At 65.2% G+C, this 57671-nt stretch carries 42 protein-coding genes (1 of these 42 running past the window's edge); 21 read left to right on the top strand and 21 right to left on the bottom strand.

Annotation, left to right across the window (positions count from 1 at the left end; genetic code table 11):
* The 6 genes from CSQ95_RS20555 to CSQ95_RS20530 all read right to left on the bottom strand — a co-directional run.
* Nucleotides 1–1052: the 5' portion of an alpha/beta hydrolase gene (locus CSQ95_RS20555; protein WP_099410840.1), read on the bottom strand. The gene continues 754 nt to the left of window position 1, outside the view; the window shows 1052 of its 1806 coding nt (coding positions 1–1052); it begins with the start codon at nucleotides 1050–1052; the stop codon falls past the left edge of the window.
* A gap of 62 nt (nucleotides 1053–1114) precedes the next feature.
* Nucleotides 1115–4609, bottom strand: a complete 3495-nt coding sequence (locus tag CSQ95_RS20550; RefSeq protein ID WP_099410839.1) for a PAS domain S-box protein — start codon at nucleotides 4607–4609, stop codon at nucleotides 1115–1117.
* Nucleotides 4606–5748, bottom strand: coding sequence for an FIST signal transduction protein (locus tag CSQ95_RS20545; protein ID WP_099410838.1), 1143 nt, complete (start codon nucleotides 5746–5748; stop codon nucleotides 4606–4608). Before CSQ95_RS20545 ends, CSQ95_RS20550 begins: the two co-directional genes overlap by 4 nt.
* Before the next feature lie 14 nt (nucleotides 5749–5762).
* A complete protein-coding gene (locus tag CSQ95_RS20540) occupies nucleotides 5763–6821 on the bottom strand; it encodes an HD domain-containing phosphohydrolase (RefSeq protein ID WP_099410837.1) in 1059 nt (352 codons plus the stop codon).
* A 52-nt stretch (nucleotides 6822–6873) separates the two neighbouring features.
* Nucleotides 6874–7377, bottom strand: coding sequence for a chemotaxis protein CheW (locus CSQ95_RS20535; RefSeq protein WP_099410836.1), 504 nt, complete (start codon nucleotides 7375–7377; stop codon nucleotides 6874–6876).
* 60 nt (nucleotides 7378–7437) lie between these two features.
* Nucleotides 7438–8340, bottom strand: coding sequence for a sensor domain-containing diguanylate cyclase (locus CSQ95_RS20530; protein ID WP_099410835.1), 903 nt, complete (start codon nucleotides 8338–8340; stop codon nucleotides 7438–7440).
* Between the two features lie 352 nt (nucleotides 8341–8692).
* Here CSQ95_RS20530 and CSQ95_RS20525 point away from each other — a divergent pair, with 352 nt between their 5' ends.
* Nucleotides 8693–8935: a hypothetical protein gene (locus tag CSQ95_RS20525; RefSeq protein WP_143450014.1), complete on the top strand. Its 243-nt coding sequence runs from the start codon at nucleotides 8693–8695 to the stop codon at nucleotides 8933–8935.
* A gap of 6 nt (nucleotides 8936–8941) precedes the next feature.
* On the opposite strand, the gene CSQ95_RS20520 is transcribed toward CSQ95_RS20525, so the two are convergent.
* The 8 genes from CSQ95_RS20520 to CSQ95_RS20485 form a co-directional block, all read right to left on the bottom strand.
* The gene (locus CSQ95_RS20520) at nucleotides 8942–10228 is read right to left on the bottom strand and encodes a DUF445 domain-containing protein (RefSeq protein WP_099410833.1); all 1287 of its coding nucleotides are present in this window, start codon (nucleotides 10226–10228) and stop codon (nucleotides 8942–8944) included.
* Between the two features lie 59 nt (nucleotides 10229–10287).
* Entirely contained in the window at nucleotides 10288–11685 is a 1398-nt protein-coding gene (locus CSQ95_RS20515) for an amino acid permease (protein WP_070223661.1), read from the bottom strand.
* A 211-nt stretch (nucleotides 11686–11896) separates the two neighbouring features.
* Nucleotides 11897–13690, bottom strand: coding sequence for an MFS transporter (locus tag CSQ95_RS20510; RefSeq protein WP_099410832.1), 1794 nt, complete (start codon nucleotides 13688–13690; stop codon nucleotides 11897–11899).
* A gap of 50 nt (nucleotides 13691–13740) precedes the next feature.
* Complete coding sequence (locus CSQ95_RS20505) at nucleotides 13741–14835, bottom strand: N-acetylglucosamine-6-phosphate deacetylase (protein ID WP_099410831.1); 1095 nt, start codon at nucleotides 14833–14835, stop codon at nucleotides 13741–13743.
* A gap of 3 nt (nucleotides 14836–14838) precedes the next feature.
* Complete coding sequence (locus CSQ95_RS20500) at nucleotides 14839–15606, bottom strand: DeoR family transcriptional regulator (protein WP_034781637.1); 768 nt, start codon at nucleotides 15604–15606, stop codon at nucleotides 14839–14841.
* A 35-nt stretch (nucleotides 15607–15641) separates the two neighbouring features.
* A complete protein-coding gene (locus tag CSQ95_RS20495; RefSeq protein WP_218963630.1) occupies nucleotides 15642–16985 on the bottom strand; it encodes a D-tagatose-bisphosphate aldolase, class II, non-catalytic subunit in 1344 nt (447 codons plus the stop codon).
* Nucleotides 16985–17938: an ROK family protein gene (locus CSQ95_RS20490; RefSeq protein WP_218963627.1), complete on the bottom strand. Its 954-nt coding sequence runs from the start codon at nucleotides 17936–17938 to the stop codon at nucleotides 16985–16987. The genes CSQ95_RS20495 and CSQ95_RS20490 overlap by 1 nt, the downstream gene beginning before the upstream one ends.
* On the bottom strand, nucleotides 17925–19073 hold the full coding sequence (locus CSQ95_RS20485; RefSeq protein WP_099410830.1) for an SIS domain-containing protein: 1149 nt from the start codon (nucleotides 19071–19073) through the stop codon (nucleotides 17925–17927). Before CSQ95_RS20485 ends, CSQ95_RS20490 begins: the two co-directional genes overlap by 14 nt.
* Nucleotides 19074–19431: 358 nt before the next feature.
* Between CSQ95_RS20485 and CSQ95_RS20480 the strand changes: the two genes are divergently transcribed.
* From CSQ95_RS20480 to CSQ95_RS20460, 5 genes are all read left to right on the top strand, one after another.
* Complete coding sequence (locus CSQ95_RS20480; protein WP_099410829.1) at nucleotides 19432–22782, top strand: TIM-barrel domain-containing protein; 3351 nt, start codon at nucleotides 19432–19434, stop codon at nucleotides 22780–22782.
* 97 nt (nucleotides 22783–22879) lie between these two features.
* Complete coding sequence (locus tag CSQ95_RS20475; RefSeq protein ID WP_099410828.1) at nucleotides 22880–25840, top strand: TonB-dependent siderophore receptor; 2961 nt, start codon at nucleotides 22880–22882, stop codon at nucleotides 25838–25840.
* A gap of 491 nt (nucleotides 25841–26331) precedes the next feature.
* A complete protein-coding gene (locus CSQ95_RS20470) occupies nucleotides 26332–29379 on the top strand; it encodes a TonB-dependent receptor (protein ID WP_099410827.1) in 3048 nt (1015 codons plus the stop codon).
* Between the two features lie 66 nt (nucleotides 29380–29445).
* Nucleotides 29446–30837 (top strand): Gfo/Idh/MocA family protein, encoded by a 1392-nt coding sequence (locus CSQ95_RS20465; RefSeq protein ID WP_099410826.1) that lies wholly within the window; start codon nucleotides 29446–29448, stop codon nucleotides 30835–30837.
* A 129-nt stretch (nucleotides 30838–30966) separates the two neighbouring features.
* Complete coding sequence (locus CSQ95_RS20460; protein ID WP_257218122.1) at nucleotides 30967–32274, top strand: DUF3472 domain-containing protein; 1308 nt, start codon at nucleotides 30967–30969, stop codon at nucleotides 32272–32274.
* Between the two features lie 10 nt (nucleotides 32275–32284).
* Here the strand turns inward: CSQ95_RS20460 and CSQ95_RS20455 are convergent, their stop codons facing one another.
* Nucleotides 32285–32797 (bottom strand): hypothetical protein, encoded by a 513-nt coding sequence (locus CSQ95_RS20455; RefSeq protein WP_099410824.1) that lies wholly within the window; start codon nucleotides 32795–32797, stop codon nucleotides 32285–32287.
* A complete protein-coding gene (locus tag CSQ95_RS29215) occupies nucleotides 32757–33017 on the bottom strand; it encodes a hypothetical protein (RefSeq protein WP_143450013.1) in 261 nt (86 codons plus the stop codon). The genes CSQ95_RS20455 and CSQ95_RS29215 overlap by 41 nt, the downstream gene beginning before the upstream one ends.
* A 29-nt stretch (nucleotides 33018–33046) precedes the next feature.
* Here CSQ95_RS29215 and CSQ95_RS20450 point away from each other — a divergent pair, with 29 nt between their 5' ends.
* The 3 genes from CSQ95_RS20450 to CSQ95_RS20440 all read left to right on the top strand — a co-directional run bounded on the left by CSQ95_RS20450 (nucleotide 33047) and on the right by CSQ95_RS20440 (nucleotide 37080).
* The gene (locus tag CSQ95_RS20450) at nucleotides 33047–33559 is read left to right on the top strand and encodes a sigma-70 family RNA polymerase sigma factor (RefSeq protein ID WP_099410823.1); all 513 of its coding nucleotides are present in this window, start codon (nucleotides 33047–33049) and stop codon (nucleotides 33557–33559) included.
* A complete protein-coding gene (locus tag CSQ95_RS20445) occupies nucleotides 33559–34533 on the top strand; it encodes a FecR domain-containing protein (RefSeq protein WP_099410822.1) in 975 nt (324 codons plus the stop codon). Before CSQ95_RS20450 ends, CSQ95_RS20445 begins: the two co-directional genes overlap by 1 nt.
* An 84-nt stretch (nucleotides 34534–34617) precedes the next feature.
* Nucleotides 34618–37080 carry a TonB-dependent receptor gene (locus CSQ95_RS20440; protein ID WP_099410821.1) on the top strand — a complete coding sequence of 821 codons (2463 nt, stop codon included), beginning with the start codon at nucleotides 34618–34620 and terminating at the stop codon, nucleotides 37078–37080.
* Between the two features lie 15 nt (nucleotides 37081–37095).
* Here the strand turns inward: CSQ95_RS20440 and CSQ95_RS20435 are convergent, their stop codons facing one another.
* On the bottom strand, nucleotides 37096–37473 hold the full coding sequence (locus CSQ95_RS20435; protein WP_099410820.1) for a SirB2 family protein: 378 nt from the start codon (nucleotides 37471–37473) through the stop codon (nucleotides 37096–37098).
* An 85-nt stretch (nucleotides 37474–37558) separates the two neighbouring features.
* Nucleotides 37559–38005 (bottom strand): GNAT family N-acetyltransferase, encoded by a 447-nt coding sequence (locus CSQ95_RS20430; RefSeq protein ID WP_099410819.1) that lies wholly within the window; start codon nucleotides 38003–38005, stop codon nucleotides 37559–37561.
* A gap of 288 nt (nucleotides 38006–38293) precedes the next feature.
* Between CSQ95_RS20430 and CSQ95_RS20425 the strand changes: the two genes are divergently transcribed.
* From CSQ95_RS20425 to CSQ95_RS20415, 3 genes are read left to right on the top strand one after another with little or no spacing between them, the layout of a single operon-like run.
* The gene (locus CSQ95_RS20425) at nucleotides 38294–39538 is read left to right on the top strand and encodes a nitrate/nitrite transporter (protein ID WP_099410818.1); all 1245 of its coding nucleotides are present in this window, start codon (nucleotides 38294–38296) and stop codon (nucleotides 39536–39538) included.
* Nucleotides 39535–40932 carry a NarK family nitrate/nitrite MFS transporter gene (locus CSQ95_RS20420; protein ID WP_070223628.1) on the top strand — a complete coding sequence of 466 codons (1398 nt, stop codon included), beginning with the start codon at nucleotides 39535–39537 and terminating at the stop codon, nucleotides 40930–40932. The genes CSQ95_RS20425 and CSQ95_RS20420 overlap by 4 nt, the downstream gene beginning before the upstream one ends.
* A 56-nt stretch (nucleotides 40933–40988) precedes the next feature.
* On the top strand, nucleotides 40989–41681 hold the full coding sequence (locus CSQ95_RS20415; RefSeq protein WP_070223626.1) for a carbonic anhydrase: 693 nt from the start codon (nucleotides 40989–40991) through the stop codon (nucleotides 41679–41681).
* Between the two features lie 115 nt (nucleotides 41682–41796).
* Here the strand turns inward: CSQ95_RS20415 and CSQ95_RS20410 are convergent, their stop codons facing one another.
* Nucleotides 41797–42168: a ribonucleotide reductase subunit alpha gene (locus CSQ95_RS20410; RefSeq protein ID WP_070223625.1), complete on the bottom strand. Its 372-nt coding sequence runs from the start codon at nucleotides 42166–42168 to the stop codon at nucleotides 41797–41799.
* 243 nt (nucleotides 42169–42411) lie between these two features.
* Here CSQ95_RS20410 and CSQ95_RS20405 point away from each other — a divergent pair, with 243 nt between their 5' ends.
* From CSQ95_RS20405 to CSQ95_RS20365, 9 genes are all read left to right on the top strand, one after another.
* Complete coding sequence (locus CSQ95_RS20405) at nucleotides 42412–46110, top strand: nitrate reductase subunit alpha (RefSeq protein WP_070223623.1); 3699 nt, start codon at nucleotides 42412–42414, stop codon at nucleotides 46108–46110.
* A gap of 1 nt (nucleotide 46111) precedes the next feature.
* Entirely contained in the window at nucleotides 46112–47662 is a 1551-nt protein-coding gene (narH, locus tag CSQ95_RS20400) for a nitrate reductase subunit beta (protein ID WP_070223621.1), read from the top strand.
* Between the two features lie 21 nt (nucleotides 47663–47683).
* Complete coding sequence (narJ, locus tag CSQ95_RS20395; protein ID WP_083287114.1) at nucleotides 47684–48328, top strand: nitrate reductase molybdenum cofactor assembly chaperone; 645 nt, start codon at nucleotides 47684–47686, stop codon at nucleotides 48326–48328.
* A gap of 27 nt (nucleotides 48329–48355) precedes the next feature.
* Nucleotides 48356–49042, top strand: a complete 687-nt coding sequence (gene narI / locus CSQ95_RS20390; RefSeq protein WP_070223616.1) for a respiratory nitrate reductase subunit gamma — start codon at nucleotides 48356–48358, stop codon at nucleotides 49040–49042.
* Nucleotides 49043–49057: 15 nt separating this feature from the next.
* A complete protein-coding gene (locus CSQ95_RS20385) occupies nucleotides 49058–49804 on the top strand; it encodes a peptidylprolyl isomerase (RefSeq protein WP_070223614.1) in 747 nt (248 codons plus the stop codon).
* A gap of 102 nt (nucleotides 49805–49906) precedes the next feature.
* Entirely contained in the window at nucleotides 49907–50893 is a 987-nt protein-coding gene (gene moaA, locus CSQ95_RS20380) for a GTP 3',8-cyclase MoaA (protein WP_070223612.1), read from the top strand.
* Between the two features lie 44 nt (nucleotides 50894–50937).
* A complete protein-coding gene (locus CSQ95_RS20375) occupies nucleotides 50938–52824 on the top strand; it encodes a type IV pili methyl-accepting chemotaxis transducer N-terminal domain-containing protein (protein WP_306532653.1) in 1887 nt (628 codons plus the stop codon).
* A 24-nt stretch (nucleotides 52825–52848) separates the two neighbouring features.
* Nucleotides 52849–53511 (top strand): response regulator, encoded by a 663-nt coding sequence (locus tag CSQ95_RS20370; protein ID WP_086147379.1) that lies wholly within the window; start codon nucleotides 52849–52851, stop codon nucleotides 53509–53511.
* A gap of 133 nt (nucleotides 53512–53644) precedes the next feature.
* Nucleotides 53645–54856, top strand: coding sequence for an NnrS family protein (locus tag CSQ95_RS20365; RefSeq protein ID WP_099410817.1), 1212 nt, complete (start codon nucleotides 53645–53647; stop codon nucleotides 54854–54856).
* Between the two features lie 7 nt (nucleotides 54857–54863).
* Here the strand turns inward: CSQ95_RS20365 and CSQ95_RS30135 are convergent, their stop codons facing one another.
* Nucleotides 54864–54989, bottom strand: coding sequence for a hypothetical protein (locus CSQ95_RS30135; protein WP_257218121.1), 126 nt, complete (start codon nucleotides 54987–54989; stop codon nucleotides 54864–54866).
* A gap of 33 nt (nucleotides 54990–55022) precedes the next feature.
* Nucleotides 55023–57671: response regulator (locus CSQ95_RS20360; RefSeq protein WP_099410816.1), on the bottom strand; the 2649-nt coding region annotated here is incomplete at its 5' end.

Here is a 57671-nt window from a genome sequence, read left to right as displayed (position 1 = left end):
CTGGCGGCGGCGATCGCCAGCAGGGTGCCGCCCAGGCAGTAGCCGGCCGCGTGCACCTGCGGCGCGCCCGTGAGGCGGGCAATGGCATCGAGCGCCTCCATCACGCCCAGCTGACGGTAGTCTTCCAGCGACAGCTCGCGGTCTTCTTCCAGCGGATTTTTCCAGGAAATCATGAACACCGTGTGGCCCTGGCCCACCAGGTAGCGCACCAGCGAATTGTGCGGCGACAGGTCGAGAATATAGAACTTCATGATCCACGCTGGCACGAACAGCAGGGGCGTCGCATGCACCCTGGCGGTCGTGGGCGCGTACTGTATCAATTCGATCAAGTCGTTGCGGTAGACCACCTTGCCCGGCGTGACGGCCACGTTCACGCCCACCTGATAGGTGCGCTGGTCGGGCGCATGCGCGCCCATGGCGGCGCGCTGCCAGTCCTCGGTAGCGTGGATCATGCCGCGCGTCAGGTTGGCGCCGCCGCTTGCCAGGGTGGCTTGCTGCACCACGGGATTGGTCAGCAGGAAGTTCGACGGCGCCAGCATGTCGAGCCACTGGCGCACGGTGAATGTGACGACATCCTCGTGGTGCGGCGCGACGCCGCGCACGCCCGTGGTGGCGCGGTGCCACCATTGCTGCTGCAGCAGGAAGCCCTGGTAGACCAGGTTGTAGGGCCAGCGCCGCCAGGCCGGGTCTTCGAAGCGCCGGTCCTGCGGCAGCGGCGCGATGCACGGCGGCTCGGCGGCGCCGCCAGCCATGGCCGATTGCATGGCGTACTGTTGCCAGCGGCCGATCTTCTTCCACGCTTCCTGCAGCAGGGCTTGCTGCTTCGATGGCGCCAGCGCCAGATGGCTGAGCCAGTCGGCATAGGCGTTGCCCAGCGCGGCCGGCGAAATACCGCCCGTAAACTTGCCCAGCCAGGCATTCAGCAGCAGGTCCAGGGTGGCGCCTTCCGGCGCGCTTTCCGGGTAGTCGGGCGCCGGCACGCCTTGCCAGGCGCTGCCCAGGCGCTCATGTTCCACGTTGTGCTGCGCATCGCTCGCTTGCGTCTTGCTCATCCACGGCTCCTGTTATTTTCTTACAGGATAGCAAGAGCTTGTTTAAAAAATTATGATCTACATCAAGTTTGGCCGGATGCGTGCAGCATGTGGCTTGCCGCCTGGATGGCAGCGTCCGTTTCCTGCACAAACAGGCGCAACTGCTCTTCCAGCGCATCGAGGCGCGCCAGCAACGCGCCCTGCGGCGCCTTGGCCGCTTCGCGCTCGATGGCGGCGGCGATCGCGACGGCCGGCGCGGCGCGGAAGTTGGCCAGCAGGCCGGCCAGGGTGTGGGCTTGTCGGCTCACGGTGGCCCGGTCGCCTTCCCGCATGGCCGCCCGCAAGGCCTCCAGCTGCGCCGGCAGGGCGGTCAGGAACGATGCGCCGATGATGCCGATCACGTCGGCGTCGGCCTCGGCCAGCGCGGCCCCGTAGCCGAAGCGCGGCGTGTGCTTGTTTATTTGCAGCACATGCTGCTCGATCAGACTGTGGAAGGCGGCCGCGCGGAACGGCTTGGACAGGTAGTCGTCCATGCCGCCGGCGATGCAGCGTTCGCGGTCGCCTTCGAGGGCGCTGGCCGTCATGGCGATGATGACGCTTCTCGGCATGCCTTGCGCTTCGCGCGCGCGTATCTGCGCGGTGGCTTCGAAACCGCCCATTTCCGGCATTTGCAGGTCCATCAGGATCATGTCGAAATGGCCGGCGGCCTGGCAATCGAGGGCGATGCGGCCGTTGGCCGCATGCGTGACGCGGTGGCCTGCGTTCGACAGCAGCACGGTGGCCAGTTCGCGGTTCATGGCGTTGTCCTCGACGAGCAGGATGTCCAGGCCAGGCGTGCCTTCGCTTACGGTCTGGCGCGTCGCCACGGGCGCGGCGCTGGGCATGCCGCGGCAGGTGCCCAGCACGCTCATGGTGATGGCCAGCAATTCCTCGGGACTGGCAGGCTTGAGCAGGTAGCCGTCGATGCCCAGTTCGCGGCAGCGCGCCGCGTCGCCCAGGCTGCCGCAGGACGACAGCACGACGACGGGCACCTGGCTCCAGTGGGGCAGGGCGGACAGCGCCGATGCCGTATCGAAGCCATTCATGCCGGGCATGGCGAAGTCCATGATGATGCAGTCCGCCGGCAAGGCGCCGCGGCAGTGCTCCAGCGCCGCCTCGCCGGACTCGCAGGCCGTGACCATGGCGCCGCTGTGCTCGAAGATCCGGCGCAGGATGGTCAGGCTGCTGGGATTGTCGTCGACCAGCAGGATGGCGCGTCCCGCCAGCGAGGCACCGGGCGACGGCAAGGACTGCTGTTCGCCGATGGGCAAGGCCAGGTCCACGGTGAAGCAGCTGCCCTTGCCCAGTTCGCTCGACAGGCCGATGCGGCCTCCCATCATCGTCACCAGGCGGCGCGTGATCGACAGGCCCAGGCCCGTGCCGCCGAAGCGCCGCGTGGTCGAACCGTCTTCCTGCTGGAAGGCGTCGAAGACGGCCTCCTGCATGTCGGCGGCGATGCCGATGCCGGTGTCGCGCACGCACAGGCGCAGGCGGGCCATGCCGTCGCCGCTGGCGCGCAGCCGGGCGCTGACGACCACTTCGCCCTGCGGCGTGAACTTGATGGCGTTGCCCGCCAGGTTGGTCAGCACCTGGCGCAGCCGGCCCGGGTCGCCGAGCAGGGTGTGCGGCAGCGCGGGATCGACGTCGAGCACCAGTTCCAGGCCGCTGGCCTGCGCCCGCATGGCGTGGGCGCGCATGGTTTCCTGCAGCAACCGGTGCAGGTCGAAGGGGATGCTTTCCAGGGTCAGCATGCCCGCCTCGATCTTCGAGAAATCGAGGATGTCGTTGATGATGCACAGCAGGGCGTCGGCCGAGGCCTTGACGATTTCCAGGTACTTGCGCTGGTGGGCATCGAGGTCGGAATCGAGCACCAGGTCCGTCATGCCCAGGATGCCGTTCATCGGCGTGCGGATCTCGTGGCTCATGTTGGCCAGAAATTCGCTCTTCGAGCGGCTGGCCGATTCGGCCACTTCCTTGGCCAGCAGCAGCGCGCGCTCGGCCGCCTTCTGACTGGAAATATCGACGATGGTACCCACCAGGCCGTGCAGGCTGCCGTCGGACTTCAGCAGGGCCGCCTTGCTGCACAGGACATCGACCTGCCGTGTGCCGACGATCACCCGGTCTTCATATGTGTGGTTGCCCCGGTCCTGCAGCAGCGCCACGTCGTGCTGCCGCGCTTGCTGCGCCTGCTGCTGCGGCAGGATGTCCGCCACCGTCAGGCCCTGGATGCTCGCCTGGTCGAGATGGAAGAAGGCGCAAAAGGCGCGGTTGGCGCGCAGGTAGCGGCCGTGCACGTCCTTCAGGTACAAGGGGATGGGAATGGTCTCGATCAGCGCATCGACGAAGTTGAGGTTGTGCCGCAGCTCGCGCGCCGCCTGGCGCCGCTCCGTGATGTCCGTCAGGCTGCCGGTGATGCCGGCCAGCTGCCCCAGGCCATCGCGTTCGGCGCGCGCACACACGTCGATCCAGCGCACGTCGCCGTCGCGGGTGACATAGCGCGCTTCATGGCGCATGCTGTCCACCTGGCCGCCCAGCAGCTGGGCCAGGCCAGCCGCGGCGCGCTCGCGGTCGCGCGGATCGACGAATTGCAGGATACGCTTGCCCAGGCTGTCGGCGGCGTCGAAGCCGGTGATGGTGTGCCAAGCGGGATTGAGGAAGGTCCAGGTGCCGTGCAAATCCGTGCGGAAGACCACCTCATTGAGGCTGTTGACGACGTTGCGGTATTCGCGCTCGCTTTTCGCGATGGTCTCGGCCATGCGCTTGCTCTCGCTGATTTCCGTGCGGATGGCGATGTACTGGTATGGCTTGCCGGCCGCATCAAGGAAGGGCACGATGGTGGCGTCCACCCAGTACTGGCCGCCATCCTTGGCATGGTTGCAGATTTCGCCATGCCAGACCTGGCCGGCGGTAATGGTTTGCCACATCTGCGCAAAGAAGGCGTCCGTATGCGTGTGCGAGCTGATCAGGCGGTGCGTCTGGCCGACCAGCTCTTCGCGCGCGAACCCGCTGATGGCGCAGAACTTGTCGTTGACGTAAATGATGGCGCCGCTCGTGTCGGTGATGCTGACAATGGCGTGCTGGTCCATCGCAAAGCGCTGGTTCTGCAATTCGATGCGGCGCAGTTCCTGCTGCGCCACCAGCTCGGCCAGCAGCACCGACAGTCCCTCGATATCGCTTTCCTGCGGCAGGCGCAGGCCGGAATCGTCGTTGTCGAGCAGGCGCACGGCCGCCACGCGCAGCGACTGGATCACGCGGTTGCGGCTGGCCAGTTCCGTGCGCAGCAGGTCGTTGGTCATGCTCAGTTCCGTCGAACTCAGTTCCAGGCTGCGCGAGCGCAAGTCCAGGTCGCGTTCCGACTGGTCGTAGGCGCCGTCGATGCGCTGCAGCAGGGCTGGCAAGCCAGCCAGGAAACCGGCCAGTTCGCGCGGCGTGTCCGCTTTCCCGCACAGTGCCTGCGCCTGTTCCATCAACGCGGCGCAGGCGCTTTCCGAGTCGATATCGCAGACGCGGTTCAATTGGCGGGCGAGGGTGCGGTTCATGCTTCGCTCAACACAGTCACGGTCATCGTCTGGTTGTGGAGCTGGCAGCTGCCATGCGGCTGGGCGATGCCGATTTCGCCGTTGGAGTAAAAACCGGCGATACAGGCCGCGCCGCCCAGCAGGTCGGCCACCGCTTCGACCTCTTCCTCGGCCCGGTCGCCCATCACCAGCTTGCGGCCCACGCAGCTGACCAGCAGGGCCAGCTGGTCGCCATGCGCATCGGCATGGGGCACGACGCCGCGCGCGGCCGTTTCGGCCCCGTCGATCAGCCGGTTGGTACTGGAATGCATGAGCTTCAGGTAGCCGTCGGCGAGGATGTCGCCGGCCAGGGTCAGCGAACCCTGTTCTTCGTCGACGGCGAGGATGGTGCGGAAGACATTGCTTTTTTCATGCGCGGCCGTGAGCATTTCAAACGGGAACAGCAGGCCGGAAGCGGGCAGATCGCGCGCATGGTCGCCCAGGTACAGCTTGTAGATGTCGAGCGCCCGCGCGCCATCGAGGCCATACAGCACGTTGTCGACGCAGCGCGTCACCTTGCGCGCGGGGCCGAACGCTTCCCAGCCCGCATGGCTGCCGTAGCCGAGGCGGATATGCTCGCCGTACAGGCCGACGGCGACGATGGTATTGTCGGCCGCGCCGCGCGGACCCAGAGTCCAGGTCTGGCGAAAGGCGCCGCCGTCCGCCGCCAGCCCGCCCGACACCGTCACGCCCGGCGGCAGGTTCGCCTGCAGGCCGGCGATGAGCGCGCTGCCGTTGATGGCCACGCCCGTGCCCAGCATGAAGACGGCCGTCAGACCGTCCTGCGGCAGCGCCTGCGCCAGGCGCTCGCCCGCCTCGTGCGAATCGGCCATGTCGCAGATGATGGCGTCGGCAATCGCCACCGTCGTGCGGGCGAAGCGGATGGCCGTGATGACGCAGCTGTCGTCGTAGACGCGCTTGCCGGCGATCTCGCCGGCCGTGGAGCAGCCGGCGATGACGGCGCCGGGCAGCTGGCGGCGCAGCGCCGCGTTCAGGCCGGGCGTGGCAAAGTAGGGGCAGGCGCCGAACACCAGCACCAGGTCGGGCGCCATGGCGGCCAGAGGTGCCAGGGCGGCATCGAAGTCGGCATGGTTTTTCAGGATCAGTTGTTGCACGCGCATGGCGGGCTCCTCGCTTACAGTGGGTGGGCGTGTTGCGGGACGGGGTCAGGCAGGCTGTCGCGGATGGCCAGCACCTCGTCCCAGGCGCCCAGGAAGGCGTCGAGGCACAGCGGGCAGAAATGGCTGCCCCTGTTTTGCTCCAGGTACTGGCGCGCCTCGGCCAACGGCCAGGCCGGCTTGTACGGACGCTCCGAACTCAGCGCGTCGAAGACGTCGGCCACGGCGACGATGCGCGCCGACAGCGGTATCTGCTCCTCCGCCAGGCCGTCCGGATAGCCGCTGCCGTCGTATTTTTCGTGGTGGCCGCAGGCGATTTCCTCGGCCAGGCGGATCAGCGGCGAGTCGCTGCCGGCGAGGATATGGCCGCCGATTTTCGCGTGCTGGCGCATGATGGCCATCTCATCGGGGTCCAGCCGCCCCGGCTTGAGCAGGATATGGTCGGGCGTGGCCAGCTTGCCCACGTCGTGCATGGGCGCCGCCTTGAGCAGCAGGTCCTGCCATTGTGCGTCGAGGCCCAGTTCCCTGGCGATCAGCGCCGAGTAGCGCGCCATGCGCATGATGTGGGCGCCCGTTTCGGGGTCGCGGAATTCGGCCGCCCGCGCCAGGCGCGTAACCAGTTCCATCTCCCTGGCCGTGACGTTGGCGATCGCCTGTTCCACTTCGTGTTCGAGCAGCTTGGCGCGGTCGGCCAGCATGGTTTGCGCCGTGCGCAGGGCCAGCAGGTTGCGCACGCGCAGGCTGAACTCGATGGTGTCGACGGGCTTGGTGAGAAACTCCGTCACGCCCAGCGAAAAAGCCTGTTTGCGCACGGCGTGGTCGTTTTCGGTGGTCACCATGATGATGGGGATGTCGGCCATGCCCGGCATCTTGCGGAAAATGCTGAGGAACTCGTTGCCCGACAGGCTGGGCATCCGGTAGTCGAGCAAGACCAGGTCCGGCACATGCGACTCGCACCAGTACAGCGCATCGACGGGATCGTTCATGCCGACGGGTTCGATGTTGGTGGCCTTGCCCGCCAGGGTCGCCAGCAGGCTCAGGTTGGTGTCGTTGTCATCGACGATCAGGATGCTCATGGTGTCTCCGGCGGATGGCGGTCAGGTGGTGGGCGGGACGGCGACAGCCGGCTCAGGCGGCCAGCTTGCCCATGGCGTGCATGCCCATGCCCGACAGCAGGCTGTCCATGTCGAGGACGATCAGCATGCGCTCGTCGAGGGCGCCGATGGCCGTCACGTGGCCGGCCATGGCTGAACCGTGCAGCTGCGGCGGCGGCTTGATCTGCGCCGGCGCCAGCGGCACCACGTCAGCCACGCGGTCGACCACGATGCCGGTGGCGCCATGCGCGAAGATCAGGATGATCACCACGGTCGAGGCGTCGTAAGCGGGTTCGGCCTGGCCCAGCGCGATGCGCAGATCGACCAGCGGCACGATGCTGCCGCGCAGGTGGATGAACCCCTTGAGGAATGCGGGTGCGTTGGCGATGCGGGTGACGGCGCCGTAGCCGCGGATTTCCTGCACCAGGCCGATGTCGATCGCATATTCCTCCTTGCCGAGTCCGAAGACCAGCAATTCCCGGGCATCCGCTTGCGCCAGCTGGCTCGCTGCTGCGGCATGTGTCGTGATGGTTTCCATGTGCTTGCTCCTGTCAGGTGCTGCGTGATGCATGAGACTGCGAAGGGTGCCGGGCGGGATTCAAGCCTGCTCGACGCGGTTGCGGCCATTCTTCTTGGCCTGGTACAGGGCGGCGTCGGCCTGCATGAAGCCGGCCTTCCAGTCGCCGTCCGCTGGCAGCGGCGCCAGGCCGATGCTGATCGTCGCCGTGATGGACGCGTGCTCGAAATCGGTGTGCGCCGCGGCCACGGCAAGGCGGATGCGCTCGGCCACCTGCTGCGCCATGGCCATGTCCGTATGGGCGAACAGCAAGCCGAATTCCTCGCCGCCCACGCGGGCGACGACATCGGATGCCCGTGCCTGGGACTGGAGCACGGCCGCGATGGCTTGCAGCACGGCGTCGCCGGCAGCATGGCCATGCTGGTCGTTGACCAGCTTGAAGAAATCGATGTCGGCGATGCCGATGGTCAGCGGATGGCCCGAGCGCCTGGACCGCGCGGCCGCGCGGACGGCGTCGGTCTCGAAGGCGCGGCGGTTGGGCAGCTGGGTCAGGGGATCGCTGAGGGCGATACGCTGTAATTGCTGCCAGCGGGCCGCATTTTGCTGTTCCAGGGCGAGTTCGCGGCGCTGGTCGATGAAAAAGGCGCCCATGAAGTTTTCGTCGTCCAGGGTGCCCAGGTCCATGGCCTTAAGTACGATCGGCAGCATCGTGCCATCGCGGTGGCGAATGGCGAAATGGCGCTTGTGGCCCAGCACCCTGGACTTCTTGTAACCGGCCAGGTAGGCGCCGATCTGCGCGCCATGCCGCTCGCGCACGGCGTCGGGCAGCAGTGCCTCGATCTGCTGGCCCAGCAGGCTGCCCGCGGCGTAGCCGCTCAGCGCATACATGGCGTCGTTCGCATAGCGGATGCGCGAGCCCGCATCGATGATGACGGCGGCGTCATCGGCTGCGTCGAGCAGGCGCAAGGCCAGGGTTTTGTTCATGTGCTTGTCCCCTACAAAGAAGGCGGAGATACTGGGCGGTCGCGGCAATCAGGCTTGCCGCATCGCCTTTCGTTCTCCTTTGATCTCATCATACACCAAATAAAAATGATTTCAACGAATATTGTGATTTTCATGATTTATGTTGATTTTTCGCACAATCAGGCTCAGGATCAGAAGGCGTAAAAAAGCCTGTCACTTCACTTTTCGCTATACAGTGGCAAATTTTTCACGCGGTTCATCCTCCTGTTTGGCAGGAAAAATCATTTTTTTAAATTTATTTATTGTATTTGATAAATTTATGAAGCAAAATGCAGTGAAGCAATACCAGTCACTGCAAATAGAGGAGATGGACATGCATACGAAGATGTCGGCAAGCGGCAGCGAAGAGGCGGGCCACGGTTATCCACGCGAGGCGCAGCTCCGCCATGCGTCCGTGCGGCATTTGAAGGCGATCGCTTACCTGGCTCTGTTGCTGGCCGTGGTGCCGGCTGCAAGCTGCATCGCCACGGGGCACGCGGGCGTGCCGGTGCTGTTCAGCACCACGTGCGGCGTGGTGTCGTGCGTGGCGCCGCCTGGCAGCGTCCCCGGCGGGTAGGTAGGACTACCAGGCCTGGCTGGCGGCATGAATCAGCAGGCCGGCCAGGCCGCCCACGATGGTGCCGTTGATGCGGATGAATTGCAGGTCGCGCCCGATGGCCAGTTCGATGCGCTCGCTCATTTCTTCCTTGCTCCACAAGTCCAGGCGGGCGGCGATGAAGGCGCCCACTTCGCCCCGGTAACGCCGTACCAGCGCGCCGCTGCCGGCGACGATGGCGCCGTTCAGCCATGCCCGGGCATGCTCGTCCTTGCCCAGCACCTGGCCCGTGTTGCGCGCCAGGCTGGCGACGGCTTGCGCCAGCACGGGCGCGTCGGCGTGCAGGTCGGCCAGCAGGCGCGCGCGGATGGCGTCCCACAGCTCGCCCAGCATCGCTTGCACCGTATCGCTGCCGATCAGCTGCAGCTGGTAGCGGCGCACCGTGTCCTGCCACTGCGGATCGGCCTTCAGGTGCAGCGCGCTGTCGGCGATCCAGCCGGCGATGCGCTGGCGCAGCGGGTGAGCGGGGTCGATGCGCACGGCGAGCGCGAATTTTTGCAGCGAGGCGATCATGCGCGGCTCGTACGCCTTCACGGCCTTTTTCACCAGCGTGTTCTCGATCTGGAAGGCGCCCAGCACGAAGTCGCCGATGGCGGCGTGGTGCGCCTCGTCGTCCAGGTAGGCGGCGCCGCGGTCGAGCAGGAAGTCCAGCAGCTGCTGCGGCTTGCCGTCGGCGATCAGCGCGTCGATGCAGTCGGCCGCCACGTCCGATACATTCAATTGACCGAGGTAGGCGCTGGCCTGCTCGCGCAACAGGCGGCCCAGCGTGTCATGGTCGGCCATCGCCAGCAGCTGTTTCACCACGCCCGCGCTGGCCATGCCCAGCTGGCGCGCGTGAACGGGGTCGCCGAGCCAGGCGCCCAGGCGCGCGGCGGGATCGGCTTGCACGATCCGCTCGGCGATGCCTTGCTCGGTAATGAAATGGTTTTCCACGAAGGCGCCCAGGCTGCGCCCGATGTCCGCCTTGCTGTTGGGGATGATGGCCGTATGCCACAGGGGAATGCCGAGCGGATGGCGGAACAGGGCGACGACGGCGAACCAGTCGGCGATCGCCCCCACCATCGATGCTTCGGCGAATGCCTCCACATAGCCCCAGGCGGGGTGGCCGCCCCGTTGCGAGCGGGCCACGGCGAAGACCAGCGCGGCCAGCAGCAGCAAGCCGGCGGCCAGCCACTGCATGCTGCGCAGGCGCGCGCGCTTGAGCTGGTCCTTACTCTGGTCCAGCTGGGCGATAAGGTCGGGGGAAGGTTGCATGGATGGCGGTCTGCACAGTTGCGTGACCGCCATCTTACTGCGATGGCGCAGTGACGGGCTTACTGTTGCGGATGCAGCAGCGAACGGCGGCGCGCGTAGCCGAAATAGATGGCCAGGCCGATCACCAGCCAGATGGAAAAGGCCATCCAGGTGACCCAGCTGAGGAAGGTCATCAGGCCCACGCACAGGATCACGGCCAGCGCCGGCACGAACGGCACGCCGGGGCAGCGGAAGGCGCGCGGCAGGTCGGGGCGCTTCTTGCGCAGCACCACCACGGCGACGGAGACCATGGTGAAGGCGGCCAGGGTGCCGATGTTGATCAGCTCGGCGAGGATGTTGAGCGGGATCGTGGCGGCGATCAGGCCGAAGACGATGCCGACCAGCCAGGTGGCGAAGAACGGCGTGTGGAAGCGCGGGTGCACGGTCGACAGGCGCTTGGGCAGCAAGCCGTCGCGCGACATGGCGAAGATGATGCGCGTCTGGCCGAAGGCCATCACGAGGATCACGGTGGTCATGCCGAGGATGGCGCCCAGGTCGACGAAGCCGGCGATCCAGTTTTCGCCCGCATACTGCAGGGCCAGCGAGACGGGATGGTCGACACCGAGGAATTTCTGATACGGCACGATGCCCGTCATGATGGCCGACACCACCACGTACAGCACGGCGCACACCGCCAGCGAACCGATGATGCCGATGGGCAGGTCGCGCGACGGTTTCTTGACTTCCTCGGCGGCCGAGGTGACGGCGTCAAAGCCGATGAAGGCGAAGAAGACGAGGGCGGCGGCGCTCAGCATGCCGTGGTAGCCGAACGGCATGTAGGGTTGCCAGTTGGCCGGCTGCACGTGGCGCGCGCCGAAGATGATGAACAGCAGCACCACGCCCACCTTGATGGCCACCATGATGTTGTTCAGGCGCGCCGATTCGCGCACGCCCCAGCCCAGCATGGCCGTCAGCAGCAGCATGATGACGAGGGCGGGCAGGTTGATGAAGGTCGTCACGCCGGGCAGGGCGCCCGGTGCGGCCGTCAGGGCCACGGGCAAGGTGATGCCAAAGCCCGACAGCAGCGACTGGAAATAGCCGGACCAGCCGACGGAGACGGCGGCCGCGGCCAGGCCGTATTCGAGCAGCAAGTCCCAGCCTATCATCCAGGCCGCCAGCTCGCCCAGGGTGGCATAGCTGTAGGTATAGATGGAGCCGGCCACTGGCACGGTGGAGGCGAATTCCGCATAGCACAGGGCGGCGAAGCAGCAGGCGACGGCCGCCACGACGAAGGACAGCGACAGGGCGGGGCCGGCCGTCAGCGCACCCGTGCCGGTGAGTACGAAAATACCGGTGCCGACGATGGCGCCGATGCCCATGAGGACAAGGTCGAACGGTCCCAGCACCTTGGCCAGACCTCCCGGCTTCTTGCTGTGGGCAATCATGTCATCCAAATTCTTGGTTCTAAATAAGCTCACTGTGTCTCCTGGTGGTTTTTGTCATGGCGCCATTGCCGCCTCGTGAGTAGCACGACGCAGCCAGATTCTAGCCCACGCGCCCGTGATTCCAGAAGGAAAACCGTACGGTGCCGGGCAAGCCAGCCCCGTAAACTTGCCCGGCAGGCAAAAAAACAGCCCCGGACGGTGGGCCGGGGCTGGAAAGGAGACTGCTACAGTTGGTTACTCGGGCTTACTTGGAAAAGTGCGCCTCGATCTCTTCCAGTGTCTTGCCCTTGGTCTCAGGCAACAAGAACGCCGCCGCCAGGAAATACAGCACGGTGCAGCCGGCGCCGAAGAAGAACAGGGTCGAATAACCGTGCAAGCCCACGGTCGGCAGGAAGATGGCGGCGATCACGGTCGAGACGAACTGGTTGACCAGCAGGGCGATGCTCATGCCGTTCGAGCGGATGCGCGTCGGCATCAGCTCGGACAGGGCCAGCCACACGCACACGCCCGGTCCCACGGCAAAGCTGGAAACGAACACGCAGATGGCGATCGCCACCATCCAGCCGTGCGTGGACGGGGGCACGGGGCCCAGGCTGGCCTTTTCGATGCGCAGCGGCGCCTCGCGCCCGGCGGCCGGGTCGGCGAACGGATTGAGGTGCAGCTTGCGGAAGAACACGCCGATCACGCTGTCGGCCTGCACCGCGTCTTCGCGGGCGATCGTCACCTGGCGCAGCACGGGATCGTCGCTGCGCAGGCTTTTCACGTTGGTGAAGGGGCCGTAGGCGTAGGCGATGGTCAGTTGCTGCGGCGTGCCGTCGGCGGCGGCGCCCAGGGCCGTCAGGGTGGCCGCATCGAGGTGCACGGCCAGGCCGTCGTTTTGCACTTGGGCGGCGATGGCGGGGCGCACGTCGGCCAGGTGCGCTTCGGCGCCGCGGAACAGCAAGCCGGCGGCCAGCAGCGAGACGACGATGCCGCCCGTGCCCAGCATCAGCAGAAATTTGCGGCCCTTGCGGTCGACCAGCAGCACGGCCACCACCGTCATCACGGCGTTCAGCACTTTCAGCAAGACGTCCGCCATATTGGCCGAGGCGCCCGACAGGCCTGCCTGGTTCAAGATATTGACGACATAGGCGAGGATGGAATTGATGCCCGTCGCCTGGGTGCAGGCGAGGATCAGGCAGGCCAGCAGGAAGGGCAGCACGTAGCGGCGGCTCAAGAGCGGGTCTTTTGCCCTGGCATTGCCGCTGGCCTTGGCCGCGTTCTCGGGCGTATCGAGCATTTCGCGCAGTTCCAGGTCGGCGGCGGCGGGCAGGCGCGTGCGCAGCAGCGACTGGCGCGCCTGTTCGACGCGGCCGCGGCGCGCCAGCCAGCGCGGCGACTCGGCCAGCAGCAGGGCGCCGATGGTGAATACGAGGCCAGGCGCCAGGCAGACCCAGAAGATGCTGCGCCAGGCGTGGTCCTTGGCCGCGAAGATGGCGGCGATGCGGCCCGCTTCCGGCAACGCTTGCGCCGCTTGCGTGGCCGTTTCCACCGTCTGCGCCTGCAGCAGGCCGATCAGGGCGGCCGCTACCAGGCCGATGGTCAGCAGCAGCTGGAACAGGGCGGCACCGCGCCCACGCTGCTGCGCGGGCAGGCATTCGGCCAGGTACAGGGGCACGACGACGCCGATCAAGCCGCCGCTGATGCCTTGCAGCAGGCGGCCCAGCAGCAGCGGCGTGTAGCCGTCGGCCAGGGCGATCAGCGGGATGCTGGCGCTGAACAGGGCGCCGGCCAGGAACATCACCCAGCGCCGGCCGAGGATGTCGGCCAGGGCGCCCGCGAACAGCGACGACAGGACTGAACCCAGGAGCACGGCGGCGACGATAAAGCTCAGCTGCTGGGCCGTCAGTTTCCAGGCCACGGAGGCCGTCGATTCCAGGTAGGGCAGGGCGCCGGCGATGATGCCGATGTCTATGCCGTACAGCAATCCTCCCATGCCGGCAATAAATAGCAGGTAGCGCATGGCCCACACGGGGGCCTTGTGTGACGTGTCGTGCATGGTAACTCCGGGACGGGGTTGAGGTTGGGGGCTGGTTCTAGAGACGGAATCTAGCGGGTGGAAAGATCGATGGCCGCGCCTTCGACGAAGACGGACACGGGCTGTAATTGGGGATCGAGGACGACGATATCGGCCCAGGCGCCCGGTACCAAACGGCCCCGTTCGGATTCGCCCAGGTAGTCGGCCGGGTACAGCGACAAACGGTTCGAGGCGTCGGCCAGGTCCAGGCCCAGGTCGACGAAATTGCGCAGGGCCTGGTCCATGGTCAGCACGCTGCCGGCCAGCGAGCCCGTGGCCAGGCGCACGCAACCCATGCATTTGTAGACGCGCTGCGTGCCCAGGCCGTATTCGCCGTCGGGCATGCCGGTGGCCGAGGTGGCGTCGGTCACGCCGTACAGGCGCGGGATGGCGCGCAGGGCCGCGCGCAGGGCGCCCTTGGCCACGTGCTGCAGGTCGGGGATGATTTCCGCATATTCGGCATGCGCGAGCGCCGCGCCTACCATGCCCGGGTCGTAGTGCGTCATGCCCGTCATGCCGTTGTACAGGTGGGTAAAGCCGGAGACGCCGGCCTTGAGCGCGGCCACGCCATCGTCATACGTGCCGGCGCTGTGGCCGATCTGCACGCGGATGCCCATCGCCGCCAGCTGCGGGATCAGTTCCAGGTGACCGGGAATTTCCGGCGCCATGGTCAAGACCTTGATCGGGGCGATGGCATGGAAGCGCTGCACCAGCGCCAGGCTCGCCTGCACTACGTCGGGCGGCTGCGCGCCCAGGCGGTGCAGATTCAAAAACGGGCCTTCCAGGTGCACGCCCAGCATGCGCGCGCCGTTGGCCGGGCGCTCGGCGATGACGCCGGCCAGGCCTTGCAGCGCGCGCACGATCGACGGCTCCTTGGCGGTCAGTGTGGTGCCCAGCAGGGCCGTGGTGCCGTGGCGCGCATGCACCTGCGCCACGGTGGCGCCCGCGTTGCCGCCTTCCATAATGTCGACGCCGGCCGCGCCGTGCACGTGCAGGTCGATGAAGCCGGGCAGAATGGTCAGCGCGCTGTCGGCGGCAGGGTCTTCCTGTATCTGGACGATGCGCTGGTCAAAAGTGATGGTGCCCGTGATCCAGCCAGATGGGGTAAGGATTCTGCCGCTCAGCATGTGTTATTCCGCTATAAAAAGTTCGATGCCCAGCTTTTGCAGCCCTTCGCGGTATTCCTGGCTGATGCTGGCATCGGTGATGACGGTATCGACGCGGTCCAGCTGCACGATGCGGTGCAGGCTGACGCGGCCGAACTTCGAGGCGTCCGTGAGGACGATGATTTTCTTGGCCCGTTCCACCATCTTGTGGTTCAGGCTTGCTTCCGCTTCGTGGTGGGTGGTGACGCCGAACTGCAGATCGAAGCCATCCACGCCCAGAAACAGCTTGTCGAAGCTGTACGCCTGCAGACAGGTTTCGGCCTGGCTGCCCTGGATCGACAGCGACTGTTTGCGCAGCAGGCCGCCCGTGAGGATCAGGTCCACGCCGGGCGCGTCGGCCAGCTCCCACGCGATGTTGAGGCCATTCGTGGCCACCGTCACGCCGGTGGCGTCGCGCAGATGGCGCGCCAGCGAGATGGTGGTGGTGCCCGAGTCGATGATGATGTTGTCGCCCGGTTCCACCAGCCGCGCCGCATAGGCGCCGATGCGCTCCTTCTGCTCGTGGTTGATGGCATCCTTCTGGCGTATCGTATGCTCGGGCGGCGGCGTGCGCGTCAGGGTCGCGCCGCCGTGGCTGCGCGTGGCCATGCCTTGCGCTTCCAGCGCATTCAAGTCGCTGCGGATGGTGACCGCGGACACGCCGAGCTTTTCCACCAGATCGGTCACCTGCACCGAGCCCTGCTGGGCAAGCATTTGGAGGATGGATTCACGGCGTTGGCTGGTATTTCGCATGGTGGCGGGCTCAGTAAAAAATGAAAATACCGAGCTTAACAGATTGCCGCTTCGGCAATGACGGCCACTGCCGCATTGCGGTTGCAGGCGCGCGCATATTGCGCCAGCAAGCTGCCGATCTTGTGCTCGATCAAGGCTGGCGCCTGCGCTGGCAGGCTGCCCTGCACCACGGCCAGATACTGTTCCGGCAAATGCTGGCTCAGCAGCGGCAGTGGAATCGCCACGGCATCGAGGTTGGCCAGCAGCTTGCCGACGGCGGCCGCCACTTCCGGCTCGCCCCAGTAATAGCGGCAACGGTCGCTCAAGCCGTAGCGGCGCATCAATCGCTGTTCTTCCGGCGTGCCCAGGTAATGTTTGATCCAGTTCTTCGGCTTGGCCACCATGACGTCGTCAAGCACCTGCATCAACTGCGAGGTGGCGTGCGCCGGCAGCAGTTCCTCCTCGATCTGGCACAGGGCGAACAGCGCTTCGCGCAGGGCGAAGGTGGCGGCCGGTCCCACTTTCAGGATGGCGAAATGGTCGCGCACCATAGCGTGCAGGGCCGATTCGCGCTGGTAGTCGGTCGAGTGGGCTTCGAACACGAGGCCAGGCTGCTCGGCGACAAAGGCCGACAGTTCGGCGGCGGCCTGCGCATCGTAGTGCTGGATGCTGCTCTGGTCGAAATCGACGCCCGGCTGCACCACCATGGCGATGACGCGGCGCCAGGCGTCGTGCAGGCCGTTGTCGAGGAAGGCGCGGCAATGCACGTCGAGGGTGCGGCGCGCGGCCTGCGGGCTGGTGACGGCGCCGGCCTGCGCCAGCGACGCTTCGCCGCCGGGAACCGGCACTTCCGTGCCGATCACGTAGACGGGCGGGGCGAAGCCGGCGGCGGCGGCCGCCGTTTCGGCGACGATGCACAGGCGCGCCGAACGGGCGGCCACGGTTTCATCGTCGAGCAGCAAGGGGTCGTCGGCACAGCGCATGCTGCAATCGAGGTGGATTTTATGGAAGCCGGCCGACGCATACGCGGCGATCAGGGTCTCGGCGTGGGCCATGGCGGTGGCCGCATCGAGGTGCTGCCAGGCGTTCGGACCCAGGTGGTCGCCGCCCAGCACCAGACGGCTGGCGGGGAAACCCTGTTCCCGGGCCATTGCCAGCATGGTGTCGCGGAAAACGTTTGGTGTCATGCCCGTGTAGCCGCCGAACTGGTCGACCTGGTTCGAGGTCGCTTCGACCAGCAGCACGGTGTCGTACTCGCTGGCCACGCGCATGGCCGCGCGCAGCACGCTCGGGTGGCTGCAGCAGACGGCGTACAAGCCCACGCGCTCGCCGCGGCGGTGCGCCTTGATCACTTGCTGGATGGGCGACAGGGTAAAAGTCGGGTTTTCCGCTTGCTTCATCATGTTGACGCCTTTATATGTTGTCGTATCAAAAGGGCCGCGCCGCGCGCGCCGCCGGCGTCGCCAAAGCGGGGCGGCAGGATGGGCGGCACGTGCACGCCGGGGAACAGGTGGCGCTTCACGGCGGCCGGCAGCTTGTCGTACAGGTGCGGCAATTTCGACAGGCCGCCGCCGAGCACGATGACGTGCGGGTCGTAGGCCAGCACCAGGCCGGCCAGCGCGTGGCCCAGCACGTCGAGGTGCACGGCCACCGTGCGCTGGGCCACGGCGTCGCCCATGTTGGCGCGCGCCACGATGGCCAGTGGCTCGGCGCCGTCGCCGCCAAAGTGCGCGTGGAGCTTGCTCATGGCGGGACCGGAGACGTAGCGTTCCAGGCAGCCCGCCTTGCCGCACGGGCAGGCATAATCGATCAGGCCATGCTGCGCCAGCAGGGTGGCGGGCAGGCTCCAGTGGCCCCATTCGCCGGCCACGCCGTTCAAGCCGCGCAGCAGCTGGCCGCCCACGCAATAGCCGCCGCCGGCGCCCGTGCCGAGGATGGCGCCGAACATGCTGGCGGCATGGTCGGCCGCGCCGCCTTGCGCTTCCGATAGGGCGAAGCACTGGCAATCGTTGCCGATGGCGACAGGGCGCTGCAAGGCTTGCTGCAGGGTTTGCGCCACCAGGCGGCCGTTCAGGGCCGGCACGTTGGAGCTCAGTTGCCGGCCGCTGGCGCTGTCGATCACGCCGGGCAAGCCGATGCCGACGGGCGCCGTCGTGCCCAGGGCGGCGTCGCCGCGCGCCACCAGGTCGACGATCGCCTGCACGAAGGCGCTAAAATCGTCGCCCGGCGTGGCGACTCTCTCGCGAAACACTTCGGTCAGTGCGCCGTCGCGGTCGGCAAAGGCGACCAGCTCCATCTTGCTGCCGCCGATGTCGATGCCGTGAAAGCCCTGTATGGAATTAGAATTGGTCATGGCCATAGATGGTGACGCCCTGCACGACACGGTTGACGATGCCGCCGGCGAATGGATTGTCGGGGCGCAGTTGCAGCAGCGCGGACTGGTGCAGCGCATATTGCTGAGCCATCAGCAGCCACAGCGGGGCAAGCCAGGCGTCGGGCCAGGCCGGCGCGTCGGCCGCCAAGTTGGCAGATAAGTCGCCGCCGATGCCCACCGTCAGGCAGCGTTGCGCCACGCTGTCGCGCTGCAGTTCTTTCAGTAGATCGTCTTCATACTGGCGCGCCAGGGGCTTGCTGCTGCGCAGCAGGATCACCAAGGACTCCGTGGTGACGGCCGATTTCGGGCCGTGGCGGAAGCCCAGCGGGGTATTAGCCATCGCCATCACGCGGCCGCCCGTCAATTCCAGGATTTTCAATGCCGCTTCCTTGGCCAGCGCTTCCAGCGGGCCGCTGCCCAGGTAGACCACGCGCTGTACGGGTGCCGAGCCCAGCTCCGCCACGGGGGCCGACCAGTCGCGCAGGGCGTCTTCGCCCAGCTGCGCCAGGGTCTCGAGGCGCGCCACGTCGACGTCCTTGCCCAGTACCGACAGGGCCGCCAGCAGCATGCTGCTGAAGCTGCTGGTCATGGCGAAGCCGCGGTCGCAGCTGCCTTCCGGCATCAACAGGTTATAGGTATTGCCGTCGTTGGCGCCCTGGCGCGCCAGCTTGCCGTCCGCGTTGCAGGTGATGTTCAGGAAGCGCGCGCCGGGCACGACCTGGCGCAGCAGCTCCACGGCCGCCAGGCTTTCCGGGCTGTCGCCGCTGCGGGCAAACGAGACGAGCAGGGTGGGTGCGTCCGCCTCCAGGTACAGCTCGTGGTGCGTCAGCAAAGTCGTGGTGGCGATGGCGCGGATCTGCGCGGGCCAGGCCGCATTCAAGGTGTCGACGACGATTTCGCCCACATACGCCGAGCTGCCGGCACCCGTCAGGATCACGCGCTGCTGTGGATGGGACAGCGTGTCGCCCAGGAAGGCGGCCAGGCTGGCTTGCTCGCTGCGCAAAATGCCGGCCAGCGCGCGCCAGATGGCGGGCTGATGGGCGATTTCCTCGGCCGTGTGCAGGCCGCCGATGTCGCGCCAGGTTTGAATGTCACGCTGAAGAAGGGTAGTCATGAGAGGTCAGTAAAGTGTTTGTTGGAGAAAGCATAAATACTAAATTTCGAAAAGTCAAATACGAAAGTAAAACGAAAGTAAATAGTTGTGTGACTTGCGAAATAATGGCGTCGAACTGGTGCTTTTCTGGACGTCTATCATGTTGCGCTGCCGCATGAAACCCAGTCGTGCCGCCGCCTGTCGCTGAAATACGACGATAACGAAAGTATGTTTTGTGACATTTTGATGAAACGTAAGAAAAATGCGCCAATTCTGGGCATTTCATTAATAAATCGGTCCAGGAACTTTCTTTTGATTGACGATATTTATTTTTCTTCTTAAAGTATTTCCATCACTTCGATTTTCTGAAAGCCCGCAGATGAAACCTCTCCCGCTTCCCCGCCGCGCCCTTGCCGCCTGTGTCCTCGCCGCCCTTGCCACCCTGGCCGCTCCTGGCCTGCAAGCCGCGCCCATCGGCAATCTGCAGTCGCTCTCCGCCGTGCATGCGGCCGACGTGGCCAAGGGCGAGGCGCTGGGCTGGGATCTGCGCAGCGACACGGGCATGCAGCTGCGTATCAGCCTGCCGCAGGCGGACGTGCTGCGCATCCAGGCGGGCGGCAAGGGGGGCTTGACGGGCCCCGGCGACAAGGCTGCGCCGATCGTCGTGGGCCAGCCCGCTGCGCAGGTGGCATACGAGATCGATGAGCAGCCCGGGCATATCCTGATCAGCACCGAAGCCCTGAGTCTGCGCATCGACCGCAAACCCTTGCGCCTTACCTTGTACCGCAAGGGCGATGCGGTGCCGCTGTGGCGCGAAGTGCAGCCGCTGTCGCTCGACGACAAGCAGGGCGTGCAGGTGCTATCGAGCCTGCCGGGCGAGCGTTACTTCGGCGGCGGGCAGCAAAATGGGCGCTTCGAATTCAAGGGCAAGCAGGTGCCCGTGTCGTATTCCGGCGGCTGGGAAGAGGGCGACCGGCCGAATCCCGCGCCATTCCTCATGAGTTCACGGGGCTGGGGCATGCTGCGCAATACCTGGTCCGACGGGCACTACGATTTGCGCGACAAGGAACAGATCTCGCTGCAGCACGCGGAAGGGCGCTTCGATGCGTATTTCTTCGTCGGCAAGGACTTGCGCGACGTCGTCGCCCGCTACACGGAGGTGACGGGCCGCGCGCGCATGCTGCCGCGCTGGGCGCTCGAATACGGCGATGCCGATTGCTACAACGATGGCGACAACGTGAAAAAGCCCGGTTCCGTGCCCAAAGGCTGGAGCGACGGCCCCACCGGCAAGACGCCGGACGTGGTGGAAACCGTGGCGCGCCAGTACCGCGAACACGACATGCCGGGCGGCTGGATACTGCCCAATGACGGCTATGGCTGCGGCTACACGAACTTGCCGGAAACGGTGAAGGGCCTGGCCGGCTATGGCTTCCGTACGGGCCTGTGGACGGAAAACGGCGTCGACAAGATCGCCTGGGAAGTGGGCCAGGCGGGCAGCCGCGTGCAAAAGCTGGACGTGGCGTGGACGGGCAAGGGCTACCAGTTCGCCATGGATGCGAACAAGTCGGCCTATGACGGCATCCTGAACAACTCCGACAGCCGCCCTTTCCTGTGGACGGTGATGGGCTGGGCCGGCATCCAGCGCTATGCCGTGGCGTGGACGGGCGACCAGAGCGCCAGCTGGGACTATATCCGCTGGCACATTCCCACCCTGATCGGCTCGGGACTGTCCGGCCAGGCGTATGCCTCGGGCGACGTGGACGCCATCTTCGGCGGCAGCCCGGAAACCTATCTGCGCGACTTGCAGTGGAAAAGCTTTACGCCCGTGCTGATGGGCATGTCCGGCTGGGCCGCGGCCGAGCGCAAGCATCCGTGGTGGTTCGAGCAACCGTACCGCGACATCAACCGCCGCTATCTGAAGCTCAAGATGCGTTTGACGCCGTATATGTACACCCTGGTGCGCGAAGCGGAGCAATCGGGCGCGCCGCTGGTGCGCGGCCTGATGTGGGATTATCCGCAAGACCCGGCCGCCTACACGGAAGCGTATAAATATCAATTCCTGCTGGGCCGCGACGTGCTGGTGGCGCCCGTCTACCGCAGCCAGGCCGTCAGCGGCGGCTGGCGCAAGGGCATCCACCTGCCGCAGGGTACGTGGTATGACTACTGGGATGGCCGCCAGGCCACGGCGGACGCGAAAGGGCGCGACCTCGATATGCAGGTCACCTTGGACAAGCTGCCCGTGTTCGTGCGTGCCGGCGCCATCCTGCCCATGTATCCGGAAATGCTGTACGACGGCCAGAAGCCGAAGGACCAGCTCACGCTCGATATCTACCCGCACGGCGATTCCGAATACACCTTGTATGAAGACGACGGCAACACGCGCCAGTACCAGGGCGGCGCCTTCAGCCAGCAAATCATCCGCATGCGCCAGACGGGCGCCGACGTGCAGGTCGACATCGGTGCCGTCGACGGCAAGTACCAGGGCCAGGAAGCGCGCCGCGGCTATGCGCTGCGCATGCTGGCGGGCCAGCGACCTGCCGCCGTCAAGGCGGGCGAACGGCTGCTCGCGGCATCCGCCGACCGCGCCGCCTACGACAAGGCAAGCGAAGGCTGGTATTTCGACGCGGCCGACAGGCAAGGCACCCTGCACGTGAAGGTGGCGGCGCAGGATATCCGCCAGCCCCTGGCCTTGCAGGTGGCCGGCGCGCTGGGCGTGGCGAGAATCGATGCCGACTTCCCCGCCGCCCCCGTGCCGGGCCGCGCCTTGCCGGCCGACGCCATGCAGGTGGTGGGGCGTCCTGCGGAAGAAAGCGGCTATCCGCTGGAAAACGCCTTCGATGGCAAGCCCGAGACGTGGTTCCGCACCGTGCGCAGTCCGTCCGTGAAGAGCGGACCGCATGAATGGGTGATCGGCTTTACGGAACGCCGCCTCGTCGATGGCATCGAACTGGCGCCGCGCAACGACCAGCACTGGAAGCATGGCCAGGTGCGGGATTACGAAATCTACATTGGCGACAACAACGGCGAGTGGGGCACGGCGCTTGCGCGCGGCACGCTCAAATTGCAAGAGGGTACGCAGACGATCAATTTCCCCGCCACGGCCGGGCGTTTGCTGCGCTTCCGCGTGATGAGCACGCAAAATCCGGAAGGCGACGGCGCCGCATCCACCGACCCGATGGTGACGGCGGCGCAAACGGGCCCGGTGGCGCGCGCGTTCGACGCGGCACTGGCGACCGACGTGGCGCCCGTGACCTTGTCCGCATTCCGCGTGCTCGAACACCGCGTGGCCGAAGCAGAAGAGGTGCAGCGCTATCTGTCGGACCTGGCGCTGCCGAAGACTGTCGCGAAAGACCGGCCGGCCGGCAAGGCCGCCGAGATGCGCATGAACGGGCTGTGGTTCCGCAAGGGCCTCGGCGTGGGACCCGCCAGCCGCATCGACTTGCAGCTGGCGGGCAACTGGAATCTGCTGCGCGCCGACCTGGGCGTGGACGATAGCTGTCGCAGCGCGGGCGGCTTGCAATTCCAGGTCTGGAGCGGTGAACGGCTGCTGTATGACAGCGGCTTGGTCACGGCTCCCGGGGTGGTCAAACCCGAAATCGACGTGCGCGGCCTGAGCCAGCTCAGTTTGCGCACCCTGGGCGCGCGCGGCGCCCACCCGGCCCAGGTCTGCGGCAACTGGGCCAACGCCGTGCTGACCGGCACGGAGGGCGCGACAGTCAAGCCGCGCTAACTATTTCAATCATTTCACTAACAACGAGCCCCTCTTCGGACCGGGGAGGGGCTCTTGCAGCCGGCAACATCAATTACTTATAAAAAGGGAGACGAGCATGCACATGAAAAAAATGGTGGCCGCCATGGTGGCGGTCGGACTTGGCTCAACCGCGCTGGCGTCGACGGCGCTGGCAGCGGAGGAAGAAAAACTGGCGCGCGTCGAAGTGACGGGTTCCAGCCTGAAGCGCATCAATGCGGAAACGGCGTCGCCCGTGCAGGTGATCAACGCCAAGCAGATCGAAAACATGGGCGCGCTCACCTTGCTGCAAGTGCTCGACAACCTGCCCGCGGCCCGTCCGGCGCAGCAGGACTTCCGCTCGATGTTCACGGGTTCCGATGGCGGCTCGCAGGCGAACTTGCGCGGCATGGGCGCGCAGGGCACGCTGGTGCTGCTCAATGGCCGCCGCCTGTCGTTCTATGGCGCGCCGGCCGGTTTCCAGACCATGTTCGTCAATATCGACGCCATTCCCGCCGCCGCCATCGAGCGCATGGAGATTTTGACGGATGGCGCGTCGGCCGTGTATGGCTCCGATGCCGTCGCCGGCGTCATCAACGTGATCACCAAAAAATCGTATCAAGGGCTGGAGGCGCGCGCCAACGGCGAGTTTTCGCCCAGCGTGAAAGCGTACGGCGAACGCCAGGCCAGCGTGCTGTATGGCGTGGGCGACCTGGCCAGCGACGGCTACAACATCTACGGTTCCGTCAACGTCTACCAGCGCGACCGCATCGCGCTGGCCGATACCTGGCAGAAGCGCCCCTCGTATTTTTATGTGAATAATCCCAATTTCATCCCGAACATGCGCGTGGGCGTGGGCAGCGAACCGGGCGTGATGAATCCGGGGACCTTCTTTGTCTTCGACAAGGCCAACAACAATGCGCGCACGCAGCGCGCCGCACCCGGCTGCAACAACAGCATCACCGAAGCGTCGGGCACGCGCTGCGTGTGGAATGCGCTGCCCAACCAGCTCGATACGGGCCCCACTTCGGAGCGCGCCACGGCCTACCTGAGCGGCCGGCTGAAACTGGGCGGCGACATGGAAGCGTTCGCGGAAGGTGCGTTCACCCACATCAAGATGCGCGGCGAGAATGGCCCGTCCAGCTTCAACAGCGGCAGCACGAACAACTGGTTCGCGCGCAATACGGGCACTACCCTCAATACCTTCGCCACGCCTTTCCTGAGTCCCAACAACGTCTACCTGAAGGGCAAACTCGATGCCGACATGGTGGCCAAGATGGGCGGCGCGGCGGGCTTGAACTATCTGCTGCAGGATGCCACGGGCCACTTCGGCCAGAAGAATGTCGATGAAAACTACCGCGCGCTCGTCGGCCTGCGCGGCAGCATCGGCGGCGGCTGGGATTTTGAAACGGCGCTCAGCGTGGCTGGCAGCCATTCCACGCTGTTCCAGACGGCGAACCTGAATATCAATGGCTTCAAGCAGGCGTTCGGCCCGTTCACGAAAGATCCCGTCAGCGGGCGCACGTATATCTCCGACAATCCCGCCTACAAGTTCGGCGAAATCAGCGAGGCCAATGCGGCGCTGCTGCGCGCCGCCTATCCCACCTTCGCCATCGAATCGTGGACCAAATTGATGACCTGGGACGCCAAGCTGGAAGGCACGCTGTTCAAGCTGGGCGAGCGCGAAGTGCGCGCCGCCGTGGGCACCAACGTCATGCGCGAAAGCTTCCTCACGCCCGGCAACGCGGATGCGGCCAATGGCCTGATCACGCAGCAGGGCGGTTCCTGGTTCGATGGCAAGCGCACCGTCGCCGCCGTGTTTGGCGAAGTGGTGGTGCCGCTCAGCGACACCCTGGAAGTCAATGCGGCCGCGCGCCTGGACAAATACCCGCATTTCTCGGCCAACCTGGCGCCCAAGCTGGGCGTGATCTGGCGCGCGCGTCCCGACCTGATGCTGCGCGGGACGTATTCGGAAGGCTTCCGCGCACCCAACCTGGCTGAATCGGGCTCGGGCGGCGTCTTTGCCCAGGTGGGCGGCATCCGCGACACGGTGCGCTGCGATGAGACGAATGCCATGGCGCGCGCCTTGATGAAGTCCAGGGTGGCGACGGATGCGGACCTGGGCAAGAGCCTGCTCAATTCGAACTGCTCGACGACGGTGGGCGGCCTGACGCCGCCGAACCAGAACCTGCATCCGGAAAAGGCCAAGATTTCCACCGTGGGCCTGGTCCTGCAGCCGGCCAAGGACGTGAGCATCTCCATCGATTACTGGTTCATCAACCGCCGCGACGAAATCGTGCGCCAGGACTTCAACGAACTGTTTACGGAACTGGTGGACAAGTACGGCCCGACCCTGGCCGGTACATCGAGCGCCATCCGCAACGACTTGACGGACACGGACCGGGGCAATATGGCGGCGGTGGCGGCCATGTGCGCCAATCCCGCCAACGCGGGCGTGTGCGCGGGCGGCGTGCCGGGCTACTCGGTGGGCAACCTGGGTGGCTTGATCAACTCGTATTCGAACCGCGGCCGTACCCTGATGGACGGCGTGGACATCGACGCGCGCACGCGCTTTGCGCTCGGCGACTGGGGCAAGCTGAGTACCGGCATCGCCGCCACCATCCGCAAGCGCGACACCCACGACAGCGAAGACGGCAGCGATATCAAGGGCAATACCGTCGGCTACTACGATTCGCCGCGCTACCGCGCCACCGTCAACGCCGACTGGAGCTACCGCAATTTCGTCAGCAGCGTCTTCATCAACTATTCTGGCAAGACGCGCTGGGCCTACGGTCCGTGGGACAAGGACAACACGCCGGAAAACTGCACCGCCGCCTCGGTATCGCTGCCGGCCGGCCAGTGCAAGGGCGCGCCGTCGTACACCACGGTGAACCTGGCCTTCAGCTGGAAGCCGCTCAAGAACCTGGACGTGGGCCTGAACGTGAAGAACGCGTTCAACAAGCAGCCGTACTACGACCCGAACGGCTGGGAAGGCTACAACCATAGCCAGGACCTGTTCGGCCGCCAGTTTGCCCTGTCGGCCAGCTACAAGTTCTTTTAAGACGTGACGCCGCCCCGGCCTGCCAGCGGGCCGGGGTATCGTCATGAAAAGAAAAAGACAATATTCCGAAATGCGCAATACGAAAGATAAACGTAAGTGAAAGGGGATTGCCATGGCTACTTTCGCGTTTTTCCATCGGGATTGCCGTGTGGAATGTCTCCTGCAGGCCGCCTTCTTGCCTGCGCGTGTATCTGCTACGCCACGATAACGAAAGTTATCTGCCGCATCGTGGATTGAATCGAAAGATAAAACGTCTTTATTTACTGAATTTAGCGATAAATTTGCGCTGTAACTTTCTTTTTGTTGACGATACTTATTTTTCTTTTTAAAGTAATCCCAAGAAAACGAAAATCAGCCAAGACGGACTGATTTCCCGGAAGGAACGGCTGCCTGGCTCTCCCTTCCGACGCTCACCATAAAAATTGCATCCCCCCGACTTCGCCCTGGAGCGGGGAGGGCGCGTATAACCCTCGATATAGACGGAGAGACACATGCATACCACCCGACTCAAATTGCGCGACATCAGCCGCGCCGCCGCGATCGTGATCGCCCTGGCGGCCGGCGTGCCAGGCCAGGCCTGGGCACAGTCGAACGCCACCAGCACCATCTTCGGCGAAGTGAGCGCGCCCGCCGGCGCCACCGTGGTGCTGGAAAACCTGGCGACGGGCGTGCAGCGCACCCTGACGCCGGATACGTCGGGCCGCTATGTGGCCAACTCCATGCCGCCGGGCCGTTACGCGGTGCGCGTGCTGCGCGCCGGGTCGGTCGAAGCGTCGCAGGAAGTCGAAGCCCTGATCGGCGCGGGCGCCGAAGCGAACTTCGGCCCGGCCAGCGCGGCCGGCCCCGTGGGCCAGGAACAGACCGTCGTGGTGAAGGCGTCGCGCAATCCGATCGACGTGTCGAACACGAACAATGGCGTGATCTTCACGGCCAAGGAATTGAAAGCGCTGCCGGTCGGCAATGACGTGGCCTCCATCGTGCAGCTGACGCCGGGCGTGTCGCGCGGCACCAACAGCGTGTACGGCAATGCGCCATCGATCGGCGGCTCGGGCCAGTCGGAAAACGCGTTCTACGTCAACGGCTTCCCCATCACCAACATCCTGACCCAGGTGGGCGCGTCGGAACTGCCGTTTGGCGCGATCTCCAACCTGCAAGTGCTGTCGGGCGGCTACGGTTCCGAGTTTGGCCGCTCCACGGGCGGCGTGATCAACATCACCACCAAGAGCGGCGGCAACAAGGTCGAATTCGGCGGCAAGGTCTCCATCATCCCCCGCTCGCTGAAGGGCACGACGGAAAACCGCTATTACCCGAACACGGGCGCCAATCCGAAGACGGATGGCACCTTGAAGTACTGGAACCGCGATAACGGCAGCACCAGCAAGGTCGTCGGCCTGTACGGCAGCGGACCGCTGATCAAGAACAAGCTGTTCGCCTTCGTGGCGCTGGAACAGACGCGCACGGACGGCGGCGCCGTCGCCGGTGCGCGCGACGACCTGGTCGACAAGGTGCTGCCGAACGGCTGGCGCGAGAGCAAGAGCAAGGTTGACCGCATGATGGCCAAGCTGGACTACAACCTGACGGACGACCATCACTTTGAATATACCAAGCTGTATGACCGCACGACGACGGACAGCCAGAGCTATGGTTTCGACTATGCCACCTTGAAACGCAACAACGTGCCTGGCGGCGGGAGCGAGACCACCTTCAACTGCTGCGGCTCGTCGGCCGCGCCGGGCGCGAATGTCGACATCTTCAAGTACACGGGCTACCTGACGGATAACCTGACGGTGACGGCGATGATGGGGCAGTCGCGCACTTCGCACCGCCGTACCCCGGAAGGCTACAATCCGCTGCTGGCGCAAACGTCGTCGAATGAATCGACCCAGGTGCCTGGCCTGACGTACGCCAATCCGCAAACGGTGACCGGTACTCTGGTCGACCCGTCGTCGGAAGACCGCCAGAAGGCCAAGCGCCTGGACCTGGAATACAAGCTGGGCAAGCATTCGCTGCGCGGCGGCATCGACCGCATCGACGTGGAATCGAAAGTGGGCCTGAGCCTGGCCGGCGGCTACCGCTGGAGATACGAGAAGGTCAAGGATCCGACGCTCCTGATCAACGGCGCCTTTGAAACGCCGGCACAGGGCAACGGCTACGGCAAGGATGGCTATTACGTCAGCAAGGAATTGAACGCCAACCTGGCGCGTCCGACCAGCGTGCAATCGGCGCAGTACATTCAGGATCACTACCAGGTCACGGAACGGGTGCTGCTGGACCTGGGCCTGCGCCGCGAACAGTTCACCAACTACAGCACCGATGGCGTGGCCTTCATTTCGCAGCGCAACATGATCGCCCCGCGCGTGGGCGCCACCTGGGATTACCTGGGCGACGGCACCCTGAAATTCTTCGCCAATGGCGGCCGTTACCACTTGCCGGTGCCGTCGAATTTGTCGAGCAACATGGCCAGCCCCTTCCTGGCCACCAGCGAGATGTTCACCTACACGGGCGTCGATCCCGTCACGGGCGCGCCGACGGGCCTGCACGCCATCAGCAAGCCGTATTCGGCCAACAACGCGTATGGCCAGAGCCGCGATGCGCGCGAAGTGACGGCCATCGGCTTGAAGCCGCTGTCGCAGGATGAATTCTCGCTGGGCTTCGAACGCGCCCTGAGCAAGAAGCTGGTGGTGGGCGCCAGCTTCCTGTACCGCAAGCTGAACGACACCAACGACGACACCTGCGACGAGCGTCCGCTGCAAGCCTGGGCCACGCGCAACGGCGTCGATACGGGCAACTGGAGCGGCTTCCAGTGCGCCATCATCAACCCGGGCCGCGACAACAGCCTGATGGTGGACTTTGACGATGGCAAGGGCCTGCGCCGAGTGGATATTTCGGCGGCGGAGTGGGGCAACCCGCTGCCATCGCGCACCTACCGCGCCTTGAACATGTTCATCGAGCACCCGTACACGAACGGCTGGTACGGCAAGCTGACCTACACCTTGTCCGGCCTGAAGGGCAATATGGAAGGCCAGACGGACAGCATCGGCGGCGGCGACGTGGGCCTGACGGTGAGCGACGACCACAAGGAATTGATGTACAACGCGTATGGCTACCTGCCGGGCGACCACCGCCACGCCTTCAAGGCCTACGGCTTCATGCAGGTGATCCCGGACGTGATGGTGGGCGCCAACCTGTCGCTGATCTCGGGTGCGCCGCGCAACTGCATCGGCGCGCTGCCCGATAACCTGAAGTTCGAGAACGACTACGGCGATTCCTACTTCTATTGCAATGGCAAGCCGGCGCCGCGCGGCAGCCAGGGCCGCCTGCCATGGCAAGCCCAGCTGGACATGAATGTGGCCTATACTCCCAGCGCCGTCAAGGGCCTGAGCCTGAAAGTGGACGTGTTCAATGTGTTCAACAGCCAGACCGTGACCCGTTACACCGAAACGCGCGAAGACCATGGCGCCATCTCCCGCAATTACCTCCAGGTCGATGGACGCACGGCGCCGCGTTCCGTGCGCTTTACGGCTGAATACACCTATTAAACTGCAGCCGGCCCGCCGTGCGGCGGACCGGCGACGATCATTACCAATGGAAGCGAGAAGAGACCAATGACGACACAATTCAATCGACGCAATTTCCTTTCCGCCAGCGCCGCGCTGGCCGGTGGCGCCATGGCAGGCAGCGCCTTGCTGCCTGGCGACGCCAACGCCGCACCCGCCGCCGGCCGCGACAAGGTTCGCCTGGGCCTGATCGGCACGGGCATGCGCGGCCAGGTGCTGCTGGCCGAACTGGTGCGCCGCGACGACGTGGAAGTCGTTGCCCTGTGCGATATCGAACCGATCATGCTGAAACATGCGCTGGGCCAGGTGGAAAAAGCCGGCAAGCCGCGCCCGCGCACGTATGGCGAAGACCGCGACCAGAAAGCCTACAAGCGCATGCTGGACGCGGGCGGCCTCGACGGCGTGATCATCGCCACGCCGTGGGAATTCCATGCGCCGATGGCGATCGCCGCCATGCAGGCGAAGATCGCCGTCGGCTGCGAAGTGGTGGCCGGCATCACCCTGCAAGACCACTGGGATGTCCTGAATACCCAGCTGAAGACGGGCACGCCGTACATGTTGCTGGAAAACGTGTGCTACCGCCGCGACGTGATGGCGGCGCTGCAGATGGTGCGCGCGGGCCTGTTCGGCGAACTGCTGCACCTGCAAGGCGGCTACCAGCACGATCTGCGCGCCGTCAAATTCAACAGCGGCAATCCGGCCAAGCCGTACGGCGGCGGCGTGGAATTCGGCGAAAAGGGCTGGTCTGAAGCCCATTGGCGCACGCAGCACTCGGTCGAGCGCAACGGCGAACTGTATCCGAGCCATGGCATCGGCCCCTGCGCCATGTACACCAACATCAACCGCGGCAACCGTTTTACGCGCATCAACGCCTTCGCCACCAAGGCGCGCGGCTTGCACGACTACATCGTCAAGCAGCCGGGCGGCGCGCAGCATGCGAACGCCAAGGTGAAATTCAAGCTGGGCGACGTGGTCACCACGACCCTGGCGTGCGAAAACGGCGAAACCATCATCCTGCAGCACGATACGAGTCTGCCGCGCCCGTATTCGCTGGGCTTCCGCGTGCAAGGCACGGACGGCCTGTGGATGGACCTGAACAATTCCATCCATATCGAGGGCGTCAGCAAGCCGCACCAGTGGGACGACTTCAAGGCTTACCAGGACAAGTATGAACACCCCGTCTGGCGCAAGTATGCGGCGCAAGCCGAGGGCGCGGGCCACGGCGGCATGGACTTCTTCGTCATCCACGCCTTTGTCGAAGCATTGAAGGCCAACGCGCCGATGCCGATCGATATCTACGATGCCGTGACGTGGAGCGCCATCACGCCGCTGTCCGAGCAATCGATCGCCGCCAACTTCCAGACCCTGGACTTCCCGGACTTCACGGGCGGGCAGTGGAAATCGCGCAAGCCGATCTTCGCCCTCGACGGCAAGTACTAAGCCTTAACGACCCGCTACCGCACCAGTTGCCGTAGCGGGTTTTTTCTATCCCCATGCGTTTTTCAACCGCGGCGCAGGTGCGCAGGCCCGTGTTCGCCCGTCGCAAAGCTTCACCACCAGGAGACGTCGATGAAACACAGAAGTGCATTATTCCATGCCATCCTTCCCGTCATGCCCTTGCTGCTGGCGGCCTGCGGCGGCGCCACCGCCACGGGCAACGGCAATACGGCCTTGCTGGCCGCCACCGTGGCCGCGCCCGCCACGTCCGCCACCGTGGAACTGGCCGGCAACGCCTTCATCACCAGCGGGAATGAGGGCGCCGTCATCAGCGAGCGCGGCCTGTCCGGCTGGAGCAATCCCGCTGCCGTCGCCAGCACCTACTTCCGCGTGGGCGGGGCGGGACCCGTGCAGGTGGCGCTCGACGCCAGCCTGGCCGATGGCGGCAACAGCACCATCCGCGTGAAGGTCAACGGCACGCCGTTCGACGTCAAGCTGGCCGGCAAGGAACGCAAGACCTATGCCGTGGGCACGGTGAACGTGGCGGCGGCCGGCTATGTGAAGGTGGACTTGCAGGGACTGTCGCGCGTGAAGGACACGTTCGGCGACGTCTCCGCGCTGAAGGTGACGGCCAGCGCCGCGCTCACCTACGCCAACGACCCCGCCAATTACTACTGGTCGCGGCGCGGCCCGTCCGTGCACATGGGCTACACGGTGCCCGCCAATACCGAGTATTTCTATAACGAGATGACGATTCCCCAGGGCCAGGACGCGATCGGCTCCTACTTCATGGCCAACGGCTTCAGTCAGGGCTACATGGGCATCCAGGTGAAATCGCCGAGCGAGCGCTGGATCTTGTTCTCCGTGTGGGATGCCGACAATGGCGCGAAAACCACCCTGGTCAGCAAGGGCGCCGGCGTGGTCGACAATGCGTTCGGCGGCGAGGGCACGGGCGGCCAGACCTTTCTGTCGTATAACTGGGCGGCCGGCACGACGTACCGTTTCATCACGCGCGCGCGGCCCGACGGCAATGGCGGCAGCGATTACTCGGCCTGGTTCTTCGCACCCGAGACGGGCAAGTGGCGCTACATCGCCACCTGGAAGCGGCCGGCGATTTCCACGTATTTGACGGGCGTGCATTCCTTCCTCGAGAATTTCATCGATACCCTGGGCTACACGGAGCGCCGCGTCCAGTTCGGCAACCAGTGGGCGAGGAACGTTGCCGGCACCTGGTCGGAAGTGACGGCGGGGCGCTTCACGGGCGACGCCACGGCCACCAATGCGCAGCGCATGGATTACGCGGGCGGCGTGGAAAACGGCAGGTTCTACCTGCATAACGGCGGCTTCTTTGCCGACTACGTGAAGACCAGCCAGAACTTCACGCGGCCCGCGACAGGCCAGGCGCCCGCCGTCGATGTGAGCGCCTTGCCGATGCAATAGGCGTGGGTGCTTAGCCCGGCCGCTTGCCCGCCATCGCTTCGATGCCGCGATAGTAGGTGAGCGGCCGGCCTATCGTCACGCCCATCAAGGCCGCGGCCTGGATGATGTCGTTTGTATCGCGCCGGTACACGAGCAGCGCATCCATTTCGTCGGAGCCGTTGCCGTCGATCTGGATCAGCTCATAGCCGCCTTCGTCCACGGCGCGCTGCACCAGTTCCGTATCGAGCCACTCGAAATAGGGCAGCGCGCTGCCGCGGCCTGCCTTGAGCAGTTCGTACGGGAAGTCGGGGAAGTCGTCGAACATGTCCTGTATCTGTTCGTGCAGCTCATCGAGCTTGTCGCTCGACGCCATATAGCCGCCCAGTTGCGAGAGGATCTCCAGCGCATAGGCCTGGGCATCGCTGTCGATCCACTCGTCGCGTGGCGCGGAAGGCGCGGCGGTGATGGCGGCGACGGCCTCGTCGAGCTCCTCGCCTTCCAGGTCACCGCAGGTCAGTTTGGTCAGCAATTCGGATAGCAGCATGTTCGCCTTTCAATGGGGGATGCATGGCCAGGGTGGCCGGCTTGTCGATGATGTTGCCGATACTATCATTGCCGCGTAGCCGGGCGCGTTCTGCTGAATTTGCAATGCAGGCTACGCCACCGGATACGATCAGCAAGGAAATTTTGGAAAGAAGCGCGTCAAACAAGCGCTGGCAGGGCGCTTGCGCCGCAGCAGCGCATGGATATAGAATGCGAATCATTATTATTTGCGAATCAGGGAGTATGCGACGTGTCGGCTGCCCAACCCGGCGCTCACCAGGAGGTGGGCAGCCTGTATCACGAACACCACCGGTGGCTGCAAGGCTGGCTGCGGCACAAGCTGGGCAACGCCTTTGACGCGGCCGACGTGGCGCACGACACCTTCATACGCCTGCTCAATCGCGACGAAGCCATCGCCGCGCGCGAGCCTCGCGCCTTTTTGACGACGGTGGCCAAGGGCGTGCTGGGCAATCTGTACCGCCGGCGCGACCTGGAGGCGGCTTACCTGGAAACGCTGGCGAGCCTGCCGGCGCAGCACGCGCCCGATCCCGAGGCGCAGGCGATCCTGCTCGAAGCCCTGTTCGACATCGACCGCCGCCTCGATGGCCTGGCGCCTGCTGTGCGCCGCGCGTTCCTGCTGTCGCAGCTCGATGGCATGCCGCAGGCGGCCATCGCGCTGGAATTGAATGTCTCGCTGGCGACCGTGCAGCGCTACCTGGTCAAAGCCATGCATCAGTGTTTCTTTGCCCATCCGGCATCGTGATGGGCGCCTTCACGCCGGAAGCGGCCAGCCTGCAAGCGGTGGAATGGCTGGTGCGCCTGCAGGCCGGAGACGCCACGTCGGAAGTGGAGCAGGCCTGGCGCGCCTGGCGCGACAGCGACCCCGAACATGAGCAAGCCTGGCAGCATGTGGAGGGCTGCATGGCGCGCATGCGTGCCTTGCCAGCGCCGCTGGCGCACGGCACGCTGGCGCGCAAGCCGGTCCATGCGCAGGCGAATGCGGCGCGCCGGCAGTCGCTCAAGCTGCTGGCGTTGCTGGCCGTGGGCGGCGGCGCCTGGCTGGCGGGCGGCGATGAGCAGGCGCGCTTCTGGCTTGCCGACTACCGCACGGGCACGGGAGAATTACGCCACGTCGTGCTGGACGACGGCACGCGCATCGCGCTCAATACGGCATCCAGCATCGACGTGCGCTATGACGCGGGCCAGCGCCTGGTGACGGTAGTCAAAGGCGAGATCATGGTCAGCACGGCGCGCGATCAGGCCGGCCGGCCATTTGTCGTGCAAACGGCACAAGGCCGCTTGCAACCGGTGGGCACGCGCTTTGCCGTGCGCGTGGAAGGAGAGCGCACGCAGCTGGGCGTGTTCGCCGGTGCCGTCGACATTCAACTGGAACAGGCGCCCGATGCGGCGCGCAGGCTGCAGGCGGGCCAGCAAACCAGCTTTACGGCGGCGCAGATCGGCGCCGTTCGGACCTTGGCTGCCGGCGCGGATGCGTGGACGGCCGGCATGCTGGTGGCGCACGACATGCCGCTGGCGGAATTTATCGGCGAACTGGCCCGCTACCGCCCGGGGCGCCTGGCTTGCGATCCGGCCATCGCCCACTTGCGCGTGTCCGGCATCTACCCGCTGGCCGATACGGGGCAGGTGCTCGACATGCTGACGCGCACCTTGCCCGTCGACGTGCGCCAGACCACGCGCTTCTGGGTGAGCGTGGTACCGCATCGGCAGCCTGCATGAATATTTTCTGAAAAGTGAGGGGTTTGCGATTTTCGCGTGACATAGCAAGTGAACCCTTCATTCACTTTCAGGAAAACAGTCCGCATGCCCAGCACAACACTTATTCACGTTTCTTCCGCCTCCCGTACCTGCCGCCGCAGCGTGGCGGCGCTGGCCGTCAGCCAAGCTCTGTGGCTGCTCGCCGCCAGCGGCGCCACCATCTTCGCTCCTGCGGCCCAGGCCGCGAATGCGGCGCGCATCGCGCTGGCGATACCGGCCGGCTCCCTGGAACAGGTGCTGGTGCGTTTCGGCCAGGAGACGGGTACCATGATTTCCTACCAGGCCACCGCCTTGGCGGGCAAGCGCAGCGCCGGCCTGACCGGTAGCTACAGCGTGCCTGAAGCGCTGGGCGCCATCGTCGCCGGCTCGGGCTTGCGCGCCGTGCCGCAGGCCAATGGCGGTTATGTGCTCGACGTGGCAGCGGCCGATGGCGGCCAGACCATGCCCGAGATGAAGGTCAGCGCCAGCTTTGATGCGAACGGCGCGACGGAAGGCAGCGGTTCCTATACGACGCGGACCATGCGCTCGGCCACGCGCCTGGGCCTGTCCGTGCGCGAGACGCCGCAAGCCGTCAGCGTGGTCACGCGCCAGCAGATGGATGACCAGAACCTGCAAACGGTGGAAGAGGTGCTGCAAAACGCGGCCGGCATCGCCATCAACCGCTACGACAGCGACCGCACCTCGTTCTTCGCGCGCGGCTTTTCCATCGCCAGCTACCAGTACGACGGCATTCCCACCACGGTCGACAATGCGTTCAATGTGGGCGACAGCACGCTGGACATGACGGCCTACGACCGGGTCGAGATCGTGCGCGGCGCCACGGGCCTGCTGACGGGCGCGGGCGAACCGTCGGCCACCATCAACCTGGTGCGCAAGCGCGCATCGTCGGCGCAGCTGGCCGGGAATGCGGCCCTGAGCCTGGGTTCCTGGCAGAATGCGCGCGCCAGCGCGGACCTGTCCACACCCCTGAGTGCCGATGGCAAGGTGCGCGGAAGAGTCGTGGCCAGCTACCAGGACAGCGAATCGTATGTGAATCTCTATCATGGCAAGAAGGCCATGGCTTACGCCACCGTGGAGGCGGATCTGGCGCCCGGCAGCGTGCTGATCGCCGGCTATGAATACCAGGACAACCGCCCGCGTGGCGGCATGTACGGCGGCCTGCCGCTGTGGTACGCGGATGGCGAACGGGCCACGTTTTCCCGCTCCACCACCACGGCCACCACCTGGAGCCGCTGGTTCAGCACCAGCCAGACTGCCTTCCTGCGCCTGGAGCAGGAACTGGGCAAGGGCTGGAACCTGACGGCCATGCTGAATCATGGCTGGGGCAATTACTCGGCGGCCGAACTTTTCGCCAATACCTGGCCGGACAAGGCCACGGGCCAGGGCGTGACGGGCTACGCCGGCTTTTACTCCGGCACGCGGCGCCAGGACAGCGTCGACGCCTATGTGCAGGGGCCGCTGCAGCTGCTGGGCCGCACGCACGACCTGGCGTTCGGCGTCTCGGGCAGCAACCAGTTCGCCAGCAACCCCGGCATTGCCGGCGGCAGCGTCGACTACGGCAATTTTCATCAGTGGCAGGGCGTGACGCCGGAGCCGGACTGGAACGACCCGAATTTCTCGCGCTGGAAGCTGCTCGACACGGTGCAGCAGCGCGGCATCTATGGCACGGCGCGTTTTTCGCTGGCAGATCCCCTGAAGCTGATCGTCGGCGCGCGCTACAGCCGCTACAAGGCGGACCACGTCGACGACTGGGGCGGCGGCTATGCGTATGCCAAGCACGCCGTCACGCCATATGCTGGCCTGGTATGGGATATCGATGCGCAGCATGCGCTGTACACCAGCTACAGCAAGATCTTCAAGCCGCAGGGCTACCAGGACCGGTTTGGCCGCTATCTCGACCCCGTGCAAGGCAAGAATGTGGAAGCGGGCGTGAAGGGCGAGTATTTCGGCGGTAAACTTAATGCGGCGCTGGCCGTGTTCCGCATCGCGCAGGATGGCCTGGCGCAGGAAGACACGGGCCATTTTGTCGGCAATTCGCTGACGCAGGCGTACTACGCGGCCTCGGGCACCACCAGCAAGGGGGTGGAACTGGACGTGTCGGGCGAGCTGGCCAAGGGCTGGAACGTTTCGGCCAGCGTGTCGCATGCCGCAGCCGAGGACAACACGGGCGCGCGCCTGAACAGCTATGTGCCGCAGACCTTGGCACGCGTGTTTTCCACGTACCAGCTGCCTGGCGGCTGGCGCGCCTTGTCCGTGGGCGGCGGCGTGAACTGGCAGAGCGGCGCCTACCGCGATGCCACGGGGCCGAAGGGCACGGAGCGCGTGGAGCAGGGCGGCTATGCCGTGGCCAGCCTGATGGCGAAATACGCGCTGTCGCGCCAGCTGTCCCTGCAGGCGAACATCAACAACGTGTTCGACAAGCATTACTACAGCCAGCTTGGCATGTACAACCAGGGGTACTGGGGCGCGCCGCGCAACGCCAGCGTCACCCTGCGCTACCTCTTCTGATGCGCTTGCCTGGTATTACAGCGGCCAGGCCTGCTTGGTGACGGCCACGGCGACGATGTAGGCGAATACCAGCACGGCACCCGCGAAGGCGGCGCCGCGCACGGCCGGCGTCTTGCCCCGCTTCAGGGCGATGGTGCCCAGCGCGATGTAGGCCACCAGCGCGCACAGCTTGGCGGCCAGCCAGGGCTGGCTGCCCGGGGACTGGCCGCTCCACACGGCCAGGGCGATGGCGCTGGCCAGCAGTGCCGTGTCGACCAGATGCGGCAGGATTTTCACCCAGCGCTGCTGCAAGGCGGGCGAGGCGCGCAGCATCCAGGCGCCGCGCAAGAGGAACAGCGCGCCGCTGGCGGCGGCGCAGCCCATGTGGAAATGCTTGAGGCTCAGATAATCCATGCGTGATGTTGTACGGTGATTGACGGTGGCGCCAGCATAGCCGCCTTTGGCCTTCCGCACCATACGCCGTCGGGATGAGACGAGCCTAAGGCAGGAATTTTACGTACACGAACTCCGGATCGCCCTCATCGAGATGGTCGATCTGGCCGCTGCGCACGAAGCCTGCGCCGGCGAACAGCCGTTGCGCGGCGCCGTTCGACCGGTTCGTCGAGGTGAATAGCTTCCCTGTCTGGCACGCGTCCGCAGCGGCCGCCAGCAGGCGCAATCCCACGCCGCAGCGCTGGTGCGCGGGCGCGACCACCACCAGCGAGACAAAACCGTAGCCGAAGAAGTCGCCGTGCGTGAGGGCATAGCCGGCCACCTGGCCGGCCCGGAGGGCCACCTGGCAGTGGCCCTTGCCGACGGCGGCGCGCACGGCCTCGCCGCGCTCCGGGTGCGTCTGGGCATAGGCGTCGCAGGCCAGCATGGCTGCCACATCGCCAGCTTGGGCCACGCGCGTGATGATCTCGTCTGTTTCGTGCCTGTTCTGCATGCCGCTCCTTTTCTCCAGGCGCCGAGTGTGCCAAAAATGTGCCGGTTTGTAAAACACCCGCCATCCAGGCTAGGCGCGCACCCCGTCATCTAGTCACTTTTGCCGATGCGGCTATCCAGATTGCCTTCCCGGAATCACCCTGTGGCCGATAGTGCCTTTCGCCGCTGCCACGTAAGCTGGTCGGGACGGCTGGCCAGACGGCCAGTGCATTCATGGAGAAACATCGTGGCTACCCTAGATGGCACTAACAAGAACAGTAACAGCAGTAACAAGGCAGTCGAACCGGGCATGCGGCGCAAGCAGGCGTCCGTATTAATCAGCAGTACCTTCGCATTTACCATCTGCTTTGCAGTCTGGATGATGTTTGCCGTACTGGGCATCCCCATCAAGACCAGCCTGGGCTTGACTGAAACGCAATTCGGCCTGCTGGCCGCCATGCCCGTGCTGACGGGCTCCCTCGTGCGCGTGCCGCTGGGCATCTGGACGGACAAATACGGCGGACGCCGCGTCTTCTTCCTGCTGATGCTGGCCAGCGTGGTGCCGATCTACCTGATTTCCTACGCCACCGCCTACTGGCATTTCCTTGTGCTGGGCATGTTCGTGGGCCTGGCGGGCGGTTCGTTTTCCGTCGGCACGCCGTACGTGGCGCGCTGGTACGAAAAGGAGCGCCGCGGCCTGGCGATGGGCATTTTCGGCGCCGGTAACTCCGGTTCCGCGCTGACCAAGTTCGTCGCGCCGGGCATCGTCGCCGCCTTCGGCTGGCAGATGCTGCCCAAGGTGTATGCGGTGGCCATGCTGGCCACGGCCATCATCTTCTGGCTGTTTTCGTACACGGACAAATCGCACCTGGCGCCATCGGGCGAAAGTTTTTCGGCCCAGATGAAGGTGCTGAAGGATCCGCGCGTGTGGCGCTACTGCCAGTACTACTCGGTGGTGTTCGGCGGCTATGTGGCGCTGGCCCTGTGGATGACGAAGTATTACGTGGCCGAATACGGTTTTGATCTGAAGCACGCGGCGCTGCTGGCCGCCTGCTTCTCGCTGCCGGGCGGCGTGCTGCGCGCGCTGGGCGGCTGGATCTCCGACAAATACGGTGCGGCGAAAGTCACCTGGGCCGTGATGTGGGTGTGCTGGGTGTGCTTCTTCCTGCTGTCGTATCCGCAAACGCAGATGGTGATCGAGACCGTCACGGGGCCGCTGGCCTTCCATATCGGCCTGTCGCCGCTGTGGTTCACCGTGCTGCTGTTCATCGTCGGCATCGCCATGGCTGTCGGCAAGGCGTCCGTCTTCAAGTTCATCGGCGATGACTTTTCCGACAACATCGGCGCCGTCTCGGGCGTGGTGGGGCTGGCCGGCGGCCTGGGCGGCTTCATCTTGCCCGTGATGTTCGGCGCCCTGGTGGACTTCACGGGCGTGCGTTCGAGCTCCTTCATGCTCCTGTACGGCACCGTCTGCGTTTCCCTCGTCTGGATGCATTTCTCGTTCAAGCCGCTGCGTGCGGCACCAACTACTCAACCTGCAGGAGTACAAGCATGAGCCGCTATATGATCAATACCTGGGAGCCGGAAACCCCGAGCTTCTGGCAAAGCACGGGCAAGGCCACGGCCGCGCGCAATCTGTGGATCTCGATTCCCGCGCTGCTGCTGGCGTTCGCCGTGTGGATGGTGTGGAGCGTGGTGGTGGTCAACCTGCCCAACATCGGTTTTACCTACAGTAACAACCAGCTGTTCTGGCTGACGGCCTTGCCGGGCCTGTCCGGCGCCACCTTGCGCATCTTTTACTCGTTCATGGTGCCGATCTTCGGCGGCCGCCGCTGGACGGCCATTTCCACGGGTTCGCTGCTGATTCCCGCCATCGGCATCGGCCTGGCCGTGCAGGACGTGAACACCGGTTATCCGACCATGCTGATCCTGGCGCTGCTGTGCGGTTTCGGCGGCGGCAATTTCGCCTCGTCGATGGCCAACATCAGCTTTTTCTATCCGAAGGCCAGCAAGGGCTTCGCGCTGGGCATGAATGCGGGCCTGGGCAACCTGGGCGTGTCGGTGGTGCAGTTCGTCGTGCCGCTGGTGATCACGTTCGCCGTCTTCGGCGCCTGGGGCGGCGATTCGCTCACCTGGGTCAAGAATGGCGTGAGCAAGGAGATGTGGCTGCAAAACGCGGGCTTCATCTGGGTGCCGTTCATCGCGCTGTCGACTTTACTGGCCTGGTTCGGCATGAATGACCTGGCGTCGGCCAAGGCGTCGTTTTCCGAACAGGCCGTGATCTTCAAGCGCAAGCACAACTGGCTCATGTGCTGGCTGTACACGGGCACCTTCGGCTCCTTCATCGGTTACTCGGCCGCGTTCCCGCTGCTGATCAAGATCCAGTTCCCCGACGTCAACCCGCTCGATTACGCCTTCCTGGGACCGTTGGTCGGCGCCCTGGCGCGCGTGGCCGGCGGCGTGATTTCCGACAAACTGGGCGGCGCCCGCGTCACCCTGTGGTCGTTCCTCTTGATGATAGGCGCCGTGCTGGGCGTGCTGTACTTCATGCCGCAAGCGGGCGGAAGTGTGCACACTGCGGGCAGTTTCAACGGCTTCTTCTGGATGTTCATGCTGCTGTTCGCCGGCACGGGTATCGGCAATGCCTCGACCTTCCGCATGATCCCCGTGATCTTCCTGACGGAGCACCAGCGCGCGGCCGCCGGCAAGGGCAAGGCGGCGCAGGAACAAGCGATCGTCGACGCCAACAAGGAAGGCGCGGCCGTGCTGGGCTTCACGTCGGCCGTGGCGGCCTACGGCGCCTTCTTCATCCCGAAAAGCTATGGCACGTCGATTGCGCTGACGGGCAGCCCCGACGCGGCCCTGTGGTGCTTCATCGGCTTTTATGTCAGCTGCATCGCCATCACCTGGTGGTGCTATGCGCGCAAGAATGCGCCGATGCCTTGCTAAAGTTGGAATGTCTGGCAAGTCGTTCTTGCCAGACGTTGAGGAAATGAGAGTATGTCATGGAAGAACTGGAAAAATTCGTCAACGGCTTCAGCCTGTTTCAGCAGCAGTATTTCAGCGAGCCGCAAACCTTGTACGACAGCCTGCGCGACGGGCAGCGGCCCACGACCCTGCTGATCGGCTGCTGCGATTCGCGGGTCGATCCGATGCTGCTGACGGGCAGCGACCCGGGCGACATGTTCGTCGTGCGCAATATCGCCAACCTGGTGCCGCCGTGCACGCCAGACGCGCCGCCCGGCGTCAGTTCGGCCATCGAATTCGCCGTCTGCAAGCTCGAAGTGGCCAGGGTCATCGTGCTGGGCCATGCGCGCTGCGGCGGCATCCGCGCGCTGCTGGAACCGCAGCCGCGCGCGGAAGGGCAGGAAACGGACTTCGTGGGACAGTGGATGCGCATCGCCGAACCGGTGGCGCAAAGGGTGCGGCGTGACCTGGCGCACCGCTCGTCGGAGGAACAGCACCATGCGTGCGAACTGGCCAGCATCCTGCAGTCGCTGGACAACCTGCTCACCTACCCGTGGCTCAAGCGCCGGGTGGAGCAGGGCGTATTGAAACTGCATGGCTGGTATTTTGACATCGACAGCGGGGCGCTGATGGCCTATTCGGCGCGCCAGCAGCAGTTTTTGCCGCTTGTCTGTCCGATAGAGCGGGCGCGCCATCTGCATGAGCGCCCTTGGCCGGATGCGGCCAGGTAATCCGAAACGTGCCGCCAACAATGTGTCGGATTACGCTACGCTAATCCGGCCTACATCTGGTAGGTCGGATTAGGCGGGGCCGCCGAGGCCGCAGGCCGTAATCCGACAAATTCCCTCAGCTAAAACGCAATAAATCCCCGCTGCGGTCAAACGCCAGCAGGCTGTCGATGCGGCCTTGCTCGATCGCCGTCACCATGGCGCGCAGGGGCGCTTCGCATTCCTGCGCGGCGGGCGGCTGGCCCTCGCGACCCGCCAGTCCCGCCACGAAGACCACGTCCCAGTGCGTCTGCATCTGTTTCGACTCTTCCTTCAATGTCTCGAAGCTGCCCAGTTCATCGGGCAGCTTGTCGGCGCACATCACGGGCGTGAGGGACTTGCCCTGGCCGCCAGGCTGGGCCTGCGCCTGGGTAAAGGTGAACAGCAGGCGTTGCGGCTGCTCCTGGTTGCGGGCGCTGTGCAGCAGGCTGGCGTAATCGGTAATCGACATGGTGCTCTTTCTCTGTGTTGAACGATGACGACAGGTATACCGCAGCACGGTCGCGGCGCCCATAGGCAATAGTGACTATCCGGGTGACTACGTGCCTATGCATTCCTGGTGCCGGAAACCGACTTCTTGCCAATACCGCCGGGCACGGCGCGTCGATAGACTGTTTGTATCGACGCGTGGGCCATCCGGCTTGCAGCGTTTTTATGACCTGGCGCCGCTCCGGCGGCGCAATGTGGAGGTAGCATGAGTCACTTTCTGGACCGTCTTAAATTTTTTAGCAAGCCCGCCGAGCCGTTTTCGAACGGCCATGGCACCGTGGTCGACGAAGACCGCACCTGGGAAAACGCCTACCGCCAGCGCTGGCAGCACGACAAGATCGTGCGCTCCACGCATGGCGTGAACTGTACCGGCTCGTGCAGCTGGAAGGTGTACGTCAAGAATGGCCTGATCACCTGGGAAACCCAGCAAACCGATTACCCGCGCACGCGGCCCGACCTGCCCAACCACGAACCGCGCGGCTGCCCGCGCGGCGCCAGCTATTCCTGGTACGTGTATTCGGCCCAGCGCGTGAAATACCCGATGGTGCGGGGCCGCCTGATGGAAATGTGGCGCGAAGCGCGCAAGACCATGGACCCCGTCACGGCCTGGGACTGGATCAGCCAGGACCCCGTGCGCTCGCAGCAATACAAATCCATCCGCGGCCTGGGCGGCTTCGTGCGCGCCACGTGGGAAGAATCGAATGAAATCATCGCCGCCGCGAACGCGCTGACGATCAAGAAATACGGCCCGGACCGCATCGTCGGCTTCTCGCCGATTCCCGCCATGTCCATGGTCAGCTATGCTTCCGGCACGCGCTACCTGTCGCTGATCGGCGGCGTGGCCCTGAGCTTCTACGACTGGTATTGCGACTTGCCGCCGGCCAGCCCGCAAGTGTGGGGCGAACAGACGGACGTGCCGGAATCGGCCGACTGGTACAACTCGACCTATCTGATGGTGTGGGGCTCGAACGTGCCGATGACGCGCACGCCGGACGCCCACTTCTACACGGAAGTGCGCTACAAAGGCACGAAAACCGTGGCCATCTCGCCCGACTACGGCGAAATGGTGAAGTTCGGCGACATCTGGCTGGCGCCGAAACAGGGCACGGACGCCGCGCTGGCGCTGGCCATGGGTCACGTCATCCTCAAGGAATTCCACTCGGAAGGCCAGAGCGCCTACTTCCGCGACTATGCGCGCCAGTACACGGACTTCCCCATGCTGGTGCTGCTCAAGGAGCATAACGGCACCCTGGTGCCCGATTACTTCCTGCGCGCTTCGCACCTGGACAACAACCTCGACGAAACCAACAACCCGGAATGGAAAACCCTCGTCATCGATGAAACCACGGGCGCCATTACCGCGCCGGCCGGCTCCATCGGCTTCCGCTGGGGCGAGTCGGGCAAGTGGAACCTGGAACAGAAGGCCGGCGGCAGCGGCGCGCCCATCGTGCCGATGCTCTCCATGATCAACGACAGCGACGCCGTCACGGAAGTGGGTTTTGCCTACTTCGGCGGCAAGGACGCGTCCGACATGCTGCTGCGCAAGGTGCCGGTGAAAACCATCCGCCTGGCCGACGGCACGACGGGCCTCGTCACCACCGTATTCGACCTGACCCTGGCCAACTACGGCATCGACCGTGGCCTGGGCGGCGAGAACGTGGCCGAGAGCTATGACGACGACGTGCCGTACACCCCCGCGTGGCAAGAGAAGCACACGGGCGTGAAACGCGCCGACGTCATCACCGTGGCGCGCCAGTTCGCGGAAAACGCGGACCAGACGCGCGGCAAGAGCATGGTCATCGTGGGCGCCGGCCTGAATCACTGGTACCACATGGACATGACCTACCGCGGCATCATCAACATGCTGATGATGTGCGGCTGTATCGGCCAGTCGGGCGGCGGCTGGGCCCATTACGTGGGCCAGGAAAAGCTGCGTCCGCAAACGGGCTGGACGCCTTTGGCCTTCGCCCAGGACTGGGTGCGCCCGATGCGCCAGATGAACGGCACCTCGTTCTTCTATGCCCACACGAGCCAGTGGCGCCATGAAAAGCTGGAAACGGGCGACATCGCCTCGCCATCGGCGGCCGGCGGCACGGGCGACCTGACCCTGCTCGATTACAACGCCAAGGCCGAGCGCATGGGCTGGCTGCCATCGGCGCCGCAGCTGCAGACCAATCCGCTGGAGGTGGCCAAGGCCGCCAAGGCGGCAGGGCAGGCGCCGGCCGCGTATGCGCTCGACCAGATCAAGGCGGGCCAGCTGCAGTTCTCGTGCGACGATCCGGACAATCCGGCCAACTTCCCGCGCAATATGTTTGTCTGGCGCTCGAACATCCTGGGCAGCTCGGGCAAGGGCCACGAGTACTTCCTGAAATACCTGCTGGGCACGCAGAACGGCTTGCTCAGCGACGAAGACGACTGCATCACGCCGAAACAGGTGAAAGTGCGCCCGGCCGCCGAAGGCAAGCTCGATCTGCTGGTGGTGCTGGATTTCCGCATGTCGACCACCTGCCTGTATGGCGATGTAGTGCTGCCGACGGCCACCTGGTATGAAAAAGACGATCTGAATACGTCGGACATGCATCCGTTCATCCATCCGCTGTCCGAAGCCGTGCAGCCGCTGTGGCAATCGAAGTCGGACTGGGAAATCTACAAGGGGCTGGCAGAGAAATTCTCGGAAATCGGCGGCGAGCTGCTGGGCACCCAGCAAGACATCATCCTCACCCCGCTGATGCACGACACGCCGGGCGAACTGGGCCAGCCCTTCGATCCCAAGGATTGGCGCGCCGGCGAATGCGATGCGATTCCCGGCAAGACCATGCCGAACATGACGGTGGTCGAGCGCAATTACCGCGACGTCTACAAGAAGTTCACCTCGATCGGACCGCTGCTGGAAACCATCGGCAATGGCGGCAAGGGCATTTCCTGGAAAACGGGCCATGAAGTCGAGGTATTGCGGGGCATCAACCGCACGGTGCTCGATGAAGGCGTGTCGAAGGGCCAGCCGCGCCTCGATACGGCCATCGATGCAGCCGAAATGATTCTGTCGCTGGCGCCGGAAACGAATGGCCACGTGGCCGTCAAGGCCTGGGCCGCGCTGTCCGCCATCACGGGACGCGAGCACACGCATCTGGCGCTGCCGCGCGAGCATGACAGCATCCGCTTCCGCGACGTGCAGGCGCAGCCGCGCAAGATCATTTCTTCGCCCACCTGGTCGGGCCTGGAAAGCGAGGAAGTCAGCTACACGGCCGGCTATACCAACGTGCATGAACTGATTCCATGGCGCACCCTGACGGGCCGTCAGCAGTTCTACCAGGATCACCTGTGGATGCGCGACTTCGGCGAGGGACTGTGCGTGTACAAGCCGGCCATCAACACGAAGACGACGGAAGCGCTGCTGGGCACCAAGCCGAACGGCAACAAGGAGCTGGCGCTGAACTTTTTGACGCCGCACCAGAAGTGGGGCATCCACTCCACGTATTCGGACAACCTGCGCATGCTGACCCTGTCGCGCGGCGGACCGCACGTGTGGCTGTCGGAAACCGACGCGAAGACGGCAGGCATCGTCGACAACGACTGGATCGAGGTCTTCAACGTGAACGGCAGCCTGACGGCGCGCGCCATCGTCAGCCAGCGCATCCCGGCCGGCATGACGATGATGTACCACGCCCAGGAAAAGATCATCAACGTGCCTGGCGCGGAGATGACGGGCAAGCGGGGCGGCATCCATAACTCGGTGACGCGCGCCGTGCCCAAGCCGACGCACATGATCGGCGGCTACGCCCAGCTGGCGTACGGCTTCAATTACTACGGCACGGTGGGCTCCAACCGCGATGAATTCGTATTGGTGCGCAAGATGAACAAGGTCGACTGGCTCGAAGGCCCGTTGCAGGAAGAAGGAGCATAGTATGAAAATCAGAGCGCAAATCGGCATGGTGCTGAACCTGGACAAGTGCATCGGCTGCCACACCTGTTCCGTCACCTGCAAGAACGTGTGGACCAGCCGCGACGGCGTCGAGTACGCATGGTTCAACAACGTGGAAACCAAGCCCGGCATCGGCTATCCGAAGCAGTGGGAAAACCAGGACAAGTGGAATGGCGGCTGGCGCCGCACGGACTCTGGCAAGATCGAGCCGCGCCAGGGCAGCCGTTTGAAGATCCTGGCCAATATCTTCGCCAATCCGAACCTGCCCGCCATCGACGAGTACTACGAGCCGTTCACCTACGACTACGAGCACCTGCAAAGCGCGCCGCTGTCGCAGACGCCGCCGACGGCCCGTCCGATCTCCGTGCTGACGGGGAAAAAGATGGAAAAAATCGAGTGGGGCCCGAACTGGGAAGATGACTTGGGCGGCGAGTTTGCCCAGCGCAGCAAGGACAAGCTGTTCGACAACATGCAGAAGGAGATGTACGGCACCTTCGAAAACACCTTCATGATGTATCTGCCGCGTCTGTGCGAGCATTGCCTCAACCCGACGTGCGTGGCGTCTTGCCCGTCCGGCTCCGTGTACAAGCGCGAAGACGACGGCATCGTGCTGATCGACCAGGACAAGTGCCGCGGCTGGCGCATGTGCATCTCCGGTTGCCCGTACAAGAAGATTTACTACAATTGGTCGTCCGGCAAGGCGGAGAAGTGCACGTTCTGCTTCCCCCGCATCGAGGCCGGCCAGCCTACCGTGTGCTCGGAAACGTGCGTGGGCCGCATCCGCTACCTGGGCGTGCTGCTGTACGACGCCGACAAGATCGAGGCTGCCGCCTCCGTGCCGCAGGAGCAGGACCTGTACCAGGCGCAATTGGGCCTGTTCCTCGATCCGCACGACCCGGCCATCATCGCCGAGGCGCGCCGCCAGGGCATCCCGGACCTTTGGCTCGAAGCGGCCGTCAAGTCGCCCGTCTACAAGATGGCCGTCGAGTGGAAAGTGGCGTTCCCGCTGCATCCCGAATACCGCACCTTGCCGATGGTGTGGTATGTGCCGCCGCTGTCGCCGATCCAGGCGGCCGCCGAATCGGGCAAGCTGGGCGTCAACGGCATGCTGCCGGACACGCAAAGCCTGCGCATTCCCGTGCAGTACCTGGCCAATTTGCTGACGGCCGGCGACCAGCCGCCCATCGTCACGGCGCTGGACCGCATGCTGGCCATGCGTGCCTACATGCGCAGCAAGACGGTCGAGAAGGTGGAGAACCTCACGGTGCTCAAGCAAGTGGGATTGACCAAGGCGCAGGTGGAGGACATGTACCACATCATGGCCATCGCCAATTACGAAGACCGCTTCGTCATTCCCAGCAGCCACAAGGAAATGGCCGAGGACAGCTTCAACGAGAAGGGTTCGTGCGGCTTCAGTTTCGGCAACGGCTGCTCGGACGGCAGCAGCGAACCGACCTTGTTCGGCAAGAAAAAACACGGTTCGGCCATCTTCATGCAGATGCCGAAGTCGCGCAAAACGGCGCCTGGCGCCTAAGGAACCGATATGAACAACGCTATGCATCACTACCAAGTCCTGTCGCGCCTGCTGCTGTATCCCGAGCCCGAGCTGATCGCGCACCTGCCGCAACTGGAGGCCGCGCTGGCGGCCGTGCCGGAGCAGCAGGCGCTGTTGCGGCCCTTGCTGGCGCACCTGGAAAGCAGCAGCCTGATCGACCTGCAGCAGCAGTACGTGGCCACGTTCGACCGCAATCCGTCGCACTCGCTGCACCTGTTCGAGCATATCCACGGCGAATCGCGCGACCGGGGCCAGGCCATGGTCGACCTGATGGAGGAATACAAGCGCCACGGCCTGCAAATGGTGGGCGACGACTTGCCCGACTTCGTGCCCCTGTTCCTGGAGTTTTTGGCGCAGCTCGACGAGGAAGTCTCGGCGCCGCTGCTGGGCGACGCCGTCCACGTGCTGGCCCACATCGGCCGCAAGCTGACGGCCAACGGCAGCCCGTATGCGCCCGTCTTCACCGTGCTCGAACGCCTGAGTCCCGTGGCGGCCGAAATGCTGGCCGAACCGCCGGTGCGCGACATGGATGAAGCGCTGGAAACCTTCGGTCCCGGTGCGGACGGCGTCGAGCCCTTGCTGCGTCAAGCCCCGGGCGGCGTCCATCCCGTGCATTTTCACCCGCAGCCGCGCCGCGCCGCTTGAAGCGCGCCCGCATGAGGAGAGTACATCATGAGTAATTATTTACATCAATTTGTGTATGGCATTTATCCATACATCGCGCTGGCCATCTTTTTTCTCGGCAGCCTGATCCGTTTCGACCGCGAGCAATACACGTGGAAGTCCGATTCCAGCCAGCTGCTGCACCGCGGCAGCCTGCGTTTGGGCAATATCCTGTTCCACATCGGCATCATCGGCCTGCTGTTCGGCCATGCGGCCGGCTTGCTCACCCCGGTCTGGGTGTGGGATACCTTGGGCGTGTCGCATAGCCTGAAGCAGGGCGTGGCCATGGCGGCCGGCGGCGTGATGGGCGGGCTGTGCCTGGCCGGCATCCTGATCCTGCTGGCGCGCCGCTTCGGCAATGCACGGCTGCGCGCCGTCACCACGGCCGGCGACAAGCTGGTGATGGTGTGGATTTTGCTGACCTTGCTGCTGGGCCTGTCGTCTATCTTCGTCTCGGCATCGCACATGGATGGCCACATGATGGTCTTGCTGATGAACTGGGCGCAGCACATCGTCACCTTCCGCGGCGACGCCGCCAGCTTCATCGTCGACGCGCCGCTGGTGTTCAAGCTGCACCTGTTCATGGGCATGTCGCTGTTCGTCATCTTCCCGTTCACCCGTCTGGTGCACGTGTGGAGCGGCTTTGGCGCAGTCGCTTATCTGGGACGCACTTGGCAACTGGTTCGTCGCCGTTAAGAAAGGAGTCATATCATGGGAATCTCCGTCAATGGCATCGATATCGACGATGCCGACATCGCGCAGGAACTGCCGCATCACGACGGTGCCGGCAATCCGCTGAAACAGGCCGTGCATGAACTGGTGCTGCGCCGGCTGCTGCTGGACGAGGCCGAACGCCTCGGCGTGCAGGGCGGCAGCGATGACGACCGCATCGAGGCGCTGTTCGCGCAGGAAGTGCGCGTGCCGCCCGCCGACGATGCGGCTTGCCGCACCTTTTATGCACAGCGCCCGCAGCTGTTTCGCAGCGGGGCGCTGGTCGAGGCGCGCCACATCCTGTTTCAGGTGACGCCGGAGGCGCCCCTGGAGCTGCTGCGCACGACGGCGCAAGCCGTGCTCGATGCCCTGAAACTGGCGCCCGAGCGCTTCGCCGAACTGGCGGCGCAGTATTCGAACTGTCCGTCCGGCGCCCTGGGCGGTAGCCTGGGCCAGCTGTCGCCGGGCCAGAGCGTGCCGGAATTCGACGCCCTCGTGTTCCGCCTGGAGGCAGGCGCGCTGGCCGGCCATTTGCTGGAAACGCGCTTCGGCTACCACATCGTGCAGGTGCTGCGCCGGGTCGAAGGCCAGGCCATCCCGTACGAAGCGGTGCAGGCGCAGATCGCCGACCGCCTGGCGCGGGCGGCGTGGCAGCGCGCCGTGCACCAGTACCTGCACCTGCTCGTGGGGCGCGCGGACATCGCCGGTATCGAGCTCGAAGGCACAGCCAGCCCGCTGGTTCAGTAAGTAGAAATGCGTAGCTAAAAAGGCGTAGGCCGCTAGGCCTTCTGGGGCACAGCCAGATTGTGCCCCAGCCTTTACAATCACGGAAGAATCAGGAGTAGCGTCATGGGTAGCGTCAAGTTGCAGGACCGTTTTGGCCGTTCGATCGATTATGTGCGGCTGTCCGTCACCGACCGCTGCGATTTGCGCTGCGGTTATTGCATGCCCAAGGGATTTCGCGGCTTCGAGGAGCCGAAGGACTGGCTGACGTTCGACGAGATCGAGCGCCTGCTGGGCATTTTCGTGCGCCTCGGCACGCGCCGCGTGCGGCTGACGGGCGGCGAACCCCTGTTGCGGCGCAATCTGCCGCAGCTGGCGCAAAGGCTGTCCGCGCTGCCCGGTCTGGACGACCTGTCGCTGTCGACCAATGCCACCCAACTGGGCAAGCATGCCGTGGCCTTGCGCGCGGCCGGCGTGGACCGCATCAACGTCAGCCTCGATTCGCTCGACCGCGCCTGCATGCAGCAGATCACGGGGCGCGACAGCCTGCAGCCCATTCTGGATGGCCTGATGGCGGGCAAGGCGGCCGGTTTCGACCCGATCAAGATCAATATGGTGGCCATGCGCGGCATCAATGACGGCCAGATCGAGGCCATGGCGGCCTTCTGCATCGAGCAGCAGTTCATCCTGCGCCTGATCGAAGCCATGCCGATGGGCAGCACGGGCCGCAATGCCAGCTACATGCCGCTGGGCCCCGTGCGCGAACGCCTGGCGGCCCGCTTCGGCCTGGTGCCGCAGGCAATGGAACTGGGGGGAGGGCCGGCGCGCTACATGGCGACCCCCGACGGACGCTCGAGCATCGGCTTCATTACGCCCATGTCGCAGCATTTTTGCGCCACCTGCAACCGAGTGCGCCTGTCCGTCGATGGTACCCTGTACCTGTGCCTGGGACAGGAAGAGAAATTCGCGTTTGGCCCCATGCTGCGCGGCGGGGCCACGGATGCGCAGATCGAGGCGGCGATCCGCGCCGCCATCGAACTGAAGCCGCAGCAGCACGATTTCAATACGCAGCCCGATAAAATCATCCGGTTCATGGCACAGACGGGCGGCTGAGGCAGTTTGCATTCACATTCAAGGGCGGTATGAAATTCAAGGCGATGTTTTCCTCCTGGCAGAAGCTGTCGACCAAGATTGTCGGCGCGCTGCTGCTCATGCTGGTGCTGGCCTTGAGCGCCATCGGCTGCACCCTGTTTTTGTCGTGGCAGCTCGAAGGCAGTTCGGCCGCCATCAACGAGACGGGCCGGCTGCGCATGCAGACCTACCGCCTGACCCTGCTGCTTGCCAGCGACGCCCGCGAGCAGGCGCGCCAGCAAGTGCTGCTGATCGACGAGACCCTGGCCAAGATCGGCCACGGCGACCCGCAGCGTCCCCTGTTCCTGCCCCCCAGCACGGCCATCAAGTCCGAATTCGAACGCATCGGCGTCGCCTGGCGCAGTGCCTTGCGTCCGGCCGCCCTGGCCGCCGATTCCATTGTGCGCGCGCGCCAGTTCGAGCATGATGCCGACACTTTCGTGGGACAGGTCGACCAGCTGGTGCGCCTGATCGAGCACGATAGCGAACAGCGCACCTTCTGGCTGCGCGCCTCGCAGCTGATCCTCGTCGGCATGGCCGTCATCGGCACGGTCAGCATGATTTACCTGATGTTCATGCTCATCATCGAACCGGTGACGCGGCTGCGCCTGGGCATGCAGCGCATGAAGGAACGCGACTTCAGCGTGCGCCTGGCCGTCGAGAGCAATGACGAATTCGGCCAGCTGGCCAGCGGCTTCAACCAGATGGCCGACCGCCTGCAGGCGCTGTACGGCAACCTGGAAGAGGGCGTGCGCAGCAAGACGGCCACGCTCGAATACCGCAACCGCGAACTGGCACTGCTGTATGAAAGCGCGGCCTTTTTGCAGCGCCCGCAGCCCCTGGAAGATATCTGCGGCGGCTTCATGCAGCGCATCGTCGATTATTTCGAGGCCGACGGTTCCACCGTGCGCGTGCTCGACGCCGAGCGGGGCAACCTGCACATGGTGGTGCATACGGGCCTGTCCGAAGAACTGGTGGCGTCCGAGCATTGCCTGAAGGTGGGCGACTGCCTGTGCGGCACGGCCGTCGAGATGAAGGTGGCGAAGGTGCACGACATGCGGCGCATCGACAAGGCGCACGAGCTGCGCTGCCACCGCGAGGGCTTTGCCACCGTCTCCGTTTTCCATATCCACGCGCACGAACAGCACCTGGGCTTTTTTAACCTGCATTTCCGCCATGCGCGCGTGTTTTCCGCGCGCGAACTGGCCTTGCTGGAAACCCTGGGCCAGCTGCTGGGCATCGCGCTGGAAAACCTGCGCCTGGCCGCGCGCGAACGCGAGATGGCCATTTCCGAAGAGCGCAATCTGGTGGCGCAGGGTCTGCACGACAGCATCGCGCAAAGCCTCAACTTCCTCAACCTGCAGGTGCAGATGCTCGACGACTCCGTGCGCAATGCGCGTTTCGACGAGGTGGCGGGCATCGTGCCGGCTCTGCACGCGGGCGTGAAGGAAAGCTACGAGGACGTGCGTGAACTGCTGGCCAATTTCCGCAGCCGCCTGATGGAGGATGACCTGATCGGCTCCCTGCGCGCGGCGCTGGACAAATTCCGCCGCCAGACGGGCATCGACGCCGAGCTGCTGGCCGACGTCGACGGCGCGCCATTCCCCCGCGAGCAGCAATTGCAGTTATTATTCATCGTGCAGGAAGCGCTGTCGAACATCCGCAAGCACGCGCAGGCCAGCCACGTCGAGGTGCGCCTCGCCGATCACCAGGATTTTACGCTGACGATCAGCGACAATGGCGTCGGCTTCGACGCTGCCGCCGTGCTGGAAAAGGGCGACAGCCATGTCGGCATCCATATCATGCGCGAGCGCGCGCAGCGCATCGAGGCCACGTTTGACGTGCATGCCTGCCCCGGCGGCGGCACGACCGTCGAACTGCATCTGTCGCGCGAGCAGCGCCGCGCCGCCTAAGCCACTATCTGAAAGTACAAAAAAATGGAGACTCCCGATAAACCGATCACCGTCATGCTGGTGGACGACCACGCGCTGTTCCGCAGCGGCATACGCTCGCTGCTGCAGCGGCACACGGAATTTTCCGTCGTCGGCGAGGCGGCCGATGGCGTGGAAGGCATCAAGCGCGCCATCCAGCTGCAGCCCGACGTGGTGCTGCTGGACCTGAACATGGCCGGCATGTCCGGCGTGGAAGCGCTGCAACTGATGCAGCACGACTGCCCCGACACGGCCATCGTCATGCTGACCGTGTCGGAAGACGCCGAAGACCTGGCCACGGCCCTGCGCGCGGGCGCCTGCGGCTATTTGATCAAGAATATCGACGCCGACTACCTGGTGCGCGCCATCCGCCGCGCGGCGGCCGGCGAAGTCGTCATCGCCGAAGCGATGACGGGCAAGCTGGTGGCGCAGCTGCAGGCGGGCACGCGGCGGGAGGAACCCGTGTCGGAACTCGACAAGCTCACCCCGCGCGAAAAGGAAATCATCGATTGCCTGTCGCGCGGCGAGAGCAACAAGGGCATCGCCCGCACCCTCGACCTGGCCGAAAGCACGGTCAAGATCCACGTGCAGAACGTGCTGAAAAAACTCAACCTCACGAGCCGCGTGCAGGCGGCCGTGTACGCGGTCGAGCACCGCCAGGGCAAGTAGCCCGAGTTGGGGTCTGACCCGCCGGGTCAGACCCCATGGTGACTTGTCGCTATCTCTCTAGTCCTTTATGCCGATGGCGGCCTCTGCGCTTTTAAAGTAGTATATTGAATATATCTTTAAAGGCGACTCCATCATGGCCATCACTCCGATCAGCGAACCTTCCCCACCTTCCACGACAGCAGGCGCCGCCCCCTGGCATGCCGGCCACGCCGTCTGGCAACTGGGCTTCCGCCCGTTCTACCTGCTGGCGGCCGTGTTTGCGGCCATCGCCATTCCCCTGTGGCTGGCCAGCTATGCGGGCCTGCTGCCGGGCGGTCTGCAGGTGGGTCTGGGATGGCATATGCATGAAATGGTGTTCGGCTTCGCGCTGGCCGTCGTCGTCGGTTTCCTCTATACGGCGGGGCGCAACTGGACGGGCTTGCCCACGCCGCACGGTGCGCAGCTGATGGCGCTGGCGGGGCTGTGGCTGGCGGGACGCGTGGCCATGCTGTGCGGTCCCGGCCTGCTGCCGGCGCTGGTCGACTGGCTGTTCCTGCCGCTGGCCGCCTGGCCCCTGTACCAGGTGCTGCGCCGCTCGGGCAATACGCGTAATCTGTTCCTCGTCGGTCTGCTGGCCTTGCTGGCGCTGGCCAATGGCCTGTTCCACGCGGCCGTGCTGGGCTGGCTGCCGCTGTCGCTGTTTGTGCCCGTGCAGGCGGCCATCTTCATCATCGTGCTGATCGAATCGGTGATCGGCGCGCGCGTCATTCCCATGTTTACCCGCAATGGCGCACCTGGCAGCACGCCGGTGGCCAGCCCGAAACGCGCGCTGGTCGCCGTGGCCTGCATGGCGGCGGCCGCGATCGCGTGGCTGGCCGGTGCGCCCGCCTGGCTGACGGCGCCGCTGGCCTTGTGCGCGGCAGGCGTATCGCTGGCCAATCTGCTAGCCTGGCAGCCGCAGCGCACGGTGCGCGTGCCGCTGCTGTGGATTTTGCACCTGTCGTATGCGTGGATCGGCATCGGCTTTGCGCTGCTGGCGGCCGCCAGCCTGGGTCTGCTGCCGGCCAGCGCCGCCTTGCACGCGCTGACGGTGGGATCGATGGCGGGCCTGATCATCGGCATGATGACGCGCACCACCTTGGGCCACACGGGACGTGCGCTCAAGGGCGGCTGGGCGGAAGCGGCGATGTACTGGCTGATCCAGCTTGGCGCGCTGGCGCGCCTGCTGGCCGCCGTCGGTCCCGCCTCGCTGTCCATGCCGCTGCTGCTGGCTGCCGGCGCGTGCTGGTCGCTGGCCTTTGGCCTGTATGCGTGCGTGTATGCGCCTTATTTGTGGCGTGCCAGGGTGGATGGCCGCGAAGGCTAGCCTGGCGTCAGAACGGGCGCCAGGCCAGCAGTTTCTTGATTTCCGGCGTCCAGTAGGACAGCGATTCGCCCACGACGAATAGCAGCATGCCCAGCATGAAGGCTCTCAACAGCAAATCCCTGCACCAGATCATGGCGTCTCCTAAATTTTCATATTGGCAAGTCTATCATTGGCATGCGTTGCCATGTTGCGTTTCTGGCATGGCCGGCTGGCCGGGCGCCGGCGTCTGTGCCGTGAATGCGGCGACGGCATCGATGGCGTGCGCCAGCGCCTGTTCCAGGGCATCGAGCGCGGCTGACGCATCGTCGCCCGCGTGCAGCAGCTGTTCGGCTTGCTGGGCGGCTTGCAGGGTGGCGGGCAGGGCCAAGCTGCCTGCCACGCCGGCCAGCTTGTGCGCCAGCGCGGCGGCGTCGCCGCGTGCATTGGCCGCCAGCAGCGCGCGCATGGCGCCCACCGTGTTGCGGTAAGTGTTGCCGAAGTGCGACAGATGCTGGCGGTAGGGCGCTTCGTCGAGCCACTGCGCCATCCCTTGCGCCAGGTCGATCACGGGCGCCGCACCGCCTGCCCGCGAGGGCGCCGCCGCTTCGGTCGCTGCCGGCGGCAGGGCCGGCAGCCCTTGCGCATGGCGCCGGTGCGTGCTTGCGATCAGGGCGATGGTCTGCGGCACGTCGAACGGTTTGCTGATGAAATGGTTCACGCCCGCTTCCAGCGCCGCCGTGCGCTGTGTCCGGAACGCCCCGGCCGTCAGGGCCACCACGGGCAAGTCCTGGAACTGCGGCAGCTGGCGCAGCGCGCGCGTCGCCTGCAAGCCATCCATGACGGGCATCTGCACATCCATCAGCACGATGTCGACGTCGGACGGGTGGGCCAGCAGCCAGTCCAGCGCCTGCTGGCCATCGCAGGCGAACGAGGGCAGGGCGCCCTGGTCGCACAGGATATGGTTGACCACGTCGCGGTTGATGTCGCTGTCGTCGACCACCAGCACGCGCACGCCGGCCAGCACGCGTGCACCCAGCGCTGCGTGGCCCGTGTCCAGGCCGGCCGCTTCAGCACGCCGCTGGCGCGCTTCCATCGTCGCGTTGTACAGGCTGGAAGCCGTCACCGGTTCGTTGAGGATGGCATCGGCCGGATTGGCCGAGTCCGTATGGCGGCGCGCGGGCGCTGTCGCCGGTGCGCCGCTGGCCGCCAGGATCACGATGGGGCAATCCTGCGGCGGCAGGTGCTCGCGCAGGGCGCGCGCCGTGGTTTCCCCGTCCATGTCCGGCATGCGCGCGGCCAGCACGATGACGCCGGGCCGCGCGTCGTCGGCGCAGGCGAGCGCATGCTCAAGCGCCGCCTGGCCGCCGGAGACGGCATGCACGCGCCAGCCCAGGCCGTGCGCGACGGCGGCCACGGCGGCGCGCGAGTCGGCCTTGCCGTCGGCCAGCAAGACGCGCAAGCCCTGCATGTCGGGCAAGGACGGGGCGCTGGCGGGCATCAGCTGCAGCGGCACCGTGAAACTGAATGTGCTGCCCTGGCCCATGACGCTTGTCAGGCGCATGGCGCCGCCCATCAGACGCACCAGCTGGCGGCAGATGGTCAGGCCCAGGCCCGTGCCGCCGAAGCGGCGCGTGGTGGAGCTGTCGGCCTGGGCGAAGGCGGAAAAGATCGCCTCCTGCACCTCGGGCGCGATGCCGATGCCCGTGTCGCGCACGCTGAAACACAGCACCGCGGCGTCGCAGTTGCGGCTCTCCAGCGCGCTCGTCAGCTCGACCGTGCCTTGCGCGGTGAACTTGATGGCGTTGCTGGTCAGGTTGACCAGCACCTGTTCCAGCCGCAGCGCGTCGCCCATCACCTGGTCGACGCCATCGGGCAGCGGCCCGATGCGCACTTCGATCGGCTTGTCATGCGCGGCCACGCCCATGCTGGCGGCGATCTTTTCGATCACGTCGGCCAGGCGGAACGGCGCCCGTTCGATGGTCATGTGGCCCGCCTCGATTTTCGATACGTCGAGCACGTCGTTGATGATGCCCAGCAGGGACTGGCCGGCGGCGCGGATCTTGCGCGCCATGAGTAGCGCTTCGCCATCGAGGCCGTCGCGTTCCAGCAGCCAGGCCATGCCGAGGATGGCGTTGAGCGGCGAGCGGATTTCATGGCTCATGTTGGCGAGGAATTCCGCCTTGCTGCGGTTGGCCGATTCGGCCGCGTCGCGCGCCAGCAGCATGGCCTCTTCGGCCTGCTTTTGCGTGGAAATATCCTGGGCAAAGATCAGGGTCGCCGGTCCATCCTTGAGCACCACGCGCGTGGTGGTCTTGAACATGGGTACGGGCAGGCCCTGCTTGCCCAGGCCGACGGCCTCGAACACCTGTTCGCTGGGCGAATCCGCTTCGATCAGCGCTTCATTGGCGGCCAGCGCCGCCAGCGATGGCGCGGAAATCATGGCGGACCAGGGCAGGCCGTTCAGATTGTCATCCGCCGTGTAGCCGTGCAGCCTGCGGTAGCGGGGATTCGAGTAGATGAAGCGCCCGTGGCGCAGGATGGCGATGGCCACGGGCGCGTCTTCGATCAGGGTGCGAAAGCGCGTTTCGCTGTCGGACACGGCTTGCATGGCCTGGCGCTCCGTTTCCTGTTCCGCATGCCAGGCGGCCTGCTGCCGGCGCCGCCGCTGGCTCCAGAACAGCAGGCTGGCCGCGGCCAGCGCCAGCACGGCAAAGGAAAGGACGTAGCCGAGCGCCTGGCGTTGCAGCGGGGCGGCGATGGCCGCTTCTTCGCGGCTCAGGCCGATGATGAGGGCGCGGTCCATGTGCAGGGCCGGCGGGGCGATGGTCGCCATGGA

The organism is Janthinobacterium sp. BJB304, assembly GCF_002735765.1.
Lineage (GTDB): Bacteria > Pseudomonadota > Gammaproteobacteria > Burkholderiales > Burkholderiaceae_D > Janthinobacterium.
Note: the sequence above shows the minus strand (reverse complement) of the source record. Positions and strands in the feature narration are given on the sequence as shown.

Bases quoted from the DNA above. Each gene is read 5' to 3' on its own strand.
- CSQ95_RS20550 (WP_099410839.1), bottom strand. From the start codon at position 4,609: ATGAACCGCACCCTCGCCCGCCAATTGAACCGCGTCTGCGATATCGAC.
- CSQ95_RS20545 (WP_099410838.1), bottom strand. From the start codon at position 5,748: ATGCGCGTGCAACAACTGATCCTGAAAAACCATGCCGACTTCGATGCC.
- CSQ95_RS20540 (WP_099410837.1), bottom strand. From the start codon at position 6,821: ATGAGCATCCTGATCGTCGATGACAACGACACCAACCTGAGCCTGCTG.
- CSQ95_RS20535 (WP_099410836.1), bottom strand. From the start codon at position 7,377: ATGGAAACCATCACGACACATGCCGCAGCAGCGAGCCAGCTGGCGCAA.
- CSQ95_RS20530 (WP_099410835.1), bottom strand. From the start codon at position 8,340: ATGAACAAAACCCTGGCCTTGCGCCTGCTCGACGCAGCCGATGACGCC.
- CSQ95_RS20525 (WP_143450014.1), top strand. From the start codon at position 8,693: ATGCATACGAAGATGTCGGCAAGCGGCAGCGAAGAGGCGGGCCACGGT.
- CSQ95_RS20520 (WP_099410833.1), bottom strand. From the start codon at position 10,228: ATGCAACCTTCCCCCGACCTTATCGCCCAGCTGGACCAGAGTAAGGAC.
- CSQ95_RS20510 (WP_099410832.1), bottom strand. From the start codon at position 13,690: ATGCACGACACGTCACACAAGGCCCCCGTGTGGGCCATGCGCTACCTG.
- CSQ95_RS20505 (WP_099410831.1), bottom strand. From the start codon at position 14,835: ATGCTGAGCGGCAGAATCCTTACCCCATCTGGCTGGATCACGGGCACC.
- CSQ95_RS20500 (WP_034781637.1), bottom strand. From the start codon at position 15,606: ATGCGAAATACCAGCCAACGCCGTGAATCCATCCTCCAAATGCTTGCC.
- CSQ95_RS20495 (WP_218963630.1), bottom strand. From the start codon at position 16,985: ATGAAGCAAGCGGAAAACCCGACTTTTACCCTGTCGCCCATCCAGCAA.
- CSQ95_RS20490 (WP_218963627.1), bottom strand. From the start codon at position 17,938: ATGACCAATTCTAATTCCATACAGGGCTTTCACGGCATCGACATCGGC.
- CSQ95_RS20485 (WP_099410830.1), bottom strand. From the start codon at position 19,073: ATGACTACCCTTCTTCAGCGTGACATTCAAACCTGGCGCGACATCGGC.
- CSQ95_RS20480 (WP_099410829.1), top strand. From the start codon at position 19,432: ATGAAACCTCTCCCGCTTCCCCGCCGCGCCCTTGCCGCCTGTGTCCTC.
- CSQ95_RS20475 (WP_099410828.1), top strand. From the start codon at position 22,880: ATGCACATGAAAAAAATGGTGGCCGCCATGGTGGCGGTCGGACTTGGC.
- CSQ95_RS20470 (WP_099410827.1), top strand. From the start codon at position 26,332: ATGCATACCACCCGACTCAAATTGCGCGACATCAGCCGCGCCGCCGCG.
- CSQ95_RS20465 (WP_099410826.1), top strand. From the start codon at position 29,446: ATGACGACACAATTCAATCGACGCAATTTCCTTTCCGCCAGCGCCGCG.
- CSQ95_RS20460 (WP_257218122.1), top strand. From the start codon at position 30,967: ATGAAACACAGAAGTGCATTATTCCATGCCATCCTTCCCGTCATGCCC.
- CSQ95_RS20455 (WP_099410824.1), bottom strand. From the start codon at position 32,797: ATGCTGCTATCCGAATTGCTGACCAAACTGACCTGCGGTGACCTGGAA.
- CSQ95_RS29215 (WP_143450013.1), bottom strand. From the start codon at position 33,017: ATGATTCGCATTCTATATCCATGCGCTGCTGCGGCGCAAGCGCCCTGC.
- CSQ95_RS20445 (WP_099410822.1), top strand. From the start codon at position 33,559: ATGGGCGCCTTCACGCCGGAAGCGGCCAGCCTGCAAGCGGTGGAATGG.
- CSQ95_RS20440 (WP_099410821.1), top strand. From the start codon at position 34,618: ATGCCCAGCACAACACTTATTCACGTTTCTTCCGCCTCCCGTACCTGC.
- CSQ95_RS20435 (WP_099410820.1), bottom strand. From the start codon at position 37,473: ATGGATTATCTGAGCCTCAAGCATTTCCACATGGGCTGCGCCGCCGCC.
- CSQ95_RS20430 (WP_099410819.1), bottom strand. From the start codon at position 38,005: ATGCAGAACAGGCACGAAACAGACGAGATCATCACGCGCGTGGCCCAA.
- CSQ95_RS20425 (WP_099410818.1), top strand. From the start codon at position 38,294: ATGCGGCGCAAGCAGGCGTCCGTATTAATCAGCAGTACCTTCGCATTT.
- CSQ95_RS20420 (WP_070223628.1), top strand. From the start codon at position 39,535: ATGAGCCGCTATATGATCAATACCTGGGAGCCGGAAACCCCGAGCTTC.
- CSQ95_RS20415 (WP_070223626.1), top strand. From the start codon at position 40,989: ATGGAAGAACTGGAAAAATTCGTCAACGGCTTCAGCCTGTTTCAGCAG.
- CSQ95_RS20410 (WP_070223625.1), bottom strand. From the start codon at position 42,168: ATGTCGATTACCGATTACGCCAGCCTGCTGCACAGCGCCCGCAACCAG.
- CSQ95_RS20405 (WP_070223623.1), top strand. From the start codon at position 42,412: ATGAGTCACTTTCTGGACCGTCTTAAATTTTTTAGCAAGCCCGCCGAG.
- narH (WP_070223621.1), top strand. From the start codon at position 46,112: ATGAAAATCAGAGCGCAAATCGGCATGGTGCTGAACCTGGACAAGTGC.
- narJ (WP_083287114.1), top strand. From the start codon at position 47,684: ATGCATCACTACCAAGTCCTGTCGCGCCTGCTGCTGTATCCCGAGCCC.
- narI (WP_070223616.1), top strand. From the start codon at position 48,356: ATGAGTAATTATTTACATCAATTTGTGTATGGCATTTATCCATACATC.
- CSQ95_RS20385 (WP_070223614.1), top strand. From the start codon at position 49,058: ATGGGAATCTCCGTCAATGGCATCGATATCGACGATGCCGACATCGCG.
- moaA (WP_070223612.1), top strand. From the start codon at position 49,907: ATGGGTAGCGTCAAGTTGCAGGACCGTTTTGGCCGTTCGATCGATTAT.
- CSQ95_RS20375 (WP_306532653.1), top strand. From the start codon at position 50,938: ATGTTTTCCTCCTGGCAGAAGCTGTCGACCAAGATTGTCGGCGCGCTG.
- CSQ95_RS20370 (WP_086147379.1), top strand. From the start codon at position 52,849: ATGGAGACTCCCGATAAACCGATCACCGTCATGCTGGTGGACGACCAC.
- CSQ95_RS20365 (WP_099410817.1), top strand. From the start codon at position 53,645: ATGGCCATCACTCCGATCAGCGAACCTTCCCCACCTTCCACGACAGCA.
- CSQ95_RS30135 (WP_257218121.1), bottom strand. From the start codon at position 54,989: ATGATCTGGTGCAGGGATTTGCTGTTGAGAGCCTTCATGCTGGGCATG.